The sequence below is a fragment of the Rhizobium sp. P2_G2 genome (assembly GCF_056403555.1).
On sequence record NZ_JBFUFF010000005.1, the window covers coordinates 1 to 57,671 of the forward strand.

Genomic DNA, 57,671 nt, shown 5'->3' on the forward strand with positions numbered 1-57,671 from the left:
GTGTAGAATTTCCTGGCCTCGTGCGAGAGCTGCAGCGTATCCCGGATTCGCGGGATTGATGCTGTGATTCATATTCATGAGTTGCCCACCTATCCTAGCCGTTCCAAATTTGGCAATCAAAGCTTCTTCCACCGAGCGAGCCTCCGCCTTCGACATAGATGATAGGCCTGGAATCGCGGAGACTGAAATTCCTTTATTGCTCATGTGTTGGGCGCTTCGCACCTCAACCGTTTGTGTAGTTATTCCGACATATTGCGGCTGCTTTTGGCTATTCAACGAATGATATACGTCGTAATTTCCAGGAGCAATATCTACTGCCTCGGGGCCGGCTTTGAAAGCGTTCTTGATACTGTTGGCAATTGCAGGGACTTTGTCGACCTTGTAATTTCCAGGAGCGATATTTACCGCCTCGGGGCCGGCTTTGAGAGCATTTTTGATACTGTTGGCGATTGCGGGGACTTTGTCGGCGCCCCATAGTGAGAATCACTGCAGGCCAATGAATCACAAACGATCGTCAATCCGAAAGCCGCGTTAACCTGACTTCCCCACCGCGAGCTAAGTGGACGTCTCGGTTGGTTGCATATGAGGATTGTAGTAAGATGCCACAGCTATTGCAATCTTAACGATGCGAGAGATACCTGATTCGACGCTGTTCGAAGCGACATGAAACTGCTCTTCAGACCCTGGACTAATTTCAAATTTTGCATAATGAAATGAGCCCGTCAGATAATAGTCTTGGGCGTTAACATATATATCGCCTGATTTAGGATATATGCTGCTCACATAAAAGTTCATTCTTCCATTGTATTTCAATTTTATGTCAATATGTGCCGTCATTGAGCCGTAAATTATGGCTGGGAACTTGAATTCAATACTTTTTTGCCCTCTAGAGCTTTCTATTACTACGCTGTCAAATGCGGTGCCATCAAAAAAGTCACGTTTTATGTTCCGGAGACACTGATCTATCGCCGGGAACTTCTGGTCAAATGATCCAACGACTGGTCGTTGGTAATCTATACTCTCGCGCCACCGTGAAGCGGTTTCAACGATGCAGTTGTATTTAAGGTTGTGTTCAGCTGTAACTGGCTGCCCTGTGATACACGAAAGGCGCTCCGCGTCTAAAATTTCAAGTATCGATTGACGCGACATCGGTACAAATTCGATGAATGGCAGGTCGAGTATATTGGTGCGGGTGGGATAATTAAGGCCCTCGAAACTACCTCGATGATTGTCGAAATCAGCCAACATGGCTTTGGTCCGAACAAGGACGATTTCACTTTCTGGTTGCATGTTAGAAAAGTAGCGCATTGGTGTCTCCTGCCTCAAGTCACGGGATTTGCGATGCTGCGTATGCAAGTCCCCACCCAATTGTTGCAAGCACCCCCATAAAAGTAGCCGTTTTCGCATTCCGTTCAAATTCCTTGGAGGGCCCGTAATCGCTATTCAGTCCCTCGGAAGCCGTAGAGTCAGCTCTTGAAGCTTGATTCATGGACGATACTTCAGCCTCACGACCCTTTTTATTCACGTTTGTGAGTGAATAGTACACAATACCTGGGACTGTGCCTACATAAGTTCTGACAGTTTTCAACTGACCGTCGGTGCCTGTAATCGTGCCCTGAATCTTTCCGCCTCCAAAGTACTTCGAAAGAAAGTCAGTGGAAGCGAACGTTAAGCTTACGTGATGCTGGCGCGCAACCTGCGACCAGGCCCTCTGCTGTGCAAGGTCACGATCCTTCAATGGCCCGTCGTGAACGTGTGTCACTGGCTTGTAGTCTAAAGTAGAAAGTGCAGCTGGACCTGTAACCAAGCTCCCATCAGGCCGATGCGGATCTTTTGAATCGATGCCAAATGCGCTTCTAAATATCTCACCTAACGTCCTTTCGGGAGTGTATCCAGCTCGTACAGTTGGACCATCGTTGGCACCCATTAATGAATGAACTGCAATGCCGTTTGTTCCGTTGTAATCGAAGTCAAGATGGCCATTCGGATCGCTCTTATTAATTGGGTCGCCTTCGGCATAAGAATACCTGTTCGTACCAACTCCATCCTTAATCGGATCCCAGTCATCTGGTGATATAAACCTACCAGTATAAGGATTCATATAGCGGGCGTGGAGGTAGATAAGATTTGCGTCTTTGTCGAAACGCTCGCCGATATATTTCTTCGCGAGTATGCCGACTGCTGTTGGCGCAGCTCCAGTAGTCGAGTCGAACGGCTGGCCATAGGCCTGATAGACGATGGGGTCTCGTTGGTTTGTCCCACTGGTCAGTATGCGTACCGAAGCCTGATGATCACGGTGAAGGAACCACTGAGTAGTGCCGTCGACTTCGACATCCATATGTGGATAGCGCGTGTATTTCCACGTGCTGGTGCCAGGAGGAAGATCCATCTCGGCCTCCGCATCTGGATACAGTGTGATCTCATTAGTGGTCGAGACTCGCTTTGAGAGTTCTCCATCCGGCCCGTAAAAATATTTGGTTGAGACCGTCTGTCCGCTCTTTGTGACCGTCAACAGCCGGTTGGCGTCGTCCCAGGTATAGGTCGCCGTGCCGTCGGTGAGCGTGTTGCCATTGGCATCATACGTCACCGCCACCCCATTCAGCTTGGAGATCGCATGCGGCGGCTTGTTGGAGTTGCCGTAGACCATGGTGACATTGCTGGCCGTCGCCGAGGTGATATGTGTCCGCTGCGTCAGATTGCCGGCGGTGTCGTAGGTGAAGTCTTCCTTCAGCGGCCCCACATACTGTCCGGAATAGGCAGAGGTCAGCCGGTCGGACCCATCATAGGTATAGGTCCAGCTGTTGAAGTTCAGCCCACCACCATCGATGGCCGTGATGCGGCCGATATTGTCGCGGGTATAGGTGTTGTTGATCAGGTTCGTGCCGCTCGACTGCTTGGTGACCAAGGTCTTCAGCCAGCGGCGGTTGAGGTCATAGGTGAAGTTGGTCGTCACGCCGTTGGCATATTGGATCGAGGTGGTCTGGCCATCGAGCTCGTAGGTGATCGACGGGATATAGCCGCCCGGGATTTTCGTCAGCTGGCCCTTTTTGTTATATTGCCAGGGGCTTGTCGAGGTGCCGACCTGCAGATCGGCAGTGCTCGACGTGGCGCCGAAATATTCCTTGTAGATCGGCAGTTTCGACGCGCGGTCATAGGTGGTGGTCGTCGTGCTGACGACGGGCGTGCTGGCCCCGGCATTGATGGTCGAGACCTTCTTCCGCAGCTGCCCATTGTCATTGTAGTAGAAGCGCTGCTCGGCATAGTTCGCGTCGCTGGTCGCCAGGCCATTGGTCGCCAGTGTCAACTGCCCCTTGCAGTCCGTTGTGGTGTTTTGCGGCACTTCCAGGCAGTCATAGGTATTGACCGCGATATAGGTCGGCGAACTGCTGTTGCCGGTGTACTTCTTCGTCACCCGATCCATGCCGTCATATTTGATCGTCGTGACGATATTGCGGGCATCGGTCTGGGTGCTCAGGCGATTGGCGGCGTCATAGGTGTATGTCCAGTGCCCCATATCGGGGTCTGTGGCATCGGTGCGATTGCCGGCCAGGTCGTAGGCGTAAGCCCAGCGCAGGCTGGGAGTGCTGATGCCGAGCGGATCGGCCACGCCGACCAGCCGTCGAAGATTGTCGTAGGAGGCTGCATAGACGATGTTGAAACTGTCGCTTGCGGCCGGCCCCTTGCGCCGGAGCAAGATCACGTCGCCATCGCTCGACGTCGTCGTCTCGGTCTTTGCGCCGATCTCATCGGTCACGGTGACGATGCCAAGTGGCAGGTTGCTGGAACCGCTCGATGATGTGGCCGTCTGCAGACTGTAATTCGTTGTCTTGGATGTTGTATCCGGATTGGTCGCCGTGATGACGCGATCGCCCCAGTCATAGGCGAAGGTATTGAATTTCGGTGTTTCGGTCCCATGCGGCAGGGACTGTTTGGCGATATTGCCATGCACATCGTAGACCACGTCGACATTGGCGTCCGGCGAAGACGTGTCACCAGCAGTCAGCGTCGAATACACCCGCCCGAAGCCATCGATGAACTTGACGGTTCTGGTCAGCGTGCCATCGGGCAGGGGAGACTGGATGACGACCCGCGGCGGCGTTCCCGACGGGCCGCTGGCGATGGCGTCCACATTGCTTTCATCGCTGTAGTCTGTCGTCGTATAGGCATTCGTCGCGAGGTTTTCGACCCGCTCCTCGCGGCAGAACTCGTCATAGCTGTGGCGCGTGGTGATGCCGTTCGGATCGGTCTCGTCGCCGGCGTCCTCGCAGGTCAGGTTGTTGCTGTAGGTGGAGGTCAGCGTTGTGTTGCTGTCGACCAAAAGGTCCATTTGCGTCGGGCGCAGCAATTGCGCGTCGGTATAGGAGAAGATCGTCCGCTTGAGCACGTCCGAGCCACTCTTCACCGTCTCGACGGTCTTGTTGCCCAGGCTGTCATAGGCGTAGGTGATTGTCGAAGAGGCGTTCGTATTCGCGTTCTGGTAGACCCGCTGCTGCGCCAGGTTCGCATTGCTTGGCGAAACGTTCGGCGTGGCCGTAATATCCGCATTGCCGTACCAGAAATCGGTCTGGGCAATGGCCGCCGTATTGTCGCCCATTGCACCGCTCGGCGACGTGCCGGACGGGCCGGCAAATGTATATTGCCGATAGGGCAGCGAGACGATGTAGCTGGCATTGTTGTAGATGAACCACTTGTCGATCCGCTTGCCGTCGCCGGCAATGTCGGTATCACCAGACGTGCCGAAGGGGCTCGCCAGAGCGTCGGACGGGCTTCTCCCCGGCGTCACCAGGCCAAAATCCCGATCGTGCAGGATATTGCCGTAGACGTCATAATCGCGAGTGGTCTTCAGCGTCTGGACGCTGCCGTCCTCGCGCAGATAGGTGTGGGTGGCGATATTGAAGGCGCTGTAGGGCAGTTGCACGGCCTGGACGCTCCAGGCGTCGTCCACCATCTTATGCCAATTATCGTTCTCGTCGTAGAACACCTGCAATTCCGGCAGGCCGAAGCTGGCAAGGTCCTGGCGATATGTTGTGACGATATGCGAACCCTTGGCCTGGTTTGCCAAAGCAGGCAGATATTTGGTCGAGGTGCTGAAGCCGAGGAATTTGCGCGCGACTTGGTCGTAGAGTCCGCCGGAGTAGCTGTAGGTCGTTGTGGCGACATTGCCGCGCCGGTCGTCGCTTGTCTCCTTGGTCACCGTTTGCACGACGAAGGGCAGATAGGTGTTGGAGAAGGTGGTCGACGGCGTGAATTCAAAGGTCGTCTTTGCGCCGGTTTCGACGACGACGCGTGTCAGAAGATTCGTCGAATTATTGGGTCCGACTTCAGCATTGGGCAGCGTGACCGCGCTGGAGCCGAGCACGGCGGTGTAGGACGTCGCATTTCCAGCGTCGCGCATATCGCTTTGATATTGCAGCTGACCCGTCGAAGTCCACGTGCTTGGGGTCGCGATCCCGTAATTGGCGGGATCGATCACCGTGCCGCCCTTCTTGAGCTGGTCGCGATAGGCATAGTCGGTGAGGCCATCGCCGTTGAAATCGCCTAAGACGATGTCACGGGCCGAAAGCGTCAGGACGTTCTGCAGGCTGTAGCTTCCGGGTGCAGCGTCCGTCGTCATCGTCAGCGTTCCATCCGAAGTCACCCTCAGCTGCTTGACCTTGAACGTCTTCTGGGAGTTGTCGTATGCCTTGAGGTCGTAGTAATCAGTGTTGGTCCCGGCCGGATTCTGGCCGATCGCGATCGGATTGCTGAAGATGATTTCGGCTTTTCCATCACCGTCGAGATCGCGAATGGCAAGCGTCATCGGCTGGATCTTATAGGCCCTGCCGGTATTCAGCGTCGTCGTCAAAACCTTGGTCAGATTGCCGTTGTCGTAGCGGCCCTGGCTCAAATAGGCGGTCAGCGTCACCGTATAGGCGCAGGGTGCCGGCTGCAGATCGGGGCAGGTACTATTGTGGTCGTCATAGATGTCGTGTGATACGACCACCATGACCAGATCGTCGAGACCATCTCCGTTCAGGTCGCCGAACTCGCAATACGAGTACATCGTCTCCGATTCGCCCGAAGGCCCTCCCGGGCAGATAACACCGACGGCCAGCATTGCGATCTCATTGGACGTCGCGCCGGGCAGAAGTCGCTTGACTTCGATGCCGCTGTTGCGCGCGAACACCTGTTCATCCCGGCCGTCGTCATAGAAATTCGCCGTTCCGAGGCTGCCCGCCTGACCGCTGTCATTGGTGGTTGTCAGATTGTCGCGACCATTGCCGTCGAAATCGGCAACCTGTGTCACCAGATAGTCTTCGCCGCATTGGTTATGCAGGGCATCGCTTGCTGGGATATCCGTCGCGCAGGTTTGCGGCGTTATGGTGAAGGTGCTATCGGTATTCCTGCGGAACGTTGCAGCTACATCGACAGTTGCGCTGCCAAGCGGGTGCCGGAACAGCAATTGCGTTTTGTTGATGTTGTCAGCAAAATGTCCGAGGCTGAACTCGGGCAAACTGTGCTCCTTGCCGCTGATATACTGATATGAAGCGGAACAATTGATCGCGCTCATATCGGTGAACCGCGCACTGGGATTGGCGCCGGGGGTCAAACTCAGCAAATCGTAGCAGTCTTGCCTGCTCGCATCCTGGAAGTCCCGCGTCGCCACGATTTCGGTGATTCCGTCGGAGTCGACATCGGCGGGGAGCAGCTTGCCCCAGACGCTGGAGCCGTTCAAAGCAAAGGGAGTGGTGGCCGAGGAGAAGAAGCTGTAGTCCGCATAGGTGAAACTTGTGTCCCTCGGACCCAGGCCCGAATGCGTGACCGTGCCATTCGCCGCCTGCGTGCCGTAGTCGACGGTGCCGTCGCTGTTGACGATGGCATTGGTGCCGTAATGGCGCATCTTGATCAGGCGCGAAGCGCCGCTGCCGGGCGCGACTTCGTAAACAAACTTGTAGGCGCCGACAACGGCGGTCGGCCCGCTGATCTTGATGGCGGCAAGGCGCTTGTTGATCGGCGTCAGATTTTGACCATTGGCCTCGACCAGGTCGTCAGCACGATCTTCGAAGATGAAGCGGATGGTGAAGATGTCGTTGCTGTTGCCATTGTTTCGATAGCTGATGGTCTTGGGGTAGCAAAACGGCAGGGATGGGCAGTTATAGTCGTAGACGATCTTGTTGCCGTTGGTGTCGGTGATCGATGCGACCAGGTAGCGGGCGGCCGTGGCCAGAAGTGTGTTCGGAGCTCCGGTGACGAAGGCACTCGCCGGCTGCAGCACCATTGTGGTGCCTTCACGACTGGTGATCGTCCACGAGGTCGGATTCTGCAGATCCGTGCCGTTGGCGACGATTTTCAGGAAGTTTTCGGTCTCGGAGACATAATTGCCGCCAGCGGTGCAGGATGCATTTGTGCTCGGCGCCTTGGTGCAGCGGACGAGCTCCTCGCCGTTCAGCTGAAACACGTCATTGCTGTCGAAATTCGGAATCGTGCCCAGATGGCGGGCCCGCTCGATAACGTCAAAACCCTTGAAACCCCATTGATAGCCGAGCCATCCCTGGTAAAGGCCGCCGACCTTGGTCTTTCGCGTCGATGAATAATTGATCGACAGCTTGGGTTCGAGCCCACGAAAGTCAGGGACGTCGATATCGTAATTATAATCGAGGGTTCCGGTCGAACTGATATCGGGGACCTTGATGGTTGTGCCTTTTTCAGACTGCTTGGACGGCTGGTCGCCCGGGTCGCTCGCGAAAGACAGCGTCGGAAGCGCAAAAGCAAGCGCCAGCGCCAAGACACAGCGAATAGTACGGAAAGCCATCTCAGTCCCCTCGAACCTGTTCGTGCCCCACGACACAGAATTAGAGTTTGGCTAACACGGCCTTTCCCTAAAGATCAAGTTAAGTTTGTCGTTATTCGCAGTGCGGTTGCGTAATTTTAAGTATAGATTATGTATTATTAAGATTGAATATATCTAAGTATAGCAAGATATCCAGAAGATTATGTCGAAAACTTCTGAACAAGATCTATTTTTTGAGGATTGTTGCATCGTGTGCAGAATGGCTCTTGCCGTTCTGCCAGATTTTATTGAGCGGTGCCGGATGTGTCCGGACTGGTGGACCCGTCGATCGCCGGATTCTGGGTCGTGTCGCTCGACGTATCGTCGACGCCTGTCGATGTGTCCCCCACCGGAGTCGACGTGTTGTCGACGGAGGTCGTGTTGTCCGTGCTTTCCGGGGGCGGGCTGTCTTCCAGGACATCGATAGCAGTTACGTCTATCGTACCGTCCGTATAGGTTGCTCTCACCAACTGACCGGGTGACAAGCCGTCCAGGACGACGCTTTCCGTCAGGTTCAGTACGGCGCCACTGTCCAATGTCAGGCGATGGTTTTCAGTATCGATCGAAACCAAGTGGCCGTCGACGGTTGCGCAAAAGGCCGGCGCAGGAACTGAGAGCAAACCAATAATCATAAGATGCTTAAACATGACAAAGCCCCACTTTTCTCGCCTCATAACGAGGTCGGAATAATCTGACAAGGGCAATCCAAAGTATGTTAGAGATGTGTCATGTAACAGTATAAAAGTTGTCGTTCATCGATAATTAAATGCATGCTATATAAACTTACAACCTGAAAGCGTTTGGACATTTTAGACAGCGCGAACTTCAGAGCAATAGTTGGCAGATCTGAAACCGTGCGTTCGCTGCACACTACGATGCTCGCGAAGATTTTGCGTTCGGGGAGATAGTCAGCATTTGCAACGCATAGTTAAGCATGCCGTTTCACGCAGAGGCAGTCAGCGCGAGATAATCTGATGCACCTTTCTGGATTGGCTGGTTCTCGTCATGCGAACTCCGGTGTGCGGCAATTTGACGCATGATTTGCCGCTATTCGTCTCAACTCAAGCTATGTTCTGGCGAGGAAGCTGCTCAGGGCTGCTTGTCGACAACCGGCATCACGAAATCAGCACAGAGAACGGTAAGCCGTTGAGAAGCGGTCCCACCGCAGCAGGGCAGGTGGGGTTGGGCGTCACAACGCGCCCATCCGACAGAAGCGTATAGGCGCAGTCCCCTCGACTTTCCGGCAAATAGACGACCGTCCCTGCCCAAAACGTCTCTAGACTCTCTCCGTCCCTCAGAGCATGGAACAACAGCCTAGTGACGATCACGACCATCGAGCGCTCCCCCTGGCTGCGTGCAAAAGCCAGAACATGCTCCGCGCGCGGACCGGACACGGAGAGCGGCATGTAGTCACCTTCAGCAAACAGCTCCGGCAATCGCTGTCGCTGCCGCAGCAGGGCTGCGATGAGGCTGAGCTTCAGGCTGCCGTCACGCAATGCGCCGCGGCTGTTCGACAAGCTGTCCAGAAGCGGTACGTTCAAGAGCGCGTCAACGTCGAGCGGGCGTCGATTGTCCGGATCGACAAGGCTGAAATCTGACAGTTCGGATCCGTTATAGATGTCGGGAATGCCGGGGCAGGTCAGCTTCAGCACGGTCTGGCTCAACGAATTATAGAGGCCCGCATCGAAGAAGGGTTTTAGCACATTGCAGAAATCTTCCAGGAAGCCGCCGGCTTTGCCATCCAGCATAGCCGCGGCGTAATCCTTGACGGCCCGCTCGTGTTCGAGGTCGGGGCCGTGCCAGTTGCTGTCGAGCTTTGCCTCGCGCAACACTTTTTCAAGATAGGCTGTGAAGCGCTGCTTGAGGTCGGCGGCGGCCGCTTGGTTGTGCGGATCGAAGTCCACCGGCAGGACGCCTGCAAGAGCCTGGAAAATCAGCCATTCGGCATGAGCATCCGGCACGGGACCGGACGCGAGACGGGTTGCAAATGGACGCAACATCTGCCGCCAGCGTTCGATGGCCGCGAGCCAGAGATCCGGCGCTTCCGACAGCGCATAGAGCCGCGCTCTCGCATCTTCGCCGCGCTTGGTGTCGTGGGTCGAGGTCGCGGACAGGGCATGTCGCGCGACCATCTGGCGGTGACGCATTTTCCGATGAAAATTGTCCGGGGAGCGGTCTTTTGCGAGCGGGTCGCCACCGACTTCGTTGAGGGCGATGAAGCTGTTATAGCGATAGAAAAACGTATCTTCGAGCGATTTCGCCAGCAGCGAACCCGTCAGATGCTGCATCCGAGTGCGGGCGCGCAGCGCCCGGTGCAGATGTTGCGACGAAACCTTTTCCTCAAGCACCGCCTGGACGAAGTCGAGCGCTGGCCGGAGGTTTGGCGCGGTCTGCGAATGCAATGTATCGAACACTTGCCGCAGTACTTTGGCGCTTTCCTGCGGCAGGTTGCGCGGCGATCCATAGGTCCGGTAGACCGGAAACGCGATCAGCACCTCGCGCACGGCCGCATTGAGCGCCTCTCTCCCGATCGCGGCATTTTCACTTTCGGCGAGCGCATGGAACAGGCGCTGCAGTGCCTGCACCTCGCCGCGGAAATTGACGTCGACCATCAATTCCTTGGCGCGCCTGAGGCCAGCATGCGCATCGGCGTCGTTCGGGTTCATCGCCGCCCAGGCGTGCTTCAATGTCTCGACCTCAGGCGACACGAACACGTTCGACAGTGCCTCGATGAACTCGTAGCCCGTGGTTCCCTGGACAGGCCAGGAGTGCGGCAGGTCCTCATTGCCTTCGAGAATCTTTTCGACGACGATGTAGATATCCGGACCGACAGCGGCGCGCAGCCGTTTCAGATAGGCCTCGGGATCGGCAAGGCCATCGATATGGTCGATGCGCAGGCCGTCCACGCGTCCCTGGCGGACGAGATCGAGCACCGTCGCGTGGACAGCGTCGAAAACAGGGGCCTCTTCGACCCGAACGCCGACAAGGCCGGTGATCTCGAAGAACCGCCGATAGCTCAGCCCGTTCGCCGCCTCCTGCCACGGCACGAGCTCCCAGGCCTGCTGCTGGATAACAGACATGATTGCTTCCCGGTTTCCGCTGGTCGCTGCACGTGCAGCCTCCTGCGAGGCGGGCAGCAGTGGATATTTCGTGCCGCGATAGTCGAAGACAATGAGGCCATTCTCTTCCTCAAGCTTGCCGGCGCCGTTCGCGATTTCCTCCTGAAGCGGACCAGTCAGGATCGGCAAGGTCAGCTTGCGATCCCAGTCCACGTCGAAATAGCTGGCAAAGCGGCTCAGTCGGCCGTGCTGCAGCACGTCATGCCACCACGGATTCTCCACCGATGCAGCCAGGTGATTGGGGACGATGTCCAGTATCAGTCCGAGGCCATGCTCCCTGAGCCTGTCCGAAAGCCGGATCAGGCCATCCATCCCGCCCAGCGACGGATCCACGAGATTGGGATCGGCGATGTCATAGCCATGCGTCGAACCGTTGGTGGCGGCGAAGATCGGCGATGCGTAGAGGTGGCTGATGCCCAGGCGGGTAAGGTGGGGAATGAGTTCGGCAGCCTTGTCGAAGGTCATGCCGTTGCGAAACTGGAGGCGGTAGGTCGCGGTGGGAAGTCTCATGCGGGCGATCCCAAGGGCATAGCAATGCATTTGCGCCAGCGGCAGTCGCTCCGCCGGCGCGGCAGGCATTCATGCCTCAGGGTCGCCCGTCCGAAAGGTTGCGTCCGTTGATCGACGCCGGAATCGAGATCTGCTCATGCGTCGTCGGCGGCAGCGGCACGTTTACCTCCTGCGGCACGGCGACATGGACTTCATCGCCGAATTCCGCCGACGGCTTGTCGTTCTCGACATTGTGGACGCACGGCTTGGAAGGCTCCGGATGCGTCAATGTTTCAAGGGTCATGTCAGTTGATCTCCTGATGAGGGCAAGCCCCTGTGCAACGGTCGAAACGCCCCTATGTTCCCAAATTAATCGCCTTGCGAGGAACCTCACGTCGCCGAAACGCGTTCTTGACGGGTCTGCAAGCGAGATCCCAGAATGCTCAAATCCAAAGTTTTTGAAATTCTTCCTGGCGATGGACGCCGTCTCGGCGCTCAGGTTACGGAAGAAGGCGTCAATTTCGCGATTTTTTCCGCCTGCGCCGAGGGCGTCGAACTTTGTCTTTTCGATGAAGACGGCAAGACGGAAATTGCCCGACTGCGTCTGCCTGAAAACACCGACGAGATCTGGCACGGCTTCGTGCCGGACCTGAAGCCGGGCGCCCTCTATGGATATCGTGTTCACGGCCCCTACGATCCGGCGAATGGCCATCGCTTCAACGCCAACAAGCTGCTCATTGATCCCTATGCCAGGGAATTGGTGGGTGAGTTGAAACAGTCCAACGCCCATTTCGGCTATGACGTGCTGTCGCCTGAAAAGGACTTGTCTTTCGACGAACAGGACAATGCCAGCTTCATGCCCAAATGTCGGGTTGTCGGCCCGAAGCCTCAGGCGAGGGGCCCATCCCATATGGACATACCCTGGGCGTCGACGATCATCTACGAAACGCATGTCAAGGGTTTCACGCAACTCAATCCGGCGATACCCGAAAACCTGCGCGGCACCTATGAGGGCATGGGCCATGACAGGACGGTCGAATATATCAAATCGCTCGGCATCACCTCCGTCGAGCTGATGCCCGTCCATGCCTTCTTCGACGATTTCCACCTGCTCGACAAAGGGCTGCGGAACTACTGGGGCTACAACACGCTGGGCTTCTTCGCGCCCGCCGCCCGCTACTACGGCCCGGCCGGCCTGGACGGTTTTCGCAAGATGGTGCGGTCTTTCCATGATGCCGGGATCGAGGTGATCCTCGACGTTGTCTACAATCACACCGCCGAAGGCAACGAGCTCGGCCCGACATTGTCTTTCAAGGGGATCGACAATTTCTCTTATTATCGGACCATAGGGGATGAGCACCGCTACTATGTCAACGACACCGGCACCGGCAACACGCTGAACACCTCCCATCCACGCGTGCTGCAGCTGGTGATGGATTCGTTGCGCTACTGGCACGACGAGATGGAAGTCGACGGGTTCCGCTTCGACCTCGGGACCATTCTTGGCCGTGAACCTGGCGGCTTCGACCCGCGTGGCGGCTTTTTCGACGCGATCGCCCAGGATCCCGCTCTTGCCAAGGCCAAGCTGATCGGCGAGCCCTGGGATATCGGCCCSGGCGGCTACCAGGTCGGCAGTTTCCCTCCCGGCTGGGCGGAGTGGAACGACAAATATCGCGACTCCGTGCGCGAATACTGGAAGGGCGATCCCAACACTGCGCAGGATTTTGCCTCCCGCATTCTCGGCTCCGGCGACCTCTACGACCAGCGCGGCCGCCGGCCTTGGTCGAGCGTCAATTTCGTCACCGCCCATGACGGCTTCACGTTGCGGGATCTCGTCTCCTACGACGGCAAGCACAACGACGCCAATGGCGAAGACAACAATGACGGCCACAATGACAATCGCAGCCACAATTACGGCTGGGAAGGGCCGGCGGACAACGAGGACATCAACCGTATCCGGGCGCGCCAGCAGCGCAATTTCCTGGCGACACTGTTGTTCTCGCACGGCACGCCGATGATGCTTGCAGGCGACGAACTCGGCCACAGCCAGAACGGCAACAACAATGCCTATTGCCAGGACAACGAGACGACCTGGCTCGACTGGTCGACAGTGGACAAGGAGGCGGAAGCACTGCGCGACTTCACGAGGCGGCTGATCGTATTGCGCAAGAAACAGCCGCTCCTGCATCGCGTCACCTGGCGCGACGGCATGCTGGTCAACTGGTTCGCAGCCGACGGCGGCGAGCAATCGCCCGAGCATTGGACCGAGGAAACCACGCTCTGCCTGCACCTGTCCCGCGACGATCTGGCCGGTGAGCCCGGCATCTGGACGGAATTGCTGCTGATCTTCAACCCGACGCCTGACGATGTGATGTTCACGGTGCCCGATTACGGCGACAAACCCTGGAAGCTTCGCCTGACCACGATCGACATAGCGATTACCGAGGAACGGATGGAGCCGAACGAGCAGTTCCTAATGGCGGGCAGGGGACTGGCGCTGTTGAGCCGGTAGGCCCGTCGGGGCCTTGCATCAGCGATGCCCCGATCACAAACGTTCAAGACCACTATCCCCCTCATCTCATAAACTCGTATTCGTTCCGACAATGCGAGTTGACCATGACCCTCGACCAGGCTGCAGCCTTTTTCACCTTTTCGCTGGTGGCAGCGATCACGCCCGGGCCGAGCAATGTGATGATCACGGCGACGAGTTCGCTCGCCGGCATCCGCCGCGGCTTTCCCTGCGCGCTCGGTGCCGCAACCGGAATGGCGGCACTGCTCTTCTGCTCCCAGCTCGGCCTCGGCCGCCTGCTCATCGGCTTTCCCGTCATCATGAGCGCGATGAAATGGGCCGGCGCGGCCCTGTTGCTGTGGCTTTCCTGGAAGATCGCCACCTCCGGCGCGATGAACAGCGGCCAGGAGGGCAAGGTGGTCGGTTTCTGGGGTGCCGCTGGCTTCCAGTGGCTGAACCCCAAGGGATGGCTGGTGGCCGTCAGTGCCGCGAGCGTCTACGGCATCACCGGCGACGGCAATCCCGCTCTTGCAGCGCTCATGTTCGCCGCGGTTTTCTTTGTCGCCGCCTTTCCGAGCTGCCTTGTCTGGCTTTTCCTCGGCGCGATGATCAGCCGCCTGCTGCGCGACGAAAGAAGCGCGCGCGTCTTCAACATTGCGATGGGCCTGCTGCTTGCCGTCTCGGTGGTGATCATCGTCGCCTAGACAACCGATGGCCTGAACCGGAGGTGGAGAATCGGTCGCAGGAAACCACTTGGATTTCTATTGCAACTTTCGCAGTTGGGCGCATTATGAAGACAACCAAGCAGGAGGGGGCCATGGCGAATTCAGCAGACGTGCGTGCATTGACTGAAGAATTCTTTGCGATCCGCAATACGGACGACCCTGTCGAGCATATAGTGAAGCGGTTCCAGCCGGACGGTTGCTTCCAGATCCTCGGCCCGGCCCGGCTCGGTGCCTTTACGCAGAAGTTCGAGGGCCACGACGCGGTTCGGGTGGCGGCCACCGCGCTCGTCGGAGACTGGGATCTTTCGGGCCTGGCCAATGTCATCTACACAGACGGCGACACGACGCTGACCCATCGCAAAGGGAAGGTGCGCTTCAATCCCACCAACCATGAATTCGAAACGGAATTCATCGACAAGATGACCTTCCGCGATGGCAAGATCGTCGAATATGTCCAATTCCTTGACACGCTGGGCATAGCCGAAGCCGTTGGCATGGTGCGCCTCGCTGAGGAATAGGGGGGGCTGGGGTTGTCACACGCCAGCGACACGAGCGGCAGCCTGCGTACTCGATACGCCTTCGGTCGAAAGTCGCAGACATCGCGCGATCATCGATCACTCCGACAACTGCATCATTTTGGCCGCAGCTTTCCGGACGAAAGTGCAACGCGAAAAAACAAAATGGGAGGGGATATCAATGGCAGATTCAGCAGACGTGCGTGCGCTTGCCGAAGGATTCTTTGTAGTCCGCAACGGAGACGATCCGACCGTTGCCACCGAGGGAGTAATGGGCCGATTTGCCTCCAATGCCCGGTTTCAGATCATCGGCACCGAACGTCTCGGCGGCTTTACTCGCAAATATGAGGGCGCCGAGGCGCTTCGGCCGGCTGTGACGGCATTCGTCRCGGACTGGGATCTTTCGAACCTGGTCAAGGTCAGCACACATACCGATGGTGACACGGTCTTCATCCATTGGAAGGGAAAGGTGCGTTTCATCCCGACCGGTCGAGAGTTCGAGACGGAATTCATGGATAAGATGACATTCCGCGACGGCAAGATCATCGACTATCGGCAATTCGTCGACACGCTGGGTTTCGCGGAAACCTATGACATGGTGCGTCTCGCCGAGGAATAACGGAAACGATCATCCGGGAGAAGCAAATGACAGATTCAGCAGACCTGCATCGATTGACAGAGGAATTCTATGCGCTGCGCAATGCCGACGACCCTGTCCAGGACATGCTGGACCGGTTCGCACCTGACGGTTGCTTCCAGATCCTCGGTCCCGACCGGCTTGGCCCCTTCACGCAGCGATGGGAGGGCCTGGATGCGCTTCGTGCGGCCGCCACCCAACTCGTCGGCACCTGGGATCTTTCAGGCATGGTCAATGTCGGCAAATATGCCGACGGCGACACGATCGTTACCCACAGGAAGGGAAAGGTGCGTTTTATCCCGACCGGCCATGAGTTCGAAACGGAATTCATGGACAAAATTATCTTTCGCGACGGCAAGATCGTCGACTATGTGCAATTCGTCGATACGCTTGCTATAGCCGAGGCCGCCGGCTTGGTGCGCCTCGCGCAGGAGTAAGCCCCGGCCCTTATGAGAGCTGCCACTTCACTCCGCTTCCATGAAGCGATAGCCGATGCCCGGCTCCGTCACGATGAACACCGGATTGGCCGCATCGCGTTCGATCTTGGCCCGCAACTGGCCGATGAAAACACGCAGATATTGCAGATCCTCCGCATGCGCCGGACCCCAGACGGAGGTGAGCAGCGTCTTGTGCGTCACCACCTTGCCGGAATGCAGCGCCAGCAGTTCCAACAGATCATGCTCCTTCGGCGTCAGCTTGACCGGCTCGCCGTCGCGCTCGATCCGGCGGCGGACGAAATCGATCATCAGCCCGCCGGTCTCGATCTTCTCCGTGCCCGCTTCCTGCCGTACGCGATGGCGCAACGCCGTGCGGATGCGGGCGGTTAGCTCGCCAATGCCGAACGGTTTTTCGATATAGTCATCGGCGCCGAGATCGAGTGCCGCGATCTTCTCCGCTTCGCGGTCACGGGCCGAGAGGATGATGATCGGGATTTCCGACCAGCCGCGGACGCGTGCAATCACCTCCTTGCCGTCCATGTCGGGCAGGCCGAGGTCGAGGATGACGAGGTCAGGTGCTGCGGTCGCCACCTTCTGGATCGCCTGGGCGCCGTTCTCGGCCTCGATCACGTCGTAATCGGCGGCGGTCAGCGCCGGTTTCAGGAAGCGCAGGATCTGCGGCTCGTCGTCGACGATCAGGATTCGGTGTCCGGTCAATGGCCTGTTCTCCAGTCTCGGGCGCACCCGAAAGCGGGAAGCGCATGACGAAGCGCGTGCCGCGCTTCTTCACGGCAGGGCTTTCCGCCTTGATTGTGCCACCCATGGCTTCCACGAAACCACGGGCAATGGCAAGCCCCAGTCCGGTGCCGGCAATGCGGCCGTCGGCCTTGCCGCCGCGGCGGTAGAATTTCTCGAAGATTCGTTCAAGGTCCCCCGCCGGAATGCCGCGTCCCATGTCGGTGACAGACACAGTCACGGACTTTCCGTCCTTGCGCGCATAAAGCGCCACCGGCTCGTCGCCGCCATATTTGATCGCATTGTCGATCAGATTGAACAGGACCTGGCCGAGCAGCACGCTGTCGCCACGGATCAGCGGCAGGTTGCTGGCAATGCTGACATCGATATCATGGCCGGGGAAATATTTCTTCGCCCGTTCGACACTGCCGCGGATCACATCGGTCGGGTCCACCCAGTCGCGCTTGGGGTCGACCGTGCCGGATTCGATCCGGGTCATGTCGAGCAGGTTGGCGACGAAGCGCGACAGCCTGGCACCTTCCTCCTCGATCGACTGCAACAGGTCGTCGCGGCTTGCGGCATTCATCTTGTCGCCGAATTGTCTCAGGCTGGTGACAGCGCCGGTAATCGTGGCAAGCGGCGTCTTTAGGTCATGCGAGATCGAGGAGAGCAGCGCTGAGCGAAAGCGGTCGCCCTCCAGCTTGGCATTCTGCGCCAGGGCCTCGCGAGAAAGCCGCGCGCGGTCTATGGCAATCGCCGACTGGTCGGCCATCGCGGCCCAGATGCGCTCCTCGTTGCTGTCGAGCGGCCGGCCATTGAAACTGAAACCGCAGACGCCCATCACCCCATGCGGACTCATCAGCGGCCGGAACTGGTGAGCGCTGTTGGGCAGCGTGCCGGTGCCGGCGCCGGCCGGTTCCTTCTTCTCATAGGCCCAGCGGGCTGCCGTCATATCGGCGACGTCGAGCACCGTGTCGGGTGGCCAACTCGCCGACATCTGCAATTCGCCGTCGCCTTCCCTTGGCAGGAAGATCATTGCGTCGCGCTTGAGCAGTGCCTGCAGCTGCGACACCGTCGCCCAGATTACGTCGTCGGCCTTGGCCGTGCCGGAGAGCTTCGAGGAGAAGCCGTAAAGCGCTTCGGTCATGCGCGCGCGTTCGCCGGCGAGCTGGGCCTGGTCGCGGGTGCGCGAGGCGATGCCGCCGGCCGTCAGCGCGGCGATGATGAAGATGATGAAAGCGAAAATCTCGTGCGGCTGGGCAATGGTCAGCGTACCGACCGGCTCGATGAAGGTGAAATTGTAGGTGAGCGCCGAAAGCAATGCTGTGATGAAGGCGGCGCGATACCCCTCGCGGATCGCCCCCACGAGCACTGCCAGCAGATAGAGCAGCGACACGTTCGGCAGGGGAAAAATCGCGTCGAACGAGAGCCCAAGCGCTGTCGCAACGGCAACCGAGAGAACAGCCGTGACGACATCGCGCGGCAGCGCCTGCCAGCGCCAGTCGCGCGGGTCGAGCCGACGCACCGACGTGCTGTTCTCGCCTGTCACATAATAAATGCCAATGCCTTCGGAATTGCTCAGCAGCGCCTGCGGCAGCGATTGCCGGAAGAGGCGCGATAGCGGATCACGGCGGGGGGCGCCGATGACGATCTGCGTCGCGTGCTCCTTGCGCGCCAGTTTCAGGATTTCCGTGACGAAGTCGTTGCCGGCAATCCGTCTGGTTTCCGCGCCGAGCCGTTCAGCCAGCAAAAAAATCTCGTCGAGCCGCCGCAAGGCCTGGCTGTCGCCGGAACGGTCGGTGCGTTCGACGGAGACGACAAGCCAAGGTGCGTTGAGGCCCGAGGCGAGGCGGCTTGCCGTCCGCACCACCTTTTCCGCCAGCGTATCCGCGCCGACACAGACGATCAGTCGTTCCGCGGTCTGCCATGGCCCCTCGATAGCGTTCTGGCGAAGATAGTCGACCATCTGGTCGTCGACCCGGTCGGCGGTGCGGCGCAATGCCAGTTCGCGCAAGGCTGTGAGATTGCCGACGCGAAAAAATTTGTCGGTTGCCCGCTTGGCGTTGTCAGGCAGGTAGATCTTGCCCTCTTCGAGGCGCGTGATCAATTCGGCCGGCGTCAAGTCGATCAGCACGACTTCATCGGCTTTTTGCAGCACGATGTCCGGTATGATCTCGCGCACGGTGACGCCGGTAATGTCGGCGACAATATCCGACAGGCTTTCGAGGTGCTGGATGTTGAGCGCGGTCCAGACATTGATGCCGGCCTGCAAGAGTTCAGCGACATCCTGGTAGCGCTTGGGATGTCGGCTGCCCTCGACATTGCTGTGTGCGAGTTCGTCGACGACGATGATTTTCGGCTTGCGTGCCAGCGCCGCATCGATGTCGAATTCCTCGATAATGCCATTGCCGTATGGCACCGGCCGACGCGGCAGGATATCGAGGCCGGTGACCAGTTCGGCGGTCTCTCGCCGGCCGTGAGTCTCGACAAGGCCGATGACGATATCGGCGCCATCGTCCTTGAGTCTTTTTGCCCGCGCCAGCATGGCATAGGTCTTGCCGACACCCGGTGCGGCGCCGAGGAAGATCGTTAGCTTGCCGCGACCGTCCCCGCTCGCCAGCGCGAGCAGGGCGTCAGGATCGGGCCGGTTCGGATCGCGGTCGCTGTCTGCCATGCCTACGTTCTAATCCTACGACTTGAGGGAATCGAGGGCCATGTTGAGCTCGAGCACGTTGACGCGCGGCTCGCCGATAATGCCGAGCAGACGGCCGTCGGTGTGGTCCTCGACCAGCGCCTTGACGGCATCTGGCGAGAGATTGCGAGCCTTGGCGACCCGCTCCACCTGCGCCAGCGCGAAGGCCGGCGAGATGTGGGGATCGAGACCCGAGCCCGACGACGTGGCTGCATCGGCGGGAATCGGACCTGACATGCCCGACTTGTGCAGATTGTCGATCGCCGCCTTGACAGCCTGTTTCAGCTTGTCGGAGGTAGGGCCGAGATTGGTACCCGTCGAAGCGCTCGCGTCGTAAGGCGCGTTACTGGTCGCGGAAGGCCGCGGCCAGAAATATTTGTCCTTCGTGAAGTTCTGGCCGATCAGCGTCGAGCCGATGATCGTCTTGTCCTTCATGATCAGGCTGCCTCCCGCAAGGTCATGCAACGCTGTCTTGGCGATGCCGGTGATGGCGAGCGGATAGGCGATGCCGGTGAGGACGGTGAAGAGGACGAGCATGGAGACGCCCGTGCGAAGATGGTTGAGCATGGTTACACCAAATGAATCGCGTTGACGACAAGGTCGATCGCCTTGATGCCCACGAAGGGCAGGACGATGCCGCCAAGGCCGTAGACGATGAGGTTGCGGCGCAGAAGCGCGTTGGCGCCGACGGCGCGGTACGCCACGCCCTTAAGCGCCAGCGGGATCAGCGCGATGATGATCAGCGCGTTGAAGATGACTGCCGAAAGGATCGCCGACTGCGAGGAGTGCAACCCCATGATGTTGAGCGCGCCGAGCGACGGATAGGTCACCAGGAACAGCGCCGGGATGATGGCGAAGTATTTCGCCACGTCGTTGGCGATCGAAAAGGTCGTCAGCGAACCGCGGGTCATCAGCAACTGCTTGCCGATCTCGACGATCTCGATCAGCTTGGTCGGCGAGGAGTCGAGGTCGACCATGTTGGCGGCCTCGCGGGCGGCCTGGGTGCCGGTCTGCATGGCGACGCCGACATCGGCCTGCGCCAAAGCAGGGGCGTCGTTGGTGCCGTCGCCGCACATGGCGACCAGCTTGCCGCCGGTCTGCTCGCGGCGGATATAGGCGAGCTTGTCTTCCGGTTTGGCCTGGGCGAGGAAATCGTCGACGCCGGCTTCCGAAGCGATCGCCGCCGCCGTCACCGGGTTGTCGCCGGTGACCATGACGGTACGGATGCCCATCGAACGCAGCGCGGCGAAGCGCTCCTTGATGCCCGGTTTGACCACGTCCTTGAGGTGGATGACGCCGAGCAGCCGGTTGCCTTCGGCGACCGCGAGCGGCGTGCCGCCGGTCCGCGCGACTTTGTCGACCGACTGACGGAAGATATCCGGCGTGTCGGATTCCTTGATCCCGGCGAAGGCCAACACCGCGTCGACCGCGCCCTTACGGTAAGTCCGCTGCAAGGTATCGACGCCGGAAATGCGGGTCTCGGCGGCGAACGGAATGACGTTGTCGATCGCACCAGTGGGTTCGCTGACACCGAACTCACCCTTGGCAAGCGCGATGATCGAACGTCCCTCAGGCGTGTCGTCGCCCTGGCTGGCGAGCAGTGCCGCCTGGGCAAGCTCCTGGGCCGGGACACCCGGCACAGGCAGGAAATCGGTCGCCATGCGGTTGCCGAAGGTGATCGTGCCGGTCTTGTCGAGCAGCAGCGTGTCGACGTCACCGGCGGCTTCCACCGCGCGGCCAGAGGTGGCGATGACATTGAAGCGGACGAGGCGGTCCATGCCGGCGATACCGATGGCCGAAAGCAAGCCGCCGATCGTGGTCGGGATCAGCGTGACGAGCAACGCCGAGAGCACGGTGACCGACAGGATGGTGCCGGAATAGAGCGCCAGGCCGGCAAGCGTCACCACGGTGATCAGGAAGACCAGCGTCAGGCCCGAGAGCAGCGTCGAGAGTGCGATCTCGTTCGGCGTCTTCTGGCGTTTGGCGCCTTCGATCAGCGCAATCATGCGGTCGACGAAGGAGTTGCCCGGCGCCACGGTGATCTTGATCTTGATGACGTCGGAGAGCACTTCCGTGCCGCCGGTGACGGCCGAACGGTCGCCGCCGGCCTCGCGGATCACAGGGGCCGATTCGCCGGTGATGGCGCTTTCATTGACGGTGGCGATGCCCTCGATGACTTCGCCGTCACCGGGGATCAGTTCGCCCGCCTTGACGCGGATGATGTCGCCAATCCTGAGCGATGTCGCTGCGACCTTCTCGACCTGGCCGTTGTGCAGCAACCGGTTGGCGCTGAGGTCAGACTTGGTCTTGCGCAGGCTGTCGGCCTGCGCCTTGCCGCGGCCTTCGGCCACGGCTTCGGCGAAGGTGGCGAACAGCACCGTGAACCAGAGCCATGCGGCGATCTGGCCGGAGAAGCCGGCATTCTTGATGTCGAGGGCGAGGTCACGGAGGAAGAACAGCGTGACCACGGCGGCGACGACTTCGGTGACGAAGATCACCGGATTCTTCAGCAGCAGCCTGGGATCGAGCTTCACGAAGGCATCGCGGAAGGCCGGTCCGAGGATCTTGGCATCGAACAGGGAGGTTGGTTTTTGTTTGCTCATGATCAAAACTTTCAGAAGGCCCCGTTTGTTAAAAGGTTTGGCCGGCCAGCATCGAGAAATGCTCGACGATCGGGCCAAGTGCCAGAGCCGGGAAGAATTGCAGGCCGCCCATGATCAGGATGACGCCGATCAGAAGGCCGACGAACAGAGGCGTATGGGTCGGGAAGGTACCGGCGGACGGGGCGACACGGATCTTGGCGGCGACTGAGCCGGCGATCGCCATCACGGGAACCGCGTAGCCGAAGCGGCCGAGCAGCATGCCGAAGCCGAGCGTCGTGTTGTACCACGGCGTGTTGGCGCTAAGACCACCGAAGGCCGAGCCATTGTTGCCGGCCGCCGACGTGTAGGCATAGAGGATTTCACTGAGGCCGTGCGGGCCGGCGGTACCGATCGAGGAGACGGCGAAGGGCAGGATGGCCGAGACCGCGGCAAAGCCGAGGATGGCCGCCGGCAGGATGAGGATGGCGAGCACGCCGAACTTCATCTCGCGGCTTTCGATCTTCTTGCCCAGCAGTTCCGGCGTGCGGCCAACCATCAGGCCGGCAACGAACACCGACAGGATGGCATAGACGATCATGCCATAGAGGCCCGAGCCGACACCACCAGGCAGCATTTCGCCGAGATGGATCAGGAACATCGGGATCATGCCGCCGAGGCCGGTGAACGAGCCGAGCATGCCGTTGACGCCGCCATCGGAAATGGCGGTGGTCACGGCGCTATAGGCGGCGGTCATCGCCTGGCCGAAGCGGACTTCCTTGCCTTCCATGTTGCCGAGCGTAGGGTCGAGGCCAAGAGCGGTGTGGATCGGGTTACCGGTGCTTTCCGCCCAATAGATGATGCCGGTGCCGATGATCAGAAAGAAGCCGCAGGCCGCGACGAAGGCCCAGCCCTGCCGGCGATCACCGACCATCTGGCCGAACGTGTAGAGCAGCGCCGCGGTGATCGACAGCATGCTGATGATGTTGAGATAGTCCGTCAGCGCCGACGGATTCTCGAACGGGTGCGCGGCATTGACGTTGAGGAAGCCGCCGCCGTTGGTGCCGAGCTGCTTGATGGCTTCCTGGCTGGCGATTGGGCCGAGCGCGATCGTCTGCTTGGCGCCTTCGAGCGTGGTCGCCGTTGCCGACGCGTCAAGCGTCTGCGGCAGGCCCATGGCGACGAAAACCAGTGCCACGACAATCGACAGCGGCAGCAGCACGTAGAGCGTCGAACGGGTCATGTCGACCCAGAAATTGCCGATCGTCTTGGCGCCGGAGCGGGCAAAAGCCCGGGTGACGCCGAGCGCCAGCGCAATGCCGGTGGCGGCCGAGAGGAAATTCTGCACGGTGAGCCCGGCCATCTGGCTGAAATTGCTCATCGTCGTTTCGCCGCCATAGGACTGCCAGTTGGTGTTGCTGACGAAACTGACGGCGGTGTTGAAGGCAAGATCCGGTGACACGGCGCCAAAGCCCTGCGGATTCAGCGGCAGGATGCCCTGCAGGCGCAGGATGGCATAGAGCAGCGCGAAGCCGAGTGCGTTGAACACCAGCATCGACATGGTGAACGACAGCCAGCCCTGCTCTTTCTTCGGATCAACGCCGGAGATTGCATAGAAGCCGGTCTCGACCGGCTGCAGGATTGGCGAGAGGAAATTGCGCTCACCCTCGAAGACGCGCGCCATGTAAAGCCCGAGCGGCTTGATCAGCGCCACCGTGATCGCGAAAAGAAGGCCGATTTGCAGCCATCCGTTGAAGGTCATGGAAGATACTCCGGGAGGATGGGCTCAGAACCGCTCGGGATGAACGAGGGTGAGCACCAGATAGGCGCCGAGCGCCAGAGCGACGACGAGGCCGAAGATGGCTTCAAACATCACGTCACCTCACAACCGCTCGAGGAGCCGTGCATAAACGGCAAAAATGCCGAAGGCGGCGACGCCCACGGCCAGGAAAACCAGGTCCAACATCTCTAACTCCTGAGGATAATTTGGAGCCCGCACTTTGCCTCTCTTCCGGATCAAATCTCGATCGGGAAGGTGGGTTGGCTGCGTAAGGAATTGATAAGGGCGCGGGGTGCCCGGCGGAGCCGGTGGCGGACAGAAGCCCGTCGACATCTCTTGCGCACGAAATTCGAGATAACGGTCAACGGAGCGGAGAGCCGCTCCGACAGCGTGTCATACGCAGCGGCCTTGCGTCACGACAGCTGGTGCATGACGTAACGTGAACGGGACCATGCCCGCCTCATATATCATGTTTGCGGATATTGTGCAGGATCCGATGGAGCACGTCGATGAAGGCCTTATAGTCCTCTTCCTCGATGCCGTGGAACATCTTGACAAGCGAGTCATACATGGTCGGCCAGATCTTCTCGAAGGCGGCGCGGCCGGCCTCGGTGATCGTGACATCGCGCACCCGCATGTCGTCGGCGCGCGGTTGGCGGCGGATATAGCCCTGTTCCTCCAGCGAATCCAATGTCCGGCTCATTGTCGACTGTTCGGTGACGGCAAACACGGAGAGCTCGTTGATCGTCACCGACGGTGTGATGGCGAGGATGGCGAGTGCCCGCATCTTCGCCGTGGTCATCTCCTGCGATTTGATCTCGTCGGCAAGGTTGGCGTTCCAGCGCGCCATGATACGGTTCATCAGATAGGGCGCGAACTGGTTGAGGCCGATCTCCCCCATCGTCGGGCGTTTGGCCTCGGAGCCATCGAGGTCTCGGAGCACTGTGCCTGAAAACCGTTCCGTCATGAAGTCTTTCCGATTATTTCAACGATGAAGCGAGCAGGAAGCCCGAGCCGCCGCCAAGGCCGGGGCCGGGATGGGTCGAAGCGCCGATATGGTAGAGGCCCGGGACATGGGTCTTGTGGTTGACCGATGATTTGAACGGCCGGAAGAGGAAGAACTGGTCGACGCCGCAATAGCCGCCATAGGGGTCGCCGCCGACCAGGTTCATGTTCATCTTTTCGAGATCGCCGGGCGAATAGGCCTTTCGCGCCATGATATTTTCCGACCAGCCGTCGATATGGCTTTCAAGAATGCGCTCGACCCGGTCGGCAAACCGTTCGCGCAGTTCCTCGGTCCATTGGCCATCGGCCGGGATCGGCAGTTCGGCGGCGGCGTCACCCTTGATATAGCGCGGCGCTTCCGGCAGTTGCAGCCAGAGGAGAGAGCGGCCTTCCGGCACGCGGCTCGGGTCGAACGAGGCCGGCTGGCCGACGCAGATGGTCGGTACCGCCGGCAGTAGCCCGCGCTCGCATTCATTGGCGGCGCGCGACACGCCGTCGAGGCCGGGGGTGAGGTGCAGCAAGGCCACACGGCCAAGCTCCTCGCCGCCCTTCCAGCGCGGCGGCGACTTCAGCGCATAGTGGATTTGCATGTTGCCCTTGCCGTAACGGTAGCTCTTCAGGCTTTCGGCAATCTCCTGCGGCAGCTTGGCGGATGTATCGCGCAGCAGCCGGCCATAGAGCTGGGTCGGCGTCACCGAGGCGATGACGCCCTGGTTCGCCTGCATCACTTCGCCGCTCGCCAGCCTTACACCGCTCACCTTGCCGCCGGGGCCATCGAGAATCCGGTCGACATCGGCGCCGGTGCGAATCGTGCCGCCATTGTCAGTGATCAGTTTTTCGAAGGCAGCGAGCAGGGTCCGCGCGCCGCCCTTGGCGACCGGGCAGCCGGCCAGTTCGATGGCGAAGCCGATCACCTTGGCCATTTCCGCCGAATAGGCGCTTTCCGGTCCGAGGCCGCAATGCAGCACCCAGGGTGCCCAGAGGGCCCGCACCAGATCCGACTGATAATTGCTTTCGAGATGAGCCCGCGCGGTGACCAGCGCCTCGCCAAACCAGGCGGCGAGGCCGCGCAGCCCGCGCTTCCAGGCCTCCTTGGCGATGGTCTTGGCAATATTGCCGGACCAGAGTGAGCCGCCGAGCAGCGAGAATAGGAAGGGCGCATCGGCGCCGAGCCTGTCCATGTCGCGCGAAAAGGCGTAGCCATCGCCGGCCGCCAGATTCTCGAAGGCAGCGACATTGCGCGCCCGGTCCTTGGAGAAGATGAGATGCGAGCCATCGGGCCTGAGCACACCGGTCGGCAGATCGGCATGGGCGAATTCCAGTCCCCGTGCTTCCAGGTCCTTGCCAAGCGCACCATAGGCGGGCGAGGTCAGGAACAGCACCATGGTGGTGGCCATGACGTCGTGCTTGAAGCCGGGCTCGGTGATTTCTTCCGTCCGGAGGCAGCCGCCGATGCGATCACTGCGCTCCAGCACCAGCACTTTCTTGCCCTTCTTACCGAGCAGGCTGGCTGCGACCAGGGCATTGATGCCGCTTCCGACGATGATGTAGTCATAAGTGGACATGGCGGATCACCGGACTGATGCAAAACTGGTGCAAAATCTCTTCGCCCCGTGACAACGGGGAGAAGACAGACATTCTCGCCTAGACGGCAGAACTACGCGTCCGGCGTTAAGACCCCGCCCCAAACCCCTCCCCACAAGGGGGAGGGGCTTAACCCGGCCGCACCCTCGGAGCCCCAATCGAGGCAAGGAGCGAGCCGCGAGTCTTCTCCCCCCCTTGTGGGGGAGATGGCCGGCAGGCCAGAGAGGGTCTTTGCGCCACACGCAATTGCCTGGCCGCAAAAGGGGAGGAGCTCTCTCCGAAGCTCAGCCGGCCACCAGCGCCAGCGCGCGGATCGGCGAGCCTGTGCCCTTGACGAACTTCAGCGGTGCGGCGATCAGGATCGCGCCCTTGGCCGGCAGCTGGTCGAGATGGCAGAGGCTGGCGAGGCCATAGCGGCCGGCCTTGTGCATCAGGTTATGCGCCGGGAAGGGCGGGTTCATGCCGCCGGCAGAACCGGCATCGGTGCCGATGGTTTCCTGGCCCCAGCCCATGATCTTCTTCGAAACCAGATATTCGATCGCTTCCGCCGTCGGGCCAGGCGAATGCGGGCCGTTCTCGTCGGCATTGAGGAAGGTCTCGGTCGAGCCGTTGCGCTTGTACCAGTCGGTGCGCATCACCACCCAGCTATTGGCTTCGATCTCGCCATGCTCGGCTTCCCATTCCTTGATGCTGTCGACGGTCAGGAGATAGTCGGGATTGGCGGCCGATTCCTTGGAACGGTCGATGACGTTGAGCGGGCCGACGAAGGCCTGCGGCGGAATCGTGTCGGTTGTGTTGTTGGCCAGGTCCTTGCCGGTGATCCAGTGGCATGGGGCGTCGAAATGGGTGCCGGTATGTTCGCCGAGTTCCAGCCAGTTCCAGGCCCAGAACGGGCCATTCTGGTCATAGTGCGAGATCTCGTGCACCTTGACCTTCGGCGTGTTCTGGCCGAACTGCGGCGGCAGGTAGAGAACCGGTGTTTCCGGACCGAGCGGTGCGGTCAGGTCGACGACCCTCACGGAACCGGAAAGAAGTGCGGCTGCGACATCGGCAAGTGCTTTGGCTGTCATGGTTCTGTTCCCTGGTTGCGAGGGTCTCTCAGCGGCCCAATCGGTCGCCGTCTCCGCCCCTGTAGAGGCAACGCTAAGCCAGGAAATATGAAATTGCAAGCATCTGGCGGCGCGGGAAAATGCCGTCCAACGCCTCAAGGGATTTCAGTATTATGTTGATATAAAACATCATTTTAAAAATTGACGTAGCGTAATCCCAAAAACCTTTATGCTTAAAATATTTGTGACTTGCGACGGTCCGGCGAAGATGTATGCATATGCGGCAAACAATCGACAGCCTGCAGCAGGAGATGGCGATGAACTACGACGCGGTGGTGATCGGTGCTGGACACAATGGGCTGGCTGCGGCCGTGGAACTGGCCAACAAGGGTTGGTCGGTCGCCGTCGTAGAGGCGAAGGACGAGCCGGGCGGGGCGGTCAAGACCCGCGAGGTGACGCTGCCCGGCTTCCGCCACGACCTCTGCGCCATGAACCTCTCCATGTTCGCCGGCTCCGCCTTCTTCAATGCCAACAAGGACGCGCTGTTCGCCAATGGCCTCGGCATCGTGCCGGCGGCCGATTGTTTTGCCAGCGTATTTCGCGATCACACCTGGCTCGGCGTCAGCACCGATCTGGAAAAGACGGCCGGCCGCATCGCGGCACTTTCTGCCAGGGACGCTCAGGCCTGGCGCGACCTGCTCGCCACTTTCGGTGCCGATGCACCGCATATCTTCGGCCTGCTCGGTTCGCCGATGCCGTCCTTCGCAGCGGCCAAAGTGGCGTGGAAAGCCTGGCGCGAAAAGGGCACCGGCTGGATGTACGACACATTGAAGCTGTTGCTCGCTTCGCCGCGCGACTTCCTCGACGCTCGCTTCGAAAGCCCGAAACTCAAGGCGATGATGGCGGCCTGGGGCATGCATCTGGATTTCCCGCCGGATGTCGCCGGCGGCGCGCTGTTTCCCTATCTCGAATCCATGGCCAACCAGGCGTTCGGCATGGTGATCGGCCAGGGCGGCGCCGACACTATTATAAGGTCGATGGTCGGCGTGCTGAAATCCAAGGGCGGCGAACTGCTGCTCGGCACCTCCGTCGACCGCATCGATATGGGCAATGGCGCGGCTACCGGCGTCCGCCTCTCCGATGGCCGCGTCCTCACAGCCCGGCGGGCCGTGATCTCCAACGCTCATCCGCAGATCGTCTTCGGCAAGCTTCTCGCCAAGGATTCGTCCCGCGCAGCCTTCGAGGCGAAGATCGAAAAATTCAGAGCAGGGCCGGGCACGCTGATGGTGCATCTGGCGCTCGACGGCCTGCCGGACTGGCGCGCCAGCGAAGAATTGAAGACGTTCGCCTACGTCCATGTCGCGCCGGACATGGAAATGATGTCGAAGGCTTATTCCGAAGCCGCCGCCGGCCTGCTGCCGGTTGAACCCGTGCTCGTGGTCGGCCAGCCGAGCGTACTCGACCCGTCGCGCGCGCCCGACGGCAAACATGTGCTCTGGATCCAGACCCGCGTTCTTCCGGCGGAGATCAAAGGCGACGCCAGGGGCGAGATCGGTGGGCGGGACTGGGACCAGGTCAAGGAGGGCTATGCCGACCGCGTCCTCGACATCCTCGAAAACTATGCGCCGGGCCTGCGTGGTAAAATCCTCGGCCGCTCGGTCTTCTCGCCGCTCGACCTCGAACGCGAGAATCCGAATCTGATCGGCGGCGACAATCTGTCCGGCAGCCATCATCTCGACCAGAATTTCCTCTTCCGTCCCGTCGCCGGCTATTCACGTTACAGGACGCCGGTGAAAAACCTCTATCTTTGCGGCGCCTCGACCTGGCCGGGCGCCGGAACCGGTGCAGGCTCGGGCTTCATGCTTGCCAAGTTGTTGGCAAAGTGACGGGCGTGCCAGCTAACATTTGACATCTAAAATATTGACGCGCATAGAGCGGGAGACACTATACCCAATCCGGGCCGGGATATGGCAGACAGCGATACCGTCGACATCGAGATCATCGTTCAGGACACGCAGGAGGGCAAGAAGCCCGAACTCAGGCTCTGGCTGCGTATGCTCTCGACCACCAAGCTGATCAGCCAGGAAGTCCGCCGTCGCCTGCGCAGCGAATTCGGCGCCACGCTGCCGCAATTCGACCTGCTCGCCCAGCTCGACCGCGAGAAGAACGGCCTGCGTCTCGGCGAGCTGTCCAAGCGCACCATGGTCACCAACGGCAATGTCACGGGCCTTGTCGAGCGCCTCGAAGGAGATGGCCTGATCGTCCGCGAAACCCCTGACGGCGACCGCCGTGTCACAGTCGCCAAGCTGACCGCCAAAGGCGAGAAATTCTTCGCCGAAATGGCCGCCGCCCATGAAGGATGGCTGCGCGACATGATGGCCGATGTCGATCCCGCGGCGATCAAGGTGCTGCTTGACGACATGCATCTGGTGAAGGCTTCGGTGAACAATCACCTCTCCGGCTCGGACGACGACTGAACGGCTGCAGAAACGCCGAGGCAGCCCTGCGCAAAAGGCAAGGCGCTGGTCGAACGAAATCCGACATCCATCGTCTACTTTGAAAAAATCGGATAGATCGGTCAATCCCTGCAAATTCAATCGTTTCGCAGCGGCTTTGTGACGCTTTTGTCAAATCATGCGACAATGCAGCGAAAATAGATTCCGACACTTGCTTATCCGGTATAGCTGCGCTAACCACGATTGCGTTGCAACAAATTCGGCTCTGCCGGGCCGCACGATCGCTGATCGCAGTCTCGTGTAGCGTGGCGGGCGAGGTTGGATTGAAATGACTGCTCTCCTCGGCTCCTATATGCCAATCGCCATCTTCATTGGCATCGCTCTCGTCATCGGTCTTGCTCTTCTGGTCGCTCCTTTCATCGTTGCCTTCAAAGCGCCCGATTCGGAAAAGCTGTCGGCCTTCGAATGCGGCTTCAATGCCTTCGACGATGCGCGCATGAAGTTTGACATCCGCTTCTACCTGGTTTCGATCCTGTTCATCATCTTCGACCTGGAAGTGGCCTTCCTGTTTCCCTGGGCCGTGTCCTTCCATGCGATCGACTGGTTCGGTTTCTGGTCGATGATGGTTTTCCTCGCCGTGCTGACCATCGGCTTTATTTATGAATGGAAGAAGGGAGCACTCGAATGGGAGTGACATCCTCGACGCTCGTCGCCGAAGAGCCGAAGGGGATCATCGATCCCGCGACCGGCAAGCCGGTTGGCGCCAATGATGCTTTCTTCGGCGAAATCAACAATGAACTCGCCGACAAGGGTTTTATCACCACCACGACCTCCGCCCTGATCACCTGGGCGCGCACGGGTTCGCTGATGTGGATGCAGTTCGGCCTCGCCTGCTGCGCTGTTGAAGGCCTGATGCAGGTCTCCGGCCCGCGCTACGACATGGAGCGCTTCGGTGTCGCGCCGCGCGCCTCGCCGCGCCAGTCAGACGTGATGATCGTCGCGGGCACGCTGACCAACAAGATGGCCCCGGCGCTGCGCAAGGTCTACGACCAGATGCCCGAGCCGCGTTACGTCATTTCGATGGGCTCCTGCGCCAATGGCGGCGGTTATTACCACTATTCCTATTCGGTGGTGCGTGGCTGCGATCGCGTCGTGCCTGTCGACATCTACGTGCCGGGCTGTCCTCCCACGGCAGAGGCGCTGCTCTATGGCGTGCTCCTGCTGCAGAAGAAAATCCGCCGCACCGGCACGATCGAGCGCTGAGGGGAGACGGGACCATGGCCACTCTGGACGAGCTTTCCGTCTATCTCCGCGAAGCCCGCGGTCCGCTGATTGCCGACGCGGTTCTCGCCTATGGCGAACTGACGCTGACGGTCGCGCCTGAAAACTATATCGAACTGCTGACTTTCCTTCGGGATGACGAGCGCTGCCAGTTCATCAGCTTCATCGATCTCTGCGGCGCCGACTATCCGTCGCGCGAAAAGCGCTTCGACGTGGTGGTGCATCTGCTTTCGCCGAAGCACAACATCCGCATCCGGGTAAAGGCGCAGATCGGCGAAGACGAGACGATCACCTCGGCGACCGCACTCTATCTCGGCGCCGAATGGTTCGAACGCGAAGCCTACGATATGTACGGCATCCTGTTCGCCGGCCACTCGGATCTTCGCCGCATCCTGACCGACTATGGCTTCGAAGGCTTCCCGCTGCGTAAGGACTTCCCGACAACGGGTTATGTCGAAGTCCGCTACGACGACACCGTCAAGCGCGTCGTGTATGAGCCGGTTCAGCTCCGCCAGGAGTTCCGCAATTTCGACTTTTTGTCGCCTTGGGAGGGAACAGACTACGTCCTGCCAGGTGACGAGAAGAAGAGCCAGTAAGGCCTGCTGAGTCTCTATCGCCTATTCGCCTCCATTCTGGAGCATGAAATATGACTGAACATAACGTCCGGAATTTTACCATCAACTTTGGACCGGAGCATCCGTCTGCGCACGGTGTGCTTCGTCTTGTGCTGGAGCTTGATGGTGAAATCGTAGAGCGCGTCGACCCGCACATTGGTCTCTTGCACCGCGGCACCGAAAAGCTGATCGAAACCAAGACCTATCTGCAGGCGGTCCCCTATTTCGACCGCCTCGATTACGTCGCGCCGATGAACCAGGAACATGCCTTTGCGCTCGCGGCCGAAAAGTTGCTCGGCATCGAAGTACCGATCCGCGGTCAGCTGATCCGCGTGCTTTACTCCGAAATCGGCCGCATCTTGTCGCATATCATGAACGTCACGACGCAGGCCATGGACGTCGGCGCCATGACGCCGCCGGTCTGGGGTTTCGAAGAGCGCGAAAAGCTGATGGTGTTCTACGAGCGCGCTTGCGGCGCCCGCATGCATTCCGCTTATTTCCGTCCGGGCGGCATCCATCAGGACATTCCGCCGGAACTGGTCGAGGATATCGGCAAGTGGTGCGACAAATTCGACGCCATTCTCGATGACATCGAAGGCTTGTTGACCGACAACCGCATCTACAAGCAGCGCAATGTCGATATCGGCGTCGTCACGCTCGCCGACGCCTGGGCTTGGGGCTTTTCGGGTGTCATGGTCCGCGGTTCGGGGGCTGCCTGGGACTTGCGCCGTGCGCAGCCCTACGAATGCTATTCCGAGCTCGATTTTGACATCGCCGTCGGCAAGAACGGCGACTGCTATGACCGTTACCTGATCCGCATGTTCGAAATGCGCCAGGCCAACCGGATCATGAAGCAGTGCGTCAACCGCCTGCTCGGCAAGGAAAAATACGGTCCCGTGTCGTCCCTCGACGGCAAGGTCGTGCCGCCGAAGCGTGGCGAGATGAAGCGCTCGATGGAAGCGCTGATCCACCACTTCAAGCTCTACACCGAAGGCTACCACGTGCCGGCCGGTGAGGTTTACGCCGCGGTCGAGGCGCCCAAGGGCGAGTTCGGCGTCTATCTGGTCGCCGACGGCAGCAACAAGCCTTATCGCTGCAAGATTCGCGCTCCGGGTTACGCGCATCTGCAGGCGATGGACTTCCTTTGCAAAGGCCACCAGCTGGCCGACGTCACCGCCGTGCTCGGCTCGCTCGATATCGTTTTCGGTGAGGTTGACCGGTGATGATCAAGGTCGCGCTCGCAGCTTCCGCCATTCTGCTCGCCACTGTCGCATTCGCGCAGGAGGACGAGCAGAAGCCGGCCAAGAGCAGCGACGGCTCCACGATCGGGCAACTGATTGCGCAGGGATACGAGATCAAGGCGGCCGTGCCGAACGGCAAGCGCTTCGTCGTTTTCCTGCAGAAGGATTCAACAGGATACGCATGCGAGATGACGGGCCTCAGCACGTCGCAATGCGGAAAGATCAATTGATAGGACGATAACGAGAATGTCCGTACGTCGATTAGCCGAAGAGAATGTCCAGCCGCCGAGCTTCGCTTTCACGAGCGAGAATGCGACCTGGGCGCAGGCGACGATTGCGAAATATCCGGAAGGCCGGCAGCAGTCTGCCGTCATCCCGCTGCTCATGCGTGCGCAGGAGCAGGACGGCTGGGTGACCAAGGCGGCGATAGAGTCGGTCGCGGACATGCTGAGCATGGCCTATATCCGCGTTCTCGAAGTCGCGACCTTCTATACCCAGTTCCAACTGGCGCCGGTCGGCTCGCGCGCTCATATCCAGGTCTGCGGCACGACGCCGTGCATGCTGCGTGGTTCCGAGGACCTGATGGCCGTTTGCCGGTCGAAGATCCATCCCGAGCCGCATCATCTCAATGCCGATGGCACGCTGTCCTGGGAAGAGGTCGAGTGTCTTGGGGCCTGCGTCAACGCCCCGATGATCATGGTCGCCAAGGACACCTTTGAAGACCTGACGCCGCGCCAGCTCGAATATATCATCGAGCGCTTCGAGGCCGGCAAGGCGGGTGACGTCAAGCCGGGCACGCAGATCGACCGTTTCTATTCCGCTCCGTTCGGCGGCATGACCTCGCTCACCTCTCCGGACGAGCGCCGTCCGCTGCAGTCCGCGCTGACAGGCGAAGAACCGCCGAAGCCCGCGGCGGAAGCCGTCGCGGTCCCGCCGTCCAATGCGGCCCAGCCGAAGACGGCTGCTGTCGAGACAGCGCCCGCGGTGAAGTCGCCGGCCGACGACAAGAGTGCCACGCCTGGTGGCGCACCGGTCAAGGAATCCACGGCTGCCGAAAACGCCGCCGATGCTGGCAAGGCCGCGRCCAAGCCGTCGCTGGACGATCCGAACCGCCCGACTGGCATCGAAAAGCCGGCAACGCCGGATGACTTGCAGCTGATCTCGGGCGTCGGCCCTAAGATCGAAGGTACGCTGCACGATCTCGGCATCTTCACTTATGCGCAGGTTGCTGCCTGGAATGCCGAGCAGCGTGCCTGGGTCGACAGCTACCTGAACTTCCGCGGCCGCATCGATCGCGACGAATGGGTCAAGCAAGCCGACGCCTTGGCGCGCGGCGGCGAAGAAGAATATGTTCGGGTTTTCGGCAAGAAGCCCCGGTAAGGACGAGACGGATGTTGGACGATAAGGACCGCATATTCACCAATATCTACGGCCACAAGGACAAGTCGCTGAAGGGCGCCATGTCGCGTGGACATTGGGACGGCACCAAGCAGATGCTTGAAAAGGGCCGCGATTGGATCGTCAACGAGATGAAGGCGTCGGGCCTGCGTGGCCGTGGCGGCGCCGGCTTCCCGACCGGCCTCAAATGGTCCTTCATGCCGAAGGAAAGCGACGGCCGTCCGCATTTCCTCGTCGTCAACGCCGACGAATCCGAACCCGGCACCTGCAAAGACCGCGACATCATGCGCCACGATCCGCATACGCTGATCGAAGGCTGCCTGATCGCGAGCTTCGCCATGGGCGCGCATGTCGCCTATATCTATCTGCGCGGCGAATATATCCGGGAGCGTGAGGCGCTACAGGCGGCGATCGACGAATGTTACGACGCCAACCTGCTCGGCAAGAACAACATCCATGGCTGGGACATGGAAGTGTTCCTCCATCACGGTGCCGGGGCCTATATCTGCGGCGAAGAAACGGCACTGCTCGAAAGCCTCGAAGGAAAGAAGGGCCAGCCGCGTCTGAAGCCGCCATTCCCGGCCAATATGGGCCTCTACGGCTGTCCGACGACGGTCAACAACGTTGAATCGATCGCGGTGGCGCCGACCATCCTGCGCCGCGGCGCCGGCTGGTTCTCTGCCATCGGCCGGCCGAACAATGTCGGCACCAAGCTGTTCATGCTGTCGGGCCATGTCAACAAGCCCTGCACCGTCGAGGACGCGATGGGTGTCACCTTCCGCGAACTGGTCGACAAGCATGCCGGCGGCATCCGCGGCGGCTGGGACAACCTGCTCGCCGTCATCCCCGGCGGCGCATCGTGCCCGATCGTGCCGGCGGCCGATATCATCGATTGCCAGATGGACTTCGACGGCTTGCGCGCTGTCGGTTCCTCCTTCGGCACGGCCGGCGCCATCGTTATGGACAAGTCGACCGACGTCATCAAGGCGATCTGGCGCATCTCTGCCTTCTTCAAGCATGAAAGCTGCGGTCAGTGCACGCCGTGCCGCGAAGGCACCGGCTGGATGATGCGCGTCATGGAACGCATGGTGCGCGGCAACGCGCAGAAGCGCGAAATCGATATGCTGTTCGAAGTGACGAAGCAGGTTGAAGGCCATACGATCTGCGCGCTCGGCGACGCCGCTGCCTGGCCGATCCAGGGCCTGATCCGTCGCTTCCGTCCCGAGATCGAGAAACGCATTGATCAGTATACCAGCAATGCCACGTCGCATGGCGCGGTTCTGGAGGCTGCCGAGTAGGAAACATGAGCGAGCCGCAACAGGGCAGGGACGAGGCGGAAGCGCGGGATACCGCAGCTGAGCCGAACTTTGCCCAAGCGTCCGCCAAATTCATCGCCGATCAGGCGGCGGTGATGACGATGATGACTGCCGTCGGCGTCAATATGGCGACGCAGATGGCGGGTCTCTTCATGGGGGCAATGGCCGATGCGCTGGACAAGCGCAATGAGGCGGCGCCGGTGAAGACGGAAGGGGCGAAGAAGCCGGAAGAACCGAAGGTCGTGCCGCTCAAGGTGGTCCGGAAAACCGAGACCGCCAGGACGGACGACCTCAAGCGGATTTCCGGCATCGGCCCGAGATTGGAAAAAGTGCTCAGGGACATGGGTGTCACCTCATTTGCCGATATCGCCAAATGGGATGATGCCGAGGCCATGAGAATCGATAAAGAGCTTGACCTCGACAACCGGATTATCCGGGACGGCTGGGTCAGGCAGGCGAAAGCGCTGTTGGAAGGCTGAAATGGCGAAGCTGAAAGTTGACGGAAAAGAAGTCGAGGTACCGGATCATTTCACGCTGTTGCAGGCGTGCGAGGAGGCTGGCGCCGAAGTTCCGCGCTTCTGTTTTCATGAACGGCTGTCGGTCGCCGGCAATTGCCGCATGTGTCTGATCGAAGTGAAGGGTGGCCCGCCGAAGCCGCAGGCATCGTGCGCCATGGGCGTGCGCGACGTGCGCGGCGGCCCGAATGGCGAACTGCCGGAAGTCTTCACCAACACGCCGATGGTCAAGAAGGCCCGCGAAGGCGTGATGGAATTCCTGCTGATCAACCATCCGCTGGATTGCCCGATCTGCGACCAGGGCGGCGAATGCGACCTGCAGGACCAGGCGATGACCTTTGGTGTCGACGCCTCGCGCTACCAGGAAAACAAGCGCGCCGTCGAAGACAAGTATATCGGACCGCTGGTCAAGACGGTGATGAACCGCTGCATCCACTGCACGCGCTGCGTCCGCTTCACCACGGAAGTGGCTGGGATCAGCGAACTCGGCCTGATCGGCCGCGGCGAGGATGCTGAGATCACCACCTATCTCGAAAGCGCCATGACCTCGGAACTGCAGGGCAATGTCGTTGACCTCTGCCCTGTCGGCGCGCTGACCTCCAAGCCCTTTGCCTTCACGGCACGTCCGTGGGAGCTCAACAAGACGGAATCGATCGACGTCATGGACGCGCTTGGTTCGGCGATCCGCGTCGACACCCGCGGCCGTGAAGTCATGCGCATCCTGCCGCGCGTCAACGAAGACATCAACGAGGAATGGATCTCCGACAAGTCCCGCCATATCTGGGATGGTCTGAAGACCCAGCGCCTCGACCGGCCCTATGTCCGCAAGGACGGCCGACTGGTGCCAGCCACCTGGCAGGAAGCGTTTGCCACCATCAAGGCTGCCGTTTCCGCCACATCAGGCGAGAAGATCGGCGCCGTTGCCGGCGACCTCGCTTCCGTCGAGGAAATGTATGCGCTCTCCGAACTCGTGCGCTCGTTCGGTTCGCAGAATCTCGATTGCCGCCAGGATGGCGCCCAGCTCGATCCGTCGAACGGCCGTGCCAGCTATATCTTCAACCCGACCATCGCCGGCATCGACGAGGCGGACGCGCTGCTGATCGTCGGCGCCAATCCGCGCATCGAAGCCTCTGTGCTCAACGCTCGCATCCGCAAGCGCTGGCGCCGCGGCGGTTTCCCAGTCGGCCTCATCGGCCAACAAGCGGATCTGCGCTACAAGTATGACTATCTCGGCGCAGGCACCGACACGCTCGATGATCTCGCCGCCGGCAATGGCAGCTTCCTCGACAAGCTGAAGAACGCCAAGAAGCCGATGATCATCATCGGCCAGGGGGCGCTTTCTCGCGCCGATGGCCGCGGCATTCTCGCAACCGTCGCCGGCCTCGCCGAATCGGTGGGTGTGCTGACGCCTGAATGGAATGGCCTTGCTGTGTTGCACACCGCCGCTTCCCGCGTCGGTGGCCTCGATCTCGGCTTCGTGCCGGGCGAGAACGGCGTCGATGCCGCGACCCAGCTCGCGACCATGGACGTGGTCTTCCTGCTCGGTGCCGACGAACTCGATTTCTCCAGGAAGAGCACCAATCTTCTGGTCTATATCGGCTCGCATGGCGACAATGGCGCCTCGAATGCCGACGTGATCCTGCCGGGTGCCACCTATACCGAAAAGTCGGGCATCTGGGTGAACACCGAAGGCCGGGTGCAGATGGGCAATCGCGCCAATTTCGCACCGGGCGACGCGCGCGAGGACTGGGCGATCATCCGCGCCCTCTCGGACGTGCTCGGCAAGCGCTTACCCTTTGATTCGCTTCATCAATTGCGTGCAAAACTCTATGCAGCCTTCCCGCATTTCGCCGAAGAGGACGAGATCAAGCTGGGCAGCGTCGACGAAATTGCCGCAGTTGCGAAAAAACTCAGGAAAATGGACAAATCGGGGTTTGCTTCTCCGATCAAAGACTTCTATTTGACGAACCCGATAGCACGCGCCTCGGCGGTCATGGCCGAATGCTCCGCATTGGCCCAAAGCAACCTTAAGGTTGCGGTGGAATAGGCGCGAGGGGACAGGGAATCATGGACGATTTTTTCACCGCCTATGTCTTGCCGGCATTGATCATGGTCGGCCAGTCGCTTCTGATGCTGGTTCTGCTCCTGGTCTTCATCGCCTTCATTCTGCTTGCCGACCGCAAGGTCTGGGCGGCAGTGCAATTGCGCCGTGGTCCGAATGTGGTGGGTCCGTTCGGACTTTTCCAGTCCTTCGCCGACCTGGGCAAATTTATCCTGAAGGAACCGATCATCCCGGCCGGTGCCAACAAGGCCGTCTTCCTGCTCGCCCCGCTCGTCGCCGTGACGCTGGCGCTTGCCACCTACGCCGTCATCCCGGTCAACCAGAACTGGGTGATCGCCAATATCAATGTCGGCATCCTCTACGTCTTCGCCATCTCCTCGCTCGAAGTCTATGGCGTCATCATGGGCGGCTGGGCGTCGAACTCGAAATATCCGTTCCTCGGCGCGCTGCGCTCGGCGGCGCAGATGGTGTCCTATGAAGTCTCTATCGGCTTCGTCATCGTTACCGTGCTGCTCTGCGTCGGTTCCTTGAACCTCACCGACATCGTGCTGTCGCAGAAGGTCGGCCTCGGCACCAAGCTTGGCCTGCCGAACTCCTTCCTCGACTGGCATTGGCTGTCGCTGTTTCCGATGTTCATCGTTTTCTTCATCTCGGCGCTGGCCRAAACGAACCGGCCGCCGTTCGACCTGCCGGAAGCTGAATCGGAACTGGTCGCTGGCTTCATGGTCGAATATGGCTCGACCCCGTACATGATGTTCATGCTCGGCGAATATGCGGCCATCGTGCTGATGTGCTCGCTGACCACCATCCTTTTCCTCGGAGGCTGGCTGCCGCCGGTCGATATCTTCATCCTCAACTGGGTGCCGGGCATCATCTGGTTCCTGATCAAGGTCTGCCTGTGCTTCTTCATGTTCGCCATGGTCAAGGCCTTCGTGCCGCGCTATCGCTATGACCAGCTGATGCGGCTGGGCTGGAAGGTTTTCCTGCCGCTGTCGCTCGCCATGGTCGTCATCACCGCCTTTGTCCTGAAACTGACGGGATGGGCGTGATATGGCGGCTCCAATCAATACAATGAAGGAATGATTGCGATGTCAGCCATTGCACAGTCCATCCGTTCGCTGTTCCTTCGGGAGTTCTTCGGCGCGTTCGTCCTTACCATGCGGTATTTCTTCAAGCAGAAGGCGACCGTGAACTATCCTTACGAAAAGGGTCCGGTCTCGCCCCGCTTTCGCGGCGAGCATGCGCTGCGCCGTTATCCGAACGGCGAGGAACGCTGCATTGCCTGCAAGCTCTGCGAGGCGATCTGTCCTGCCCAGGCCATCACCATCGAAGCCGGCCCGCGTCGCAATGACGGCACCCGCCGCACAGTGCGCTACGACATCGACATGGTGAAGTGCATCTATTGCGGCTTTTGCCAGGAAGCCTGCCCCGTTGACGCCATCGTCGAGGGTCCGAATTTCGAATTCGCCACCGAAACCCGCGAAGAGCTTTATTTCGACAAGCAGAGGCTGCTCGACAACGGCGACCGGTGGGAGCGTGAAATCGAGCGCAATCTGGCGCTCGACGCGCCCTATCGCTGATCGGCATATCAATTCCTCCGGCCCGGCCGGAGTTCATTCAAGGGGCCCGGTGGCTTAGCCGGGGGAAACGGGGAGGGGCCACGTGGCCTCAGATCCCGGGGAAGAAAAAGGCGCCAAAATATGGGTCTGCAGGCTCTGTTTTTCTATCTGTTCGCCTTCGTCGCGGTGGCGTCGGCATTCATGGTCATCTGGGCCAGGAACCCGGTTCATTCGGTCCTGTTCCTGATCCTGACCTTCGTCAATGCGGCAGGCCTCTTCCTGCTCACCGGCGCCGAATTCCTGGCGATGATCCTGCTGGTCGTCTATGTCGGCGCGGTGGCGGTGCTCTTCCTGTTCGTCGTGATGATGCTCGACATCGACTTCACCAAGCTGCGCTCGACGGCGCTTGAATATACGCCGGTCGGCGTGCTGATCGGCCTCATCCTTGCGGCAGAACTGGTCATCATCATCGGCGGCACGGTGTTCACCCCGAACGTGGCGAAGAGCATTTCGATGCCGATCCCGGACGTGGCCAAGCGCACCAACACGGCAGCGCTCGGCGACGTGCTCTATACCCACTACGTCTACTTTTTCCAGATTGCCGGCCTCGTTCTCCTCGTCGCCATGATCGGCGCGATCGTGCTGACCTTGAAGCACCGCACCGATATCAAGCGGCAGAACATCGGGAGCCAGGTGGCGCGCAATCCCAAGACGGCTATCGCCGTCGTCAATCCGAAACCCGGCCAGGGCATCTGAGGCGGAGAGAGATCATGGAAATCACCATCGGCCATTACCTCACCGTCAGCGCCATCTTGTTCATGCTCGGCCTGTTCGGCATCTTCCTGAACCGCAAGAACGTCATTGTCATCCTGATGTCGGTGGAACTGATCCTGCTCGCGGTCAACCTCAACATGGTGGCCTTCTCGTCCTTCCTGCACGACATTACGGGCCAGGTTTTCGCGCTGTTTATCCTGACCGTCGCTGCCGCCGAAGCGGCGATCGGTCTTGCAATACTCGTCGTCTTCTATCGCAACCGGGGCACGATCGCGGTCGAAGACGTCAACATGATGAAGGGCTGAGAAGGCTATGATCATCTACAAACTCATCGTCTTCCTGCCGCTTCTGGGCGCGATCATCGCTGGCCTCGGCGGCAACCAGATCGGCGCCAAGGCGTCGGAATATGTGACGACCGGCTTGCTGCTGATTGCCGCCGTTCTCTCCTGGATCGTTTTCTTCATGGTCGCCGTCGGCAACACGGAACAGTTCACTGTTCCTGTCATGCGCTGGGTGCAGTCCGGCGGCGTCGACGTCGAATGGGCCTTCCGCATCGATACGCTGACTGCCGTGATGTTCGTCGTCGTCAACACAGTGTCGAGTCTGGTGCATGTCTATTCGATCGGCTACATGCATCACGACCCGGATCGGCCGCGCTTCTTCGCCTATCTGTCTCTCTTCACCTTCGCCATGCTGATGCTGATCACTGCCGATAACCTGCTGCAGATGTTCTTCGGCTGGGAAGGCGTGGGTCTCGCTTCCTACCTGCTGATCGGCTTTTGGTATAAGAAGCCGTCGGCGAGTGCTGCGGCGATGAAGGCCTTCATCGTCAACCGCGTCGGTGACTTCGGCTTCGCGCTCGGTATCTTTGGCGTCTTCGTCCTGTTTGGCTCGATCAATTTCGAATCCATCTTCGCTGCTGCCCCGACTTACATCCCGGCACCCGGCGCCAAGGGTGCCACCGATGCGGTGATCAACCTCTTCGGCATGCAACTCGACAAGCAGGCCGCGATCACCGGCACCTGCCTGCTGCTGTTCATGGGCGCTATGGGCAAGTCGGCGCAATTCCTGCTGCACACCTGGCTGCCGGACGCAATGGAAGGCCCGACCCCGGTCTCGGCCCTCATCCATGCCGCGACTATGGTTACCGCCGGCGTCTTCCTCGTCGCTCGCATGTCGCCGCTGTTCGAGTTGTCGCATACTGCGCTTGTCTTCGTGACGCTGGTCGGCACGATTACCGCCTTCTTCGCTGCCTCGGTTGGCCTTGTGCAGAACGACATCAAGCGCGTCATCGCTTATTCGACCTGTTCGCAGCTTGGCTACATGTTCGTGGCGCTCGGCATGGGCGCCTATGGCGCAGGCATTTTCCACCTGTTCACGCACGCCTTCTTCAAGGCGCTGCTGTTCCTCTGTGCCGGTTCGGTGATCCATGCCGTCTCCGACGAGCAGGACATGCGTAACATGGGTGGCCTCCGTACCTATATCCCGAGGACGTTCTGGCTGATGGTTATCGGCACGATCGCCATCACCGGTGTCGGCATTCCCGGCACCTTGATCGGCACCGCCGGCTTCTTCTCCAAGGACGGCATCATCGAGACGGCCTATGCCTCGACGAGCCCGCTCTCCGGCTTCTCCTTCACCCTGCTGGTGCTCGCCGCGGTGTTCACGAGCTTCTATTCATGGCGCCTGATCTTCATGACCTTCTTCGGCAAGCCGCGCGCTTCCCACGATGTCATGCATCACGTACATGAATCGCCGAATGTCATGCTGGTGCCGCTCTATGTCCTCGCAGCCGGCGCGCTTGTCGCTGGTGTCATCTTCCACAATTACTTCTTCGGCGAAGCCTATAAGGAGTTTTGGAAGGGGGCGCTGTTCACGCTGCCGCATAACGACATTCTCGAAGCGCATGAGCATGTGCCGCTGCTCGTCAAGTGGGCCTCGTTCATCGCCATGGTCGTCGGTCTGGCGGTCGCCTGGCTGTTCTACATCCGCTCGCCGTGGATGYCGGGCTACTTCGCCAACCAGCAGCGATTCCTCTACCGGTTCCTGCTCAACAAATGGTATTTCGACGAGCTCTATGACGTGCTCTTCGTCCGCTCTGCCAAGTGGCTCGGCCGCTTCCTGTGGAAAGAGGGTGATGGCACGGTCATCGATGGCCTCGGTCCGAACGGTGTCGCTGCCCGCGTCATCGATGCGACCAATCAGGTCGTCCGCCTGCAGACCGGCTATCTCTACCACTATGCCTTCGTGATGCTGATCGGCATTGCCGCACTCGTAACCTGGATGATGCTCGGGAGTTCGTTCTGATGTCCGGTTGGCCCATTCTTTCGCTGGTCACATTCATACCGCTGGTCGGCGCCGCCCTGCTTCTGCTGATGAAGGGCGATAGCGAGGACGGCCGGCAGAACGTGCTCTATATCTCGCTTGCCACGACTGTCGTTACCTTCGTGCTGTCGCTGTTCATCTGGTGGGGCTTTGACAATTCGACGGCCAGCTTCCAGTTCGTCGAGAAGCAGAATTGGCTGAACACCGGCATTTCCTACCATGTCGGCGTTGACGGCATCTCCATGCTGTTCGTGATCCTCACGACCTTCCTCATGCCTTTCTGCGTGCTGGCGAGCTGGATCTCGGTCGAGAAGCGCATCCGCGAATATATGATCGCCTTCCTGTTCCTGGAAACACTGATGATCGGCACCTTCGTGGCGCTCGACATCGTACTCTTCTACGTCTTCTTCGAAGGCGTGCTGATCCCGATGTACATCATTATCGGTGTCTGGGGCGGCAAGGAGCGCGTCTACGCCTCCTACAAGTTCTTCCTCTATACGCTGCTCGGCTCGGTGCTGATGCTCTTGGCAATCATGGCGATGTACTGGGATGCGGGCACGACCGACATCACTCAGATGCTGACCCACAAGTTCCCGGCGCATATGCAGACCTATCTCTGGCTGGCCTTCTTCGCCTCGTTTGCGGTGAAGATGCCGATGTGGCCGGTGCATACCTGGCTGCCGGACGCACACGTGCAGGCGCCGACGGCGGGCTCGGTCATCCTAGCCGGCATCCTCTTGAAGCTCGGCGGATACGGTTTCCTGCGCTTCTCGCTGCCAATGTTCCCGTTGGCGTCCGAATATTTCGCGCCGCTGATCTTCTCGCTCTCGGTCATCGCCATCATCTACACCTCGCTGGTGGCGTTGATGCAGGAGGATATCAAGAAGCTGATCGCCTATTCGTCGGTGGCCCATATGGGCTACGTGACCATGGGCATCTTCGTTGCCAATACGCAGGGCATCCAAGGGGCGCTGTTCCAGATGCTGTCGCACGGCATCGTCTCCGGCGCGCTCTTCCTCTGCGTCGGCGTCGTCTATGACCGGACGCATACCCGCGAAATCAACGCCTATGGCGGTCTGGTCAACAACATGCCGAAATATGCGGTGGCCTTCATGGTCTTCACCATGGCCAATGTCGGCCTTCCCGGCACGTCCGGCTTCATCGGCGAGTTCCTGACGCTGCTCGGCGCTTTCCGCTTCAACACCTGGGTGGCCCTGTTTGCCACGACGGGCGTGATCCTCTCGGCCGCCTATGCGCTCTGGCTCTATCGCCGGGTGATTTTTGGTGCGTTGGAGAAAGAGAACCTCAAGAAGCTTCTCGACCTCTCACCGCGCGAACAGCTGATCCTCTATCCGATGGTCGCGCTGACCATTTTTTTCGGCGTCTATCCGGCACCGGTCTTCGATGCCACCGCCGCTTCGGTCGACCACCTCGTCAATAGCTATACCGCGGCCGTGCAGGCCGCGCATGATGTCGCATCCGCGGCGCAGTGATCACGGGACACTTGAAAATGACTTCTGAACCCATTCTCTTAAGTCTGAGCGTCTCGACCCCAGAGCTGATCCTGGCGATCGGCGCCTTGGCGCTGCTGATGATCGGCGTCTATGGCGGCGAAAAGTCGGCCAAGCCGGTGACCTGGTTGTCGATCGCGTTGATGGTTGTCGCCGCACTCTGGATCATCTTCTACCCGGCCGACGGTTCTGCCTATAGCGGCGCCTTCGTCTCGGACCATTTCGCGCGCTTCATGAAGATCCTGGCGCTGATCGGCTCGGCATCGGCACTTCTCATGTCCACCAGCCTGCAGGGCGTGGAGAAGATCGACAAGTTCGAATTCCCGGTCCTGGTCACGCTTGCGACTCTCGGCATGATGCTGATGATCTCGGCGCATGACCTGATCTCGTTCTACATGTCGCTGGAATTGCAGTCGCTGGCGCTCTATGTCGTCGCCGCGATGAACCGTGAATCCGCCCGTTCGACCGAAGCCGGCCTGAAATATTTCGTCCTCGGTGCGCTGTCCTCGGGCATGATGCTTTACGGCATGTCGCTGGTCTACGGCTTCACCGGCCACACGAATTTCGCCGACATCGCCAAGATCCTCGGTTCCGAGACCCGCTCGCTGGGCCTGGTCTTCGGTCTGGTTTTCGTCCTCGCCGGCGTCGCCTTCAAAATCTCGGCCGCTCCCTTCCACATGTGGACGCCGGACGTCTACGAAGGCGCACCGACCCCCGTGACCGCCTTCTTTGCCGGCGCGCCGAAGATTGCCGCCATGGCGGTTTTCGTCCGCGTGGTGATTGAGGCCTTTCAGCCGATCACCCATGATTGGCAGCAGATCGTTATTTTCGTCTCGATGCTGTCGATGGTCATCGGTTCCTTCGCCGCCATCGGCCAGACCAACTTCAAGCGCCTGATGGCCTATTCCTCGATCGGTCACATGGGCTACGCCTTGGTCGGTCTCGCGGCCGGCAACCAGCCGGGCGTTTCCGGCGTGATGCTCTACATGACCATCTACGTTGCCATGACGCTCGGCACTTTTGCCGTCATCATGTCGATGCGCAACAAGGATGGCGAAGCGCTGGAGCGCATCGACGACTTCGCCGGCCTGTCGACCACAGATCCGCTGATGGCTGCGGTGCTGACGATCATGATGTTCTCGCTCGCAGGCATTCCGCCGCTGGCCGGCTTCTTCGCCAAGTATTTCGTCTTCGTCGCCGCGATCAAGGCCGGCCTCTACTGGCTGTCGGTCATCGGCGTACTCGCTTCGGTCGTCGGCGCTTACTATTATCTGCGCATCGTCAAGCTGATGTGGTTCGATGCGCCTGTCCGCGAGATCGCCCGCGTTCCAGGTAGCCTCAAGCTGGTCTATAGTATCGCCGGTGTGTTCGTCCTCGGCTATGTCGTCTTCGGCGGTCCGATCGGCAATGCGGCAGAAGCGGCGGCGGCCGCCCTGTTTTGACAGTTACCGAACAGAACAGCAGATTGATCGAGCGCTTCAGGCATGAGGCGCTCGATGACGTTGGATCGACCAACACTGTTTGCATGGAGCGCGCTCGCGCCGGAGATTCCGGCCATCTCTGGATCACCGCCCGCCGCCAACTTGGCGGTCGCGGCCGTCGAGGCAGGGTCTGGGTGTCGGAGCCGGGCAATCTCTATGCATCCCTGCTGCTGATCAATCCCGCGCCGGCATCTGCCCTGGGATCCCTGCCGATCGCTGTGGCGCTCGCGCTCTATCGCGCCATTTCCGACGAAATGCCGTTTGCCGACGACCGCATCGCCATCAAATGGCCGAATGATATCCTGGTTGATGGCAAGAAGGTGTCCGGCATCCTGGTCGAGGCGGAAAACCTGCCGGATGGCCGGCATGCCGTGGTGATCGGCTGCGGCATTAACATCGCCCACCGACCGGACAATCCGCTCTATCCTTCCGTCACTCTTCACGAAGCGGGCGCCACGGCCTCGCCGGAAAGCTTGTTCGCGCATCTGATGCAGGAACTGGCCGGCGTGCTTGCCCTCTGGGATCATGGACAAGGTGTGCCGGCCGTTGTCGCAGAATGGAAACGGCACGTGAAGGGCATCGGCGCACCAATCACCGTGAATTTGCCGGATCGGTCGATATCCGGGATTTTTTCGGCTATAGACGATGATGGCCTGCTGCAATTGCAACTTCCGACCGGCGAGGTGATACGGATCGCTTCGGGCGATGTCTTCTTTTCGTGAAAGTATGATCGATGGCCGCAAATGACGAATTGGTGTTCCTGCCTTTGGGAGGTGTCGGCGAGATCGGCATGAACCTCGCCCTCTACGGTTTTGGCCCGAAACAGCACCGGCAGTGGATCATGGTCGATTGCGGCGTGTCTTTCGCGGGGCCGGACCTGCCGGGCGTCGAACTGATCCTGCCCGATATCAGCTTCGTTGAAAAGGAAAAGCCCAACCTCAAAGCGATGTTCATCACGCATGCGCATGAAGACCATTATGGCGCCGTCCGCGATCTCTGGCCGCGGCTCGGCGTACCGCTTTACGCTTCGCCCTTCACCCAGGGCCTTCTGGAAGCGAAGGGCGATTACGACAGCACCCGCGACGAAATCCCGGTGAAGACGCTTGTCCCCGGCATGCGCGTCGACGTCGGCCCCTTCAGCGTCGAGCCAATTAATGTCGCCCATTCGATCCCCGAAGCGATGGGTCTCGTGATCCGCACCCCGCTCGGCAATGTGCTGCACACCGGCGACTGGAAGATCGATCCGCAGCCGTCGCTCGGCAAGCCCACCGACGAAGCGCGGCTGCGCGAGATCGGCAATGAGGGCGTGCTGGCGCTGATCTGCGATTCCACCAATGCCCAGCGCGAGGGCGATTCTCCGTCCGAGATGGACGTCTCCAACAGCCTGGCGGAAGTGATCAAGCGTGCCGAGGGCAGGGTGGCGATTACCACGTTCTCCTCCAATGTCGGCCGCATCAAATCGGTGGCGCTTGCCGCTCAGCAGGCCGGCCGTGAGGTGATGCTGCTTGGCTCGTCCATGCGCCGCTCGACCGATGTCGCGCGGGATCTCGGCATGCTCGAAGGCATGAAGCCGTTCATCGCCGAGGACGAATTCGGCTATCTGCCGCGCGAGCACGCGGTGGTGATCCTCACCGGCAGCCAGGGCGAGGCGCGTGCGGCGCTTGCCAAGATATCGCGCGACGAGATGCGCAATATCGGTTTTTCCAAGGGCGACACCTTCGTCTTCTCCTCGCGCACGATTCCCGGCAATGAGAAGGCGATCCTCGACATCAAGAATGCGCTGATCGACCAGGGCATGATCGTCATCTCCGACACCGATGCGCTGGTGCATGTCTCGGGCCATCCGCGCCGCAACGAATTGAAGCGCATGTACGAATGGACCAAGCCGAAGATCCTTGTTCCGGTGCATGGCGAAGCGGCGCATCTGCATGCCCATGCCGAACTTGGCCGTGAAGCCGGCATCCCCCAGGTGGCCGAAGTGCGCAACGGAATGATGTTGCGTCTGGCGCCGGGGCCGGCCGAGATCATCGACGAGGCGCCGCATGGCCGCATCTTCAAGGACGGCAACCTGATCGGCGATTTCGACGAAATGGGTATCGGTGATCGCCGCAAGCTCGCCTATGTCGGCCATGTCTCCGTTAATGTCATCCTCGACGGCCGTTACGATTTCGTCACGGAACCGGATGTCGTCGCCTTCGGCCTGCCTGCCTTCGACGAAGAGGGCGAGGACATGGAGGACCTGCTGTTCGACGCGGTGATGGGCGCTGTCGAAAGCATTCCGCGCACCAAGCGCAAGGACCTCGACATGGTCAAGGAGGCGGCGCGGCGTGCGGTGAGGGCTGCGGCAAATCAGACCTGGGGCAAGAAGCCGGTTGTGACGGTCTTCGTCACCCGGATATAATCGCCGGAAACGGGGAAACCTCACATGCCTTGGCTATCGATCGTCGCGGAATATTTCATCTGCTGGTGGATCACCTTGTTCATGGTCCTGCCGGTGGGGCTGCGGACGCAGGGCGAGAACAAATCCGTGGTCAAGGGTACGGTGGAAAGTGCGCCGGCGAACTTTCGCTTCTGGCGGATGTTCCTGATGAACACCATCGTCGCCGCGGTTGTCTACGGCGTCTTTTACTGGCTGACCGAGGTCAAGGGCGTCAGCGCCATGTCTATCCCGCGCATCATCCCGGACTTCAAATAATCACAGGTAATGCGAAACGGCGTCCGCCGCGCGGACGCTGATCTCCTGGCGGGGCATAGATGGCGGTGACAGCCTTCGCTTACCGGTTCCATCCGCGACTGTAAAACGACGCGATCTCGACCTGCCGATCCTGCCTTTATGGCATCTGCCATGGGAGACAGTCGGCGCCTCGTATCCAGTCCGGACTCGCTTTCCGGCACACCGGGTTTTCTTGTGTTTTGTTACCAATTGCTTACGCAATTTGRCGCTTATCAAGCGCCGCGACAGTGCTGTCGCCAGCGGACAAGTCGACGACGCTTTCGAGAATCCGCGTTCAAGGCAAGCTTCGTAAGCCATTCGCAAGGCAAAAAAAAACAAGGCATAAAGCCTTGTTTTTTAGTGATTTCGCGTGATCTCATTCCCTATTCGGGGGCAGCGGGTTAGCGCGCCAAAGATCCCATCCTCCCAAGACTTGACCGCGAATGCTGACAAGGATTTGATCTCCCTGCCTGTTTTATGACCGGACCGTAGCTTAAAGAATAATCGTTGTCATCCGCTTTTTTGCAAAAATGAGACACGATCGAAAAAAAATTTCGTTGACAAAGAAAACAAGGTTGCGGCAGCTGCATCCGTCGCAAAACTGTCAAATAATTGACAAATTCAATCAAATTCACCTCGTTATTTCCCGGTGCATTGGGCGTTCACATATGAACATATAGCAGCCTTTGCATCTCGTGGACTGACCTTCTTGGGCTTCCACTTTTCATAAGCAAATGCGAGATTTGGCGGCAGGCCGGGTTTTCTTCCGGACGGGAAGCCGTTAAGAACGCCTGTCAAAGATCGGGTATTTTTCGCGATTCTGATCATCGCCAGCGTTCCGGATAAACATCATGCGTCTCAGCCGTTATTTTCTGCCCATTCTCAAGGAAAACCCCAAGGAAGCGGAGATCGTCTCGCACCGGCTGATGCTGCGCGCCGGCATGGTCCGCCAGGAAAGCCAGGGCATCTATGCCTGGCTGCCATTGGGCAAGCGGGTGCTGGACAAGGTCAACGCGATCATCCGCGAAGAGCAGAACCGCGCCGGCGCCATCGAACTGCTGATGCCGACGCTGCAGTCGGCCGATCTCTGGCGCGAAAGCGGCCGCTACGATGACTATGGCAAGGAAATGCTGCGCATCAAGGACCGCCAGGAGCGCGAAATGCTCTATGGTCCCACCAATGAGGAAATGATCACCGAGATTTTCCGCGCCTATGTCAAGTCCTACAAGGACCTGCCGCTCAATCTCTATCATATCCAGCTAAAATTCCGTGACGAGGTGCGGCCGCGCTTCGGCACCATGCGCTCGCGCGAATTCCTGATGAAGGATGCCTATTCCTTCGACCTGAACCGCGAAGGCGCCGAACATTCCTACCGCAAGATGTTCACGGCCTACCTTCGCACCTTCGACCGGCTCGGTCTGCGCGCCATCCCGATGCGCGCAGACACTGGTCCGATCGGCGGCGATCTCAGCCATGAATTCATCATTCTTGCCGATACCGGCGAATCCGAAGTGTTCTCGCACAAGGATTTCGTCAATTTCGACATTCCGCCTGTCGACACCGATTTCGACGATGTCGCCGGACTGCAGGCGATCTTTGACAAGTGGACCTCGGTCTATGCCGCGACGTCCGAAATGCATGACGAGGCTGCCTTCAACGCGATTCCCGAATCCGACCGTCTGTCGGCGCGCGGCATCGAGGTCGGCCACATCTTCTATTTCGGCACCAAATATTCCGAACCCATGGGCGCCAACGTCCAGGGTCCGGATGGCAAGCAGCATACGGTCCATATGGGCTCCTATGGCATTGGGCCGACACGCCTTGTTCCAGCCATCATTGAAGCCTCACATGATGAGAATGGAATCATCTGGCCGAAATCCGTGGCGCCGTTCGAGGTCTCCGTCATCAATATGAAGGTCGGCGACCAGGCCTGTGATGGCGCCAGCGAGCAGATTTATGCTGCGCTGTCGAAAGCCGGCGTCGACGTGCTCTATGACGACACGGACGATCGCGCCGGTGCGAAATTCGCCACCGCCGATCTCATCGGCGTGCCGTCGCAGGTCATCGTCGGCCCGCGCTCGGTGGCGAGCGGCGAGGTCGAGATCAAGGACCGCAAGTCTGGCGCACGCGAGACCGTGTCTATTGAGGCGGCTATCAACCGGCTGACATCGGCCAATTGAGCGGGGCAGGAATGACGGAAGGCGTGGTGGAAGCGGAAGCGACGGTTGAACACAGCCCGTCCGCCGCACCGTTTTCCGCTTTCGAACGGATGGTCGCGTGGCGCTATCTGCGCGCGCGGCGCAAGGAATCCGTCGTTTCCGTGATCGCGGCTTTCTCCTTTATCGGCATCATGCTGGGCGTGGCGGCCCTGATCATCGTCATGGCCGTCATGAACGGATTCCGCAGCGAACTGATCAGCCGCATCCTCGGCGTCAACGGCCATATGGTGATTTCGTCGGCAGACGATCCGCTCAAGGACTATGCCGACATGAGCGACCGTTTCACCAAAATACCAGGCGTCAAGCTCGCCATTCCCTATATCGACGGCCAGGTGCTGGCGGAGGGCAAGGGGCAGAACAATTCCGGCGCCTTGGTGCGTGGTATTCGCGCTGATGACCTGAACAAATTGAAGCTGGTCTCCGAAAATATCCGCGAGGGCGACCTCGTCGGCTTCGCCTCAGGCGACGGCATCGCCATCGGCAGCCGGTTGGCGGCGCAACTCGGCGTCGGAGCGGGCGACTCGATCACGCTGCTGTCCCCGGATGGCGACGTTACGCCGATGGGCGTCAATCCGCGCGTCAAGAACTACAAGATCACGGCCGTCTTCGAGGTCGGCATGTCGGAATATGATTCTTCGATTATCTTCATGCCGTTCGAGGAGGCGCAAACCTTCTTTAATGCCGATGGCATCGCCCAGTCGATCGAAGTCTTCATCGACCACCCCGATATGGTCGACCAGATGCGGCCGTTGATCGAAAAGGCGGCCGGCAAGCAGATATTCATCACCGACTGGCGGGAGCGCAATAGGACGTTCTTCTCGGCTCTGTCGGTCGAGCGCAATGTCATGTTCATGATCCTGACGCTGATCGTCCTGGTCGCAGCACTCAACATCATTTCCGGCTTGATCATGCTGGTGAAGGACAAGGGCAGCGATATCGCCATCCTGCGCACCATGGGCGCCTCCTCCGGGGCGGTGATGCGCATCTTCTTCATGACCGGGGCGGCGATCGGCATTGTTGGCACGCTGGCCGGCGTCATCCTCGGCGTTATCGTCTGCCTTAATGTCGAGCGCATCCGGGAATTCTTTTCCTGGATCTCAGGCACGACGATTTTCAATCCCGAACTCTATTTCCTCAGCCAGCTTCCGGCCGAGATGAATTTCGGCGAGACCATGTCTGTCATCATCATGGCACTGGTGCTTTCCTTCATCGCCACCATCTTCCCGGCCTGGCGTGCCTCGCGCCTCGATCCCGTACAGGCGTTGCGCTATGAATGATCACGCTGCGGAAGTCCTGAAGATCGACAATGTCTGGCGCCACTACGGCAAGGCCGAGACGCGTCTTGATATCCTCAAGGGTGCCAATTTCGCTATCCGCAAGGGCGAGATGGTCGGCCTCGTCGCGCCGTCAGGCACCGGCAAGTCGACGCTGCTGCATCTCTGCGGCCTGCTTGAAAAGCCCGATGAGGGCAATGTCTTCATCGATGGCAAGGATTGCGGGAACCTGCCGGACAGCGAGCGCACCGCCATCCGCCGCTCCGATATCGGCTTCGTCTATCAGTTCCATCATCTGCTGCCGGAATTCTCGGCACTGGAAAATGTGATGATGCCGCAGTTGATTTCCGGCCTTGGCCGCAAGGAGGCGAGCGAGCGGGCAGGGCAGCTGCTCGACTATCTGCGCGTCGGCCATCGCGGTGCAAATCGTCCGGCGGAACTTTCCGGCGGCGAGCAGCAGCGTGTTGCCATTGCCCGCGCCGTTGCCAATGCGCCGCTCATCCTCCTCGCCGACGAACCGACCGGCAACCTCGACCCCAAGACCGCGCATTATGTCTTCGATGCGCTGGAGGCACTGGTGCGGCAATCGGGGCTCGCGGCAATGATCGCGACGCACAATCACGAACTCGCGGCCCGCATGGACCGGCGGGTGACGCTCGAGGGCGGGCTGGTTGTCGAAGTTTGAGCGCCTTCCGCGTTCGGCGCAACGGCTTTCAGGAATGTATTGTGAACTTGCCTTTGGCGACGGCAGTCTGATTTTTGGTCAGATCATGGACGGTCAACTCCAATGTATAACCGCCGACTGTGTAGTTCATGGTATCGAGATAGAAATTGAGAAAGAAATCCAGGCTGGCTTCCCGCGCTGGCAGACTGTTGAACGGCAGATTATTTCGCTGAAGAACGAAGTTATGGTCGTCTGACGTGACTTTGAAGTCGAGAGTTATGTTGGGACGATACAAACCATTGCCAATTGACTTCCAGAGCAGTCCAATTGGTTCAAGATAAACGTTAATCCGCTCACCTGCCGTGTAGCTGGTGTTCGTTCGCTCGACATAGCCCTCGAATCCCTTCGAGGGAAAGGCTACGAATACGATCTTTTTCATCATCAGCGGCACGGAAGCCGCATAGTCTTGCTCGGCCCTCTTCAGAGCGTCGAGAGCATCTGCCTGCTTGCCTTCACGATCCAGATCGATCGCGTGCCGCAACAATCCCTTCAGTTCGACTGCCTGTGCGGGTGGGGTTGTGGATATGGTCAGAGATACGGTCGTGGCAAGAATTTGAACAATATTCATTTCAGATGCCCAATGGAGAAATGGCAGTTCTTTCTACTTCAGCTTGAACCTCTGTTCAATATCGGTCGACTTCTTCGAATTGAGGTCGTTGAACGTATATTTCAGCACATAGTCGCCGGCCGGCACGGCGGAGACGTCGAGTGTCAAAGGCGTAAAGATCTCGAACAACGGTTCGTGGCTCTCGATCTTGAAACTGCCGAAAGCCTTCTGTACCGCGAGCACCTCGCCCGCCGGATTGCGCAGCTCGAAATCGACCGTGAACTGCGCCTGCACCTCGGCGCCATCGGCCGGCCTCCAGGCCAGGCCTACCGGTTCGGCATAGGTGATCAGCGATGAGCCGACCGAGAACTCATTGTTGCCGACGCGGGCATAATTGCCGAAATTGACCGGCTTTTCGCTGACGAAGAAGGCCTTGCGGATGTTGAAAGGGGTCTTCTCGGAGGCCTCGTTCAGCGACTGCCGCATCTTTTCATAGGCGCCCATAGCGTCGCCCTTGTTAATCAGGCCTTCCGCCTGGGTGGCGAGATCGACCAGTTCGCCCGCATGCAGTTGAGGTGCAGCGGACATCGCGACGACCGCCGATAGCAGGAAGCTCAGATAGTTCGCCAAGACACTCTCCGCCGCGCAGAATCATTGTTCGTGACGCTGATTAAAGAACGCCGCCCGCCGCCCGGTCAAGAAATGTGCCGGGCGAATTCGGCCTGTCGGTCTCATTTCAGGTTGAGCACCTTTCCTAACCATGCCTTTGTCGCGGTTGCGGCGTCCCTGGTGGTCGATGGCGACAGCGTGTCGCCGACGGGCACATGCTGATAAGGATCATCAGCATTGGAGATTTCAACCAGTTCATGTTGGCCGCCCCAACGTGCGACAATCGCACGGGTTACGCTTGGCGACACGATCTGATCCCTGGGCGAGATCATCACATAGAGTGGGGTCGGAATTTCCTCCACACGGGTATTGACTGCGAGCTTGACGATTTCCGCCATCGGCAACAGTGCTTCGACAGGATAGGAATATGTCCAATATTTCGCGTGCGATGCGTTGACCGGAACAAAAGAGCGGGTTTTGCCGATCAGCAGATGCGCGAGCTCTTTCGCACCGCGCATGGTAAGCAGAGATGCACCAAAACTCCGGATCTTGAAATTGGGAGAGATGAAGATCGCCGCCGCCACCCGACTCCTGAACTGCGGTTGGGCAAGCGCCCAAGTCAGTGCCGAGGCGCCGGTCGAGACTGCGATGGCGACGACGCGGTCGCCGATCGTCTCGCCGATGGCAATCGATTCAGCAATGTCGTTGAGCCAGTCGTTGACAGTGAACCTGCCCATCGCTTCATTCGTCGCGCCGTGGCCAGTCAGCCGGCTGAAATAAAGGTTGGCGTCGAGTGCGCTGGCGATCAGGTCCGGATAGGGTCTGGCTTCACCCAGTGAGGCGGAAAAACCGTGGATATAAACGATCGCGATCGGCTTTTTTTCCTTGGTTGCCGGATCGGCCCAGATAATCTGCTTCTGTAAACCCGGCCTGATACCGTCAACCTTAGCTTCCGCAGCCTTGAGATAGGCATCTGGATCGGCGCCGATCGCGGCGCTGTCGAAGGTCATGGTCGTGTCGACATGTGTCCGCGAACCGAACATCTGGACCGCTCCTCTTGCCGCTACGATCATAACAACAAATAGAATAACAATTTTCCTCGCCAGCTTCCCCAAATATATGCGCCGCACTCTACCTTCTCACGAGGCCTAACCGGTTGATCCGGTTTGACGCTGGTCTCGTTTTGGGCTTTATGCTAAGCCTCGTTTGCAACATGTGGATTGTTTCATGGCTGGATTTTTTTCCAAGATTCTCGGTGCTTTCTCCGGTGGCGATGCGGCTTCGGTCGCAGCGGGCAAGGAGCACAAGCAGCAAATCGGCGAATACACCGTTTTTGCCACGCCGCGCAGGGAAGGATCACAGTATCGTCTCGCCGGCCGGATCGAGCATGAAGTGAATGGCGAGAAGCTGATCCGCAATTTCGTCCGCGCCGACGTCTTTGCCAGCGAGGATGACACGGTCGAAACTACCTTCCGCAAGGCGACGCAGATCATAGAGCAGAATCCCGGCCTGTTCGCCGACGGCGAGAAAGAACGCCAGGTCTGAGGCGGCCGTGGGCCGTCGACATCCTTCTGATCGTCGATGGTCGATGCATATGGCCGTCGCCACATGCCTCTGCATGATCACAGCGAATTTCGAATGGCCATGAACCGTATTTCTACTGTCGCTGCTTCAGGGGGAAATATGCGCTCGTTGTTTCTGTCTTCCGTTATCGTCTCCGCCGCATCGCTTGTCATGCTGCCTTCGGTCGCTTTCGCCGACGCGCCGAAGATCGAGAAGCTGCGTGCCTTCCTGATCTATGAGGATAGCGGAGACATGTCGAAGAATGTTGCCGCCAAGGCCGACAGCGGCGATACGATCGTCGCCAACGGCGACAAGGGCCAGAGCATCCAGATGCGCGTCGACATCGTCATGAGCGGCAAGGCCAACCAGCTCTACGAGAACAATCCGGTGCTGCATGTCGTCGTCCACGGCAGCGATTCCGGCACGCCGCCGATCGTCAATGCCGAATTCCCGCTGGCCTTCATGGCGAAGGACAAGCTCTTTCGCACTGTCGTGATCGACCACAACTGCAACGGCGTCAACATCGACGCCTATATGATGGACGGCAACAAAAAGACGTCCGAAATCAAGAAGTCGTTCTCGATCACCTGTGGCGATTGAGGCTCCTTTGTCCGAGCAGCCTCAATGCATGAAATCCGGCTCCTGCTTTTCCAGCAGGATCCTGAGATCGGCGAGGTGGCGTTCGGCCTGGCCCGGATAGTCATCGATTTCCTGAGCCACCTTCTCGGCGATTTCGTCGGAAAGTATCCTTAGCTTCTGGCCGGTCATCAGCGCCTTGATATAGGTTTCGGCGGCGCGCTCGAAATAGTACATGCGATTGAAAGTGTCGGCGACGTTCTTGCCGATGACCAGCACACCGTGATTGCCCATGATCATCACCTTGTGCTTGGGGTCCTTCAGCATGCGGGCGCAACGCTCGCCCTCGCTTTCGAAGGCGAGCCCGCCGAATTGCTCGTCGATGACATAGCGGTTGAAGAAGGTGGCGGTGTTCTGGTCGATCGGCAGCAGGCGGGAATCGGCCAGCGAGGCGAGCACGGTGGCATGGATCGAATGCACATGCATCAGGCAGCGCGCATGCGGCACGTATCGATGGATGGAGCCGTGCAGGCCCCAGGCGGTCGGATCGGGTGCATCGGGGCGATCCATGGTTTTCGGATCGTTGGCGTCGAGCAGCAGCAGGTTCGAAGCCTTGATCAGCGAGAAATGCACCTGGTTCGGATTCATCAGGAACTGTGTGCCGTCGTCATTGACCGCAAGCGAGAAATGGTTGGCGACCGCCTCGTGCATATTGAGCTTTGCCGTCCAACGGAAAGCACAGGCGAGGTCGACGCGCTCCAGATAGTGGGGCAAGTTGTCCAGGCGGTGGACCGAAGCGACGTTGGCGGTCATGGCAAATCTCCCAGAATAGGTCTGCCATGAAGATGCCCGCCCAGCGCAGGGGCGTCAACAAAACCGGCGGATTTCCCGCCGGTTCTGACACAAATTATTCGGGGTCACAGCGTGATGCGGAATTTCGCGAAGCCATTTTCGCCTTCGCCGGCATCCGCGATATTCACGCCCTTGACCTCCTTGATGAAGTTGCGTGCCTTGGGACCACTTTCGAAGGTCACGGTCGTGCCCGGCAGCGGCTTGAAGGTCCRGTTGCCGTCGGCGGTTGGATTGATCGTGCCGTTCTGGATGATGTAGCGCACCAGCACGTCGCGATTGGTGTCCGGTGCCACGAAGACCACCTTGTCTCCCTTGATGTCGGGGAAATTGCCGCCGCCGCCGGCGCGGTAGTTGTTGGTGGCGACGATGAATTTTTGCGCGGGATCGATCGGCTTG

The 57,671-nt window shown here is 59.7% G+C and carries 51 protein-coding genes (1 of these 51 running past the window's edge); 31 read left to right on the forward strand and 20 right to left on the reverse strand.

Features of this window, described 5'->3' with window-relative positions:
- From AC1D06_RS05915 to AC1D06_RS05940, 6 genes are all read right to left on the reverse strand, one after another.
- The coding region (locus AC1D06_RS05915) for a hypothetical protein (protein ID WP_477985546.1) at positions 1 to 204 on the reverse strand (204 nt) is incomplete at its 3' end.
- Positions 205 to 555: 351 nt separating this feature from the next.
- Entirely contained in the window at positions 556 to 1,308 is a 753-nt protein-coding gene (locus AC1D06_RS05920; protein ID WP_477878951.1) for a hypothetical protein, read from the reverse strand.
- A gap of 19 nt (positions 1,309 to 1,327) precedes the next feature.
- Positions 1,328 to 7,792 carry an RHS repeat-associated core domain-containing protein gene (locus tag AC1D06_RS05925; RefSeq protein ID WP_477985547.1) on the reverse strand — a complete coding sequence of 2,155 codons (6,465 nt, stop codon included), beginning with the start codon at positions 7,790 to 7,792 and terminating at the stop codon, positions 1,328 to 1,330.
- Between the two features lie 263 nt (positions 7,793 to 8,055).
- The gene (locus tag AC1D06_RS05930; protein ID WP_477985548.1) at positions 8,056 to 8,382 is read right to left on the reverse strand and encodes a hypothetical protein; all 327 of its coding nucleotides are present in this window, start codon (positions 8,380 to 8,382) and stop codon (positions 8,056 to 8,058) included.
- Between the two features lie 543 nt (positions 8,383 to 8,925).
- The gene (gene treY, locus AC1D06_RS05935) at positions 8,926 to 11,439 is read right to left on the reverse strand and encodes a malto-oligosyltrehalose synthase (RefSeq protein ID WP_477985549.1); all 2,514 of its coding nucleotides are present in this window, start codon (positions 11,437 to 11,439) and stop codon (positions 8,926 to 8,928) included.
- 76 nt (positions 11,440 to 11,515) lie between these two features.
- Positions 11,516 to 11,722: a hypothetical protein gene (locus tag AC1D06_RS05940; protein WP_477878955.1), complete on the reverse strand. Its 207-nt coding sequence runs from the start codon at positions 11,720 to 11,722 to the stop codon at positions 11,516 to 11,518.
- A 135-nt stretch (positions 11,723 to 11,857) separates the two neighbouring features.
- Here AC1D06_RS05940 and glgX point away from each other — a divergent pair, with 135 nt between their 5' ends.
- The 5 genes from glgX (at position 11,858) to AC1D06_RS05965 (ending at position 16,241) form a co-directional block, all read left to right on the forward strand.
- Positions 11,858 to 13,930 (forward strand): glycogen debranching protein GlgX, encoded by a 2,073-nt coding sequence (glgX, locus tag AC1D06_RS05945; RefSeq protein WP_477985550.1) that lies wholly within the window; start codon positions 11,858 to 11,860, stop codon positions 13,928 to 13,930.
- Positions 13,931 to 14,034: 104 nt separating this feature from the next.
- Entirely contained in the window at positions 14,035 to 14,631 is a 597-nt protein-coding gene (locus AC1D06_RS05950) for a LysE family translocator (RefSeq protein ID WP_477985551.1), read from the forward strand.
- A 113-nt stretch (positions 14,632 to 14,744) separates the two neighbouring features.
- Complete coding sequence (locus AC1D06_RS05955; RefSeq protein WP_477985552.1) at positions 14,745 to 15,170, forward strand: nuclear transport factor 2 family protein; 426 nt, start codon at positions 14,745 to 14,747, stop codon at positions 15,168 to 15,170.
- Positions 15,171 to 15,348: 178 nt separating this feature from the next.
- Positions 15,349 to 15,786 (forward strand): nuclear transport factor 2 family protein, encoded by a 438-nt coding sequence (locus AC1D06_RS05960; protein ID WP_477985553.1) that lies wholly within the window; start codon positions 15,349 to 15,351, stop codon positions 15,784 to 15,786.
- Between the two features lie 26 nt (positions 15,787 to 15,812).
- Positions 15,813 to 16,241 (forward strand): nuclear transport factor 2 family protein, encoded by a 429-nt coding sequence (locus AC1D06_RS05965; protein ID WP_477985554.1) that lies wholly within the window; start codon positions 15,813 to 15,815, stop codon positions 16,239 to 16,241.
- A 27-nt stretch (positions 16,242 to 16,268) separates the two neighbouring features.
- Here the strand turns inward: AC1D06_RS05965 and AC1D06_RS05970 are convergent, their stop codons facing one another.
- The 9 genes from AC1D06_RS05970 to AC1D06_RS06010 form a co-directional block, all read right to left on the reverse strand.
- Complete coding sequence (locus tag AC1D06_RS05970; RefSeq protein WP_477985691.1) at positions 16,269 to 16,916, reverse strand: response regulator; 648 nt, start codon at positions 16,914 to 16,916, stop codon at positions 16,269 to 16,271.
- Positions 16,813 to 19,650, reverse strand: a complete 2,838-nt coding sequence (locus tag AC1D06_RS05975; protein WP_477985555.1) for an ATP-binding protein — start codon at positions 19,648 to 19,650, stop codon at positions 16,813 to 16,815. The genes AC1D06_RS05970 and AC1D06_RS05975 overlap by 104 nt, the downstream gene beginning before the upstream one ends.
- A gap of 15 nt (positions 19,651 to 19,665) precedes the next feature.
- Positions 19,666 to 20,235, reverse strand: a complete 570-nt coding sequence (gene kdpC / locus AC1D06_RS05980) for a potassium-transporting ATPase subunit KdpC (protein ID WP_477985556.1) — start codon at positions 20,233 to 20,235, stop codon at positions 19,666 to 19,668.
- A 2-nt stretch (positions 20,236 to 20,237) separates the two neighbouring features.
- Positions 20,238 to 22,271, reverse strand: a complete 2,034-nt coding sequence (kdpB, locus tag AC1D06_RS05985) for a potassium-transporting ATPase subunit KdpB (protein ID WP_477985557.1) — start codon at positions 22,269 to 22,271, stop codon at positions 20,238 to 20,240.
- 28 nt (positions 22,272 to 22,299) lie between these two features.
- A complete protein-coding gene (kdpA, locus tag AC1D06_RS05990; protein WP_477985558.1) occupies positions 22,300 to 24,009 on the reverse strand; it encodes a potassium-transporting ATPase subunit KdpA in 1,710 nt (569 codons plus the stop codon).
- Positions 24,010 to 24,033: 24 nt separating this feature from the next.
- Positions 24,034 to 24,120, reverse strand: a complete 87-nt coding sequence (gene kdpF, locus AC1D06_RS05995; RefSeq protein WP_477985692.1) for a K(+)-transporting ATPase subunit F — start codon at positions 24,118 to 24,120, stop codon at positions 24,034 to 24,036.
- A gap of 367 nt (positions 24,121 to 24,487) precedes the next feature.
- Positions 24,488 to 24,994 (reverse strand): MarR family winged helix-turn-helix transcriptional regulator, encoded by a 507-nt coding sequence (locus AC1D06_RS06000; protein WP_477985559.1) that lies wholly within the window; start codon positions 24,992 to 24,994, stop codon positions 24,488 to 24,490.
- Between the two features lie 13 nt (positions 24,995 to 25,007).
- Positions 25,008 to 26,597, reverse strand: coding sequence for a phytoene desaturase family protein (locus AC1D06_RS06005; RefSeq protein WP_477985560.1), 1,590 nt, complete (start codon positions 26,595 to 26,597; stop codon positions 25,008 to 25,010).
- 303 nt (positions 26,598 to 26,900) lie between these two features.
- Positions 26,901 to 27,686 carry a cyclase family protein gene (locus AC1D06_RS06010; protein WP_477985561.1) on the reverse strand — a complete coding sequence of 262 codons (786 nt, stop codon included), beginning with the start codon at positions 27,684 to 27,686 and terminating at the stop codon, positions 26,901 to 26,903.
- A 257-nt stretch (positions 27,687 to 27,943) separates the two neighbouring features.
- Here AC1D06_RS06010 and AC1D06_RS06015 point away from each other — a divergent pair, with 257 nt between their 5' ends.
- From AC1D06_RS06015 to AC1D06_RS06130, 24 genes are all read left to right on the forward strand, one after another.
- The gene (locus AC1D06_RS06015) at positions 27,944 to 29,551 is read left to right on the forward strand and encodes a phytoene desaturase family protein (protein ID WP_477985562.1); all 1,608 of its coding nucleotides are present in this window, start codon (positions 27,944 to 27,946) and stop codon (positions 29,549 to 29,551) included.
- An 81-nt stretch (positions 29,552 to 29,632) separates the two neighbouring features.
- Complete coding sequence (locus AC1D06_RS06020; protein WP_477878969.1) at positions 29,633 to 30,142, forward strand: MarR family winged helix-turn-helix transcriptional regulator; 510 nt, start codon at positions 29,633 to 29,635, stop codon at positions 30,140 to 30,142.
- A 307-nt stretch (positions 30,143 to 30,449) separates the two neighbouring features.
- Positions 30,450 to 30,815 (forward strand): NADH-quinone oxidoreductase subunit A, encoded by a 366-nt coding sequence (locus AC1D06_RS06025; RefSeq protein WP_477878970.1) that lies wholly within the window; start codon positions 30,450 to 30,452, stop codon positions 30,813 to 30,815.
- Positions 30,806 to 31,384 (forward strand): NuoB/complex I 20 kDa subunit family protein, encoded by a 579-nt coding sequence (locus tag AC1D06_RS06030; RefSeq protein WP_477878971.1) that lies wholly within the window; start codon positions 30,806 to 30,808, stop codon positions 31,382 to 31,384. The genes AC1D06_RS06025 and AC1D06_RS06030 overlap by 10 nt, the downstream gene beginning before the upstream one ends.
- A gap of 14 nt (positions 31,385 to 31,398) precedes the next feature.
- Positions 31,399 to 31,998 carry an NADH-quinone oxidoreductase subunit C gene (locus AC1D06_RS06035; protein ID WP_477985563.1) on the forward strand — a complete coding sequence of 200 codons (600 nt, stop codon included), beginning with the start codon at positions 31,399 to 31,401 and terminating at the stop codon, positions 31,996 to 31,998.
- 50 nt (positions 31,999 to 32,048) lie between these two features.
- Positions 32,049 to 33,239 (forward strand): NADH-quinone oxidoreductase subunit D, encoded by a 1,191-nt coding sequence (locus tag AC1D06_RS06040; RefSeq protein WP_477985564.1) that lies wholly within the window; start codon positions 32,049 to 32,051, stop codon positions 33,237 to 33,239.
- Positions 33,239 to 33,487: a hypothetical protein gene (locus tag AC1D06_RS06045; RefSeq protein WP_477985693.1), complete on the forward strand. Its 249-nt coding sequence runs from the start codon at positions 33,239 to 33,241 to the stop codon at positions 33,485 to 33,487. The genes AC1D06_RS06040 and AC1D06_RS06045 overlap by 1 nt, the downstream gene beginning before the upstream one ends.
- Positions 33,488 to 33,503: 16 nt before the next feature.
- A complete protein-coding gene (locus AC1D06_RS06050) occupies positions 33,504 to 34,637 on the forward strand; it encodes an NADH-quinone oxidoreductase subunit E (protein ID WP_477985565.1) in 1,134 nt (377 codons plus the stop codon).
- Between the two features lie 11 nt (positions 34,638 to 34,648).
- Entirely contained in the window at positions 34,649 to 35,953 is a 1,305-nt protein-coding gene (nuoF, locus tag AC1D06_RS06055; RefSeq protein ID WP_477985566.1) for an NADH-quinone oxidoreductase subunit NuoF, read from the forward strand.
- 5 nt (positions 35,954 to 35,958) lie between these two features.
- Positions 35,959 to 36,450: a hypothetical protein gene (locus tag AC1D06_RS06060; protein ID WP_477878976.1), complete on the forward strand. Its 492-nt coding sequence runs from the start codon at positions 35,959 to 35,961 to the stop codon at positions 36,448 to 36,450.
- Between the two features lies 1 nt (position 36,451).
- Positions 36,452 to 38,533 (forward strand): NADH-quinone oxidoreductase subunit NuoG, encoded by a 2,082-nt coding sequence (nuoG, locus tag AC1D06_RS06065; protein ID WP_477985567.1) that lies wholly within the window; start codon positions 36,452 to 36,454, stop codon positions 38,531 to 38,533.
- Positions 38,534 to 38,553: 20 nt separating this feature from the next.
- On the forward strand, positions 38,554 to 39,597 hold the full coding sequence (nuoH, locus tag AC1D06_RS06070) for an NADH-quinone oxidoreductase subunit NuoH (RefSeq protein WP_477985568.1): 1,044 nt from the start codon (positions 38,554 to 38,556) through the stop codon (positions 39,595 to 39,597).
- A gap of 39 nt (positions 39,598 to 39,636) precedes the next feature.
- Positions 39,637 to 40,128, forward strand: a complete 492-nt coding sequence (gene nuoI / locus AC1D06_RS06075; protein ID WP_477985569.1) for an NADH-quinone oxidoreductase subunit NuoI — start codon at positions 39,637 to 39,639, stop codon at positions 40,126 to 40,128.
- A 120-nt stretch (positions 40,129 to 40,248) separates the two neighbouring features.
- Entirely contained in the window at positions 40,249 to 40,863 is a 615-nt protein-coding gene (locus AC1D06_RS06080; protein WP_477878980.1) for an NADH-quinone oxidoreductase subunit J, read from the forward strand.
- Positions 40,864 to 40,877: 14 nt separating this feature from the next.
- The gene (gene nuoK / locus AC1D06_RS06085; protein ID WP_477878981.1) at positions 40,878 to 41,186 is read left to right on the forward strand and encodes an NADH-quinone oxidoreductase subunit NuoK; all 309 of its coding nucleotides are present in this window, start codon (positions 40,878 to 40,880) and stop codon (positions 41,184 to 41,186) included.
- Positions 41,187 to 41,193: 7 nt separating this feature from the next.
- Positions 41,194 to 43,188, forward strand: coding sequence for an NADH-quinone oxidoreductase subunit L (gene nuoL, locus AC1D06_RS06090; RefSeq protein WP_477985570.1), 1,995 nt, complete (start codon positions 41,194 to 41,196; stop codon positions 43,186 to 43,188).
- Positions 43,188 to 44,699 (forward strand): NADH-quinone oxidoreductase subunit M, encoded by a 1,512-nt coding sequence (locus AC1D06_RS06095; RefSeq protein ID WP_477878983.1) that lies wholly within the window; start codon positions 43,188 to 43,190, stop codon positions 44,697 to 44,699. Before nuoL ends, AC1D06_RS06095 begins: the two co-directional genes overlap by 1 nt.
- 17 nt (positions 44,700 to 44,716) lie before the next feature.
- Positions 44,717 to 46,159: an NADH-quinone oxidoreductase subunit NuoN gene (nuoN, locus tag AC1D06_RS06100; RefSeq protein ID WP_477985571.1), complete on the forward strand. Its 1,443-nt coding sequence runs from the start codon at positions 44,717 to 44,719 to the stop codon at positions 46,157 to 46,159.
- Positions 46,156 to 46,920, forward strand: coding sequence for a biotin--[acetyl-CoA-carboxylase] ligase (locus AC1D06_RS06105; protein WP_477985572.1), 765 nt, complete (start codon positions 46,156 to 46,158; stop codon positions 46,918 to 46,920). The genes nuoN and AC1D06_RS06105 overlap by 4 nt, the downstream gene beginning before the upstream one ends.
- A gap of 11 nt (positions 46,921 to 46,931) precedes the next feature.
- A complete protein-coding gene (locus tag AC1D06_RS06110) occupies positions 46,932 to 48,599 on the forward strand; it encodes a ribonuclease J (protein ID WP_477878986.1) in 1,668 nt (555 codons plus the stop codon).
- 24 nt (positions 48,600 to 48,623) lie between these two features.
- Complete coding sequence (locus tag AC1D06_RS06115) at positions 48,624 to 48,893, forward strand: DUF1467 family protein (protein WP_477878987.1); 270 nt, start codon at positions 48,624 to 48,626, stop codon at positions 48,891 to 48,893.
- 869 nt (positions 48,894 to 49,762) lie between these two features.
- Positions 49,763 to 51,091, forward strand: coding sequence for a proline--tRNA ligase (gene proS, locus AC1D06_RS06120; RefSeq protein ID WP_477878988.1), 1,329 nt, complete (start codon positions 49,763 to 49,765; stop codon positions 51,089 to 51,091).
- A gap of 11 nt (positions 51,092 to 51,102) precedes the next feature.
- Positions 51,103 to 52,407, forward strand: coding sequence for a lipoprotein-releasing ABC transporter permease subunit (locus AC1D06_RS06125; RefSeq protein WP_477878989.1), 1,305 nt, complete (start codon positions 51,103 to 51,105; stop codon positions 52,405 to 52,407).
- The gene (locus AC1D06_RS06130; protein ID WP_477985573.1) at positions 52,400 to 53,089 is read left to right on the forward strand and encodes an ABC transporter ATP-binding protein; all 690 of its coding nucleotides are present in this window, start codon (positions 52,400 to 52,402) and stop codon (positions 53,087 to 53,089) included. Before AC1D06_RS06125 ends, AC1D06_RS06130 begins: the two co-directional genes overlap by 8 nt.
- A gap of 28 nt (positions 53,090 to 53,117) precedes the next feature.
- On the opposite strand, the gene AC1D06_RS06135 is transcribed toward AC1D06_RS06130, so the two are convergent.
- From AC1D06_RS06135 to AC1D06_RS06145, 3 genes are all read right to left on the reverse strand, one after another.
- Positions 53,118 to 53,696 carry a hypothetical protein gene (locus AC1D06_RS06135; protein WP_477878991.1) on the reverse strand — a complete coding sequence of 193 codons (579 nt, stop codon included), beginning with the start codon at positions 53,694 to 53,696 and terminating at the stop codon, positions 53,118 to 53,120.
- Positions 53,697 to 53,729: 33 nt separating this feature from the next.
- Positions 53,730 to 54,305: a hypothetical protein gene (locus AC1D06_RS06140; protein WP_477985574.1), complete on the reverse strand. Its 576-nt coding sequence runs from the start codon at positions 54,303 to 54,305 to the stop codon at positions 53,730 to 53,732.
- A gap of 101 nt (positions 54,306 to 54,406) precedes the next feature.
- Positions 54,407 to 55,327, reverse strand: a complete 921-nt coding sequence (locus AC1D06_RS06145) for an alpha/beta hydrolase (protein ID WP_477878993.1) — start codon at positions 55,325 to 55,327, stop codon at positions 54,407 to 54,409.
- Between the two features lie 184 nt (positions 55,328 to 55,511).
- On the opposite strand from AC1D06_RS06145, the gene AC1D06_RS06150 reads away from it, so the two are divergent.
- Together AC1D06_RS06150 and AC1D06_RS06155 are read left to right on the forward strand one after the other, a co-directional pair.
- The gene (locus AC1D06_RS06150) at positions 55,512 to 55,829 is read left to right on the forward strand and encodes an HlyU family transcriptional regulator (RefSeq protein WP_477878994.1); all 318 of its coding nucleotides are present in this window, start codon (positions 55,512 to 55,514) and stop codon (positions 55,827 to 55,829) included.
- 138 nt (positions 55,830 to 55,967) lie between these two features.
- Complete coding sequence (locus tag AC1D06_RS06155) at positions 55,968 to 56,447, forward strand: hypothetical protein (protein ID WP_477878995.1); 480 nt, start codon at positions 55,968 to 55,970, stop codon at positions 56,445 to 56,447.
- A 21-nt stretch (positions 56,448 to 56,468) separates the two neighbouring features.
- On the opposite strand, the gene AC1D06_RS06160 is transcribed toward AC1D06_RS06155, so the two are convergent.
- Together AC1D06_RS06160 and AC1D06_RS06165 are read right to left on the reverse strand one after the other, a co-directional pair.
- Positions 56,469 to 57,236, reverse strand: coding sequence for a class II aldolase and adducin N-terminal domain-containing protein (locus AC1D06_RS06160; protein WP_477878996.1), 768 nt, complete (start codon positions 57,234 to 57,236; stop codon positions 56,469 to 56,471).
- Positions 57,237 to 57,340: 104 nt separating this feature from the next.
- Positions 57,341 to 57,671: the end of a bifunctional 2',3'-cyclic-nucleotide 2'-phosphodiesterase/3'-nucleotidase gene (locus tag AC1D06_RS06165; protein WP_477985575.1), read on the reverse strand. 1,652 nt of this gene lie beyond the right edge of the window; the window shows 331 of its 1,983 coding nt (coding positions 1,653-1,983); its start codon lies beyond the right edge, outside the window; it ends in the stop codon at positions 57,341 to 57,343.

Bases quoted from the DNA above. Each gene is read 5' to 3' on its own strand.
- AC1D06_RS05920 (WP_477878951.1), bottom strand. From the start codon at position 1,308: ATGCGCTACTTTTCTAACATGCAACCAGAAAGTGAAATCGTCCTTGTT.
- AC1D06_RS05925 (WP_477985547.1), bottom strand. From the start codon at position 7,792: ATGGCTTTCCGTACTATTCGCTGTGTCTTGGCGCTGGCGCTTGCTTTT.
- treY (WP_477985549.1), bottom strand. From the start codon at position 11,439: ATGAGACTTCCCACCGCGACCTACCGCCTCCAGTTTCGCAACGGCATG.
- AC1D06_RS05940 (WP_477878955.1), bottom strand. From the start codon at position 11,722: ATGACCCTTGAAACATTGACGCATCCGGAGCCTTCCAAGCCGTGCGTC.
- AC1D06_RS05950 (WP_477985551.1), top strand. From the start codon at position 14,035: ATGACCCTCGACCAGGCTGCAGCCTTTTTCACCTTTTCGCTGGTGGCA.
- AC1D06_RS05955 (WP_477985552.1), top strand. From the start codon at position 14,745: ATGGCGAATTCAGCAGACGTGCGTGCATTGACTGAAGAATTCTTTGCG.
- AC1D06_RS05965 (WP_477985554.1), top strand. From the start codon at position 15,813: ATGACAGATTCAGCAGACCTGCATCGATTGACAGAGGAATTCTATGCG.
- AC1D06_RS05975 (WP_477985555.1), bottom strand. From the start codon at position 19,650: ATGGCAGACAGCGACCGCGATCCGAACCGGCCCGATCCTGACGCCCTG.
- kdpC (WP_477985556.1), bottom strand. From the start codon at position 20,235: ATGCTCAACCATCTTCGCACGGGCGTCTCCATGCTCGTCCTCTTCACC.
- kdpB (WP_477985557.1), bottom strand. From the start codon at position 22,271: ATGAGCAAACAAAAACCAACCTCCCTGTTCGATGCCAAGATCCTCGGA.
- kdpA (WP_477985558.1), bottom strand. From the start codon at position 24,009: ATGACCTTCAACGGATGGCTGCAAATCGGCCTTCTTTTCGCGATCACG.
- kdpF (WP_477985692.1), bottom strand. From the start codon at position 24,120: ATGTTTGAAGCCATCTTCGGCCTCGTCGTCGCTCTGGCGCTCGGCGCC.
- AC1D06_RS06000 (WP_477985559.1), bottom strand. From the start codon at position 24,994: ATGACGGAACGGTTTTCAGGCACAGTGCTCCGAGACCTCGATGGCTCC.
- AC1D06_RS06005 (WP_477985560.1), bottom strand. From the start codon at position 26,597: ATGTCCACTTATGACTACATCATCGTCGGAAGCGGCATCAATGCCCTG.
- AC1D06_RS06010 (WP_477985561.1), bottom strand. From the start codon at position 27,686: ATGACAGCCAAAGCACTTGCCGATGTCGCAGCCGCACTTCTTTCCGGT.
- AC1D06_RS06015 (WP_477985562.1), top strand. From the start codon at position 27,944: ATGCGGCAAACAATCGACAGCCTGCAGCAGGAGATGGCGATGAACTAC.
- AC1D06_RS06020 (WP_477878969.1), top strand. From the start codon at position 29,633: ATGGCAGACAGCGATACCGTCGACATCGAGATCATCGTTCAGGACACG.
- AC1D06_RS06025 (WP_477878970.1), top strand. From the start codon at position 30,450: ATGACTGCTCTCCTCGGCTCCTATATGCCAATCGCCATCTTCATTGGC.
- AC1D06_RS06030 (WP_477878971.1), top strand. From the start codon at position 30,806: ATGGGAGTGACATCCTCGACGCTCGTCGCCGAAGAGCCGAAGGGGATC.
- AC1D06_RS06035 (WP_477985563.1), top strand. From the start codon at position 31,399: ATGGCCACTCTGGACGAGCTTTCCGTCTATCTCCGCGAAGCCCGCGGT.
- AC1D06_RS06040 (WP_477985564.1), top strand. From the start codon at position 32,049: ATGACTGAACATAACGTCCGGAATTTTACCATCAACTTTGGACCGGAG.
- AC1D06_RS06045 (WP_477985693.1), top strand. From the start codon at position 33,239: ATGATCAAGGTCGCGCTCGCAGCTTCCGCCATTCTGCTCGCCACTGTC.
- nuoF (WP_477985566.1), top strand. From the start codon at position 34,649: ATGTTGGACGATAAGGACCGCATATTCACCAATATCTACGGCCACAAG.
- AC1D06_RS06060 (WP_477878976.1), top strand. From the start codon at position 35,959: ATGAGCGAGCCGCAACAGGGCAGGGACGAGGCGGAAGCGCGGGATACC.
- nuoG (WP_477985567.1), top strand. From the start codon at position 36,452: ATGGCGAAGCTGAAAGTTGACGGAAAAGAAGTCGAGGTACCGGATCAT.
- nuoI (WP_477985569.1), top strand. From the start codon at position 39,637: ATGTCAGCCATTGCACAGTCCATCCGTTCGCTGTTCCTTCGGGAGTTC.
- AC1D06_RS06080 (WP_477878980.1), top strand. From the start codon at position 40,249: ATGGGTCTGCAGGCTCTGTTTTTCTATCTGTTCGCCTTCGTCGCGGTG.
- nuoK (WP_477878981.1), top strand. From the start codon at position 40,878: ATGGAAATCACCATCGGCCATTACCTCACCGTCAGCGCCATCTTGTTC.
- AC1D06_RS06095 (WP_477878983.1), top strand. From the start codon at position 43,188: ATGTCCGGTTGGCCCATTCTTTCGCTGGTCACATTCATACCGCTGGTC.
- nuoN (WP_477985571.1), top strand. From the start codon at position 44,717: ATGACTTCTGAACCCATTCTCTTAAGTCTGAGCGTCTCGACCCCAGAG.
- AC1D06_RS06110 (WP_477878986.1), top strand. From the start codon at position 46,932: ATGGCCGCAAATGACGAATTGGTGTTCCTGCCTTTGGGAGGTGTCGGC.
- AC1D06_RS06115 (WP_477878987.1), top strand. From the start codon at position 48,624: ATGCCTTGGCTATCGATCGTCGCGGAATATTTCATCTGCTGGTGGATC.
- proS (WP_477878988.1), top strand. From the start codon at position 49,763: ATGCGTCTCAGCCGTTATTTTCTGCCCATTCTCAAGGAAAACCCCAAG.
- AC1D06_RS06125 (WP_477878989.1), top strand. From the start codon at position 51,103: ATGACGGAAGGCGTGGTGGAAGCGGAAGCGACGGTTGAACACAGCCCG.
- AC1D06_RS06130 (WP_477985573.1), top strand. From the start codon at position 52,400: ATGAATGATCACGCTGCGGAAGTCCTGAAGATCGACAATGTCTGGCGC.
- AC1D06_RS06135 (WP_477878991.1), bottom strand. From the start codon at position 53,696: ATGAATATTGTTCAAATTCTTGCCACGACCGTATCTCTGACCATATCC.
- AC1D06_RS06145 (WP_477878993.1), bottom strand. From the start codon at position 55,327: ATGTTCGGTTCGCGGACACATGTCGACACGACCATGACCTTCGACAGC.
- AC1D06_RS06150 (WP_477878994.1), top strand. From the start codon at position 55,512: ATGGCTGGATTTTTTTCCAAGATTCTCGGTGCTTTCTCCGGTGGCGAT.
- AC1D06_RS06155 (WP_477878995.1), top strand. From the start codon at position 55,968: ATGCGCTCGTTGTTTCTGTCTTCCGTTATCGTCTCCGCCGCATCGCTT.
- AC1D06_RS06160 (WP_477878996.1), bottom strand. From the start codon at position 57,236: ATGACCGCCAACGTCGCTTCGGTCCACCGCCTGGACAACTTGCCCCAC.